This is a genomic window from Rhizobium sp. GCM10022189, from assembly GCF_042656325.1.
In the GTDB taxonomy this organism is placed as follows: domain Bacteria; phylum Pseudomonadota; class Alphaproteobacteria; order Rhizobiales; family Rhizobiaceae; genus Rhizobium.
Genome location: NZ_JBHSOR010000057.1, coordinates 1 through 55,679, shown reverse-complemented (window position 1 = coordinate 55,679; position 55,679 = coordinate 1). Strand labels below are relative to the sequence as shown.

The 55,679-nt window shown below is 61.2% G+C and carries 57 protein-coding genes, 2 tRNA genes, 1 pseudogene and 1 riboswitch (1 of these 61 running past the window's edge); of the genes and pseudogenes, 45 read left to right on the top strand and 15 right to left on the bottom strand.

Annotated features, from left to right (window positions below; genetic code table 11):
- Positions 1-213 carry the 5' end (the start) of a CmlA/FloR family chloramphenicol efflux MFS transporter gene (gene cml, locus ACFPWW_RS27410; protein WP_377314245.1) on the bottom strand. 975 nt of this gene lie to the left of the window's left edge, so only the first 213 of its 1,188 coding nucleotides appear in the window; it begins with the start codon at positions 211-213; the stop codon falls past the left edge of the window.
- 280 nt (positions 214-493) lie between these two features.
- Between cml and ACFPWW_RS27405 the strand changes: the two genes are divergently transcribed.
- A complete protein-coding gene (locus ACFPWW_RS27405; protein WP_112566193.1) occupies positions 494-871 on the top strand; it encodes a VOC family protein in 378 nt (125 codons plus the stop codon).
- A gap of 54 nt (positions 872-925) precedes the next feature.
- On the opposite strand, the gene rpsI is transcribed toward ACFPWW_RS27405, so the two are convergent.
- Together rpsI and rplM are read right to left on the bottom strand one after the other, a co-directional pair.
- Positions 926-1,399 (bottom strand): 30S ribosomal protein S9, encoded by a 474-nt coding sequence (rpsI, locus tag ACFPWW_RS27400; RefSeq protein WP_112566196.1) that lies wholly within the window; start codon positions 1,397-1,399, stop codon positions 926-928.
- A gap of 2 nt (positions 1,400-1,401) precedes the next feature.
- A complete protein-coding gene (gene rplM, locus ACFPWW_RS27395) occupies positions 1,402-1,866 on the bottom strand; it encodes a 50S ribosomal protein L13 (RefSeq protein WP_112566199.1) in 465 nt (154 codons plus the stop codon).
- A 352-nt stretch (positions 1,867-2,218) separates the two neighbouring features.
- On the opposite strand from rplM, the gene ACFPWW_RS27390 reads away from it, so the two are divergent.
- Positions 2,219-3,052 (top strand): enoyl-CoA hydratase, encoded by an 834-nt coding sequence (locus ACFPWW_RS27390; protein WP_112566202.1) that lies wholly within the window; start codon positions 2,219-2,221, stop codon positions 3,050-3,052.
- Here the strand turns inward: ACFPWW_RS27390 and ACFPWW_RS27385 are convergent, their stop codons facing one another.
- Both ACFPWW_RS27385 and ACFPWW_RS27380 read right to left on the bottom strand, forming a co-directional pair.
- Positions 3,053-3,889, bottom strand: coding sequence for an EamA family transporter (locus tag ACFPWW_RS27385; protein ID WP_112754586.1), 837 nt, complete (start codon positions 3,887-3,889; stop codon positions 3,053-3,055).
- 475 nt (positions 3,890-4,364) lie between these two features.
- Positions 4,365-4,688, bottom strand: coding sequence for a hypothetical protein (locus ACFPWW_RS27380; protein ID WP_112566208.1), 324 nt, complete (start codon positions 4,686-4,688; stop codon positions 4,365-4,367).
- A gap of 119 nt (positions 4,689-4,807) precedes the next feature.
- Here ACFPWW_RS27380 and ACFPWW_RS27375 point away from each other — a divergent pair, with 119 nt between their 5' ends.
- Together ACFPWW_RS27375 and ACFPWW_RS27370 are read left to right on the top strand one after the other, a co-directional pair.
- Positions 4,808-5,236: a CoA-binding protein gene (locus ACFPWW_RS27375; protein ID WP_113412401.1), complete on the top strand. Its 429-nt coding sequence runs from the start codon at positions 4,808-4,810 to the stop codon at positions 5,234-5,236.
- 116 nt (positions 5,237-5,352) lie between these two features.
- Positions 5,353-6,636, top strand: coding sequence for an O-acetylhomoserine aminocarboxypropyltransferase (locus ACFPWW_RS27370; protein WP_377314242.1), 1,284 nt, complete (start codon positions 5,353-5,355; stop codon positions 6,634-6,636).
- Positions 6,637-6,662: 26 nt separating this feature from the next.
- Here the strand turns inward: ACFPWW_RS27370 and ACFPWW_RS27365 are convergent, their stop codons facing one another.
- Both ACFPWW_RS27365 and ACFPWW_RS27360 read right to left on the bottom strand, forming a co-directional pair.
- Complete coding sequence (locus ACFPWW_RS27365) at positions 6,663-6,860, bottom strand: hypothetical protein (RefSeq protein ID WP_377314240.1); 198 nt, start codon at positions 6,858-6,860, stop codon at positions 6,663-6,665.
- 276 nt (positions 6,861-7,136) lie between these two features.
- Complete coding sequence (locus ACFPWW_RS27360) at positions 7,137-9,458, bottom strand: NACHT domain-containing protein (RefSeq protein ID WP_377314238.1); 2,322 nt, start codon at positions 9,456-9,458, stop codon at positions 7,137-7,139.
- Between the two features lie 968 nt (positions 9,459-10,426).
- On the opposite strand from ACFPWW_RS27360, the gene ACFPWW_RS27355 reads away from it, so the two are divergent.
- From ACFPWW_RS27355 to ACFPWW_RS27345, 3 genes are all read left to right on the top strand, one after another.
- Positions 10,427-11,158: a ThiF family adenylyltransferase gene (locus ACFPWW_RS27355; protein ID WP_377314236.1), complete on the top strand. Its 732-nt coding sequence runs from the start codon at positions 10,427-10,429 to the stop codon at positions 11,156-11,158.
- A gap of 201 nt (positions 11,159-11,359) precedes the next feature.
- Positions 11,360-11,485: a hypothetical protein gene (locus ACFPWW_RS27350; RefSeq protein ID WP_377314234.1), complete on the top strand. Its 126-nt coding sequence runs from the start codon at positions 11,360-11,362 to the stop codon at positions 11,483-11,485.
- Between the two features lie 2 nt (positions 11,486-11,487).
- The gene (locus ACFPWW_RS27345; RefSeq protein ID WP_377314232.1) at positions 11,488-11,832 is read left to right on the top strand and encodes a cupin domain-containing protein; all 345 of its coding nucleotides are present in this window, start codon (positions 11,488-11,490) and stop codon (positions 11,830-11,832) included.
- A gap of 9 nt (positions 11,833-11,841) precedes the next feature.
- Here ACFPWW_RS27345 and ACFPWW_RS27340 read toward each other — a convergent pair whose 3' ends face one another.
- Entirely contained in the window at positions 11,842-12,318 is a 477-nt protein-coding gene (locus ACFPWW_RS27340) for a MarR family winged helix-turn-helix transcriptional regulator (protein ID WP_377314230.1), read from the bottom strand.
- 148 nt (positions 12,319-12,466) lie between these two features.
- On the opposite strand from ACFPWW_RS27340, the gene ACFPWW_RS27335 reads away from it, so the two are divergent.
- The 5 genes from ACFPWW_RS27335 to pstB all read left to right on the top strand — a co-directional run bounded on the left by ACFPWW_RS27335 (position 12,467) and on the right by pstB (position 17,321).
- Positions 12,467-13,270 carry an SDR family NAD(P)-dependent oxidoreductase gene (locus ACFPWW_RS27335; RefSeq protein ID WP_377314228.1) on the top strand — a complete coding sequence of 268 codons (804 nt, stop codon included), beginning with the start codon at positions 12,467-12,469 and terminating at the stop codon, positions 13,268-13,270.
- Between the two features lie 292 nt (positions 13,271-13,562).
- Positions 13,563-14,585: a phosphate ABC transporter substrate-binding protein PstS gene (gene pstS / locus ACFPWW_RS27330; RefSeq protein WP_112566230.1), complete on the top strand. Its 1,023-nt coding sequence runs from the start codon at positions 13,563-13,565 to the stop codon at positions 14,583-14,585.
- 88 nt (positions 14,586-14,673) lie between these two features.
- On the top strand, positions 14,674-15,651 hold the full coding sequence (gene pstC, locus ACFPWW_RS27325) for a phosphate ABC transporter permease subunit PstC (RefSeq protein WP_112566232.1): 978 nt from the start codon (positions 14,674-14,676) through the stop codon (positions 15,649-15,651).
- 3 nt (positions 15,652-15,654) lie between these two features.
- A complete protein-coding gene (pstA, locus tag ACFPWW_RS27320) occupies positions 15,655-16,512 on the top strand; it encodes a phosphate ABC transporter permease PstA (protein WP_112754534.1) in 858 nt (285 codons plus the stop codon).
- 50 nt (positions 16,513-16,562) lie between these two features.
- Positions 16,563-17,321, top strand: a complete 759-nt coding sequence (gene pstB, locus ACFPWW_RS27315; protein ID WP_377314625.1) for a phosphate ABC transporter ATP-binding protein PstB — start codon at positions 16,563-16,565, stop codon at positions 17,319-17,321.
- An 82-nt stretch (positions 17,322-17,403) separates the two neighbouring features.
- On the opposite strand, the gene ACFPWW_RS27310 is transcribed toward pstB, so the two are convergent.
- The 4 genes from ACFPWW_RS27310 to ACFPWW_RS27295 all read right to left on the bottom strand — a co-directional run bounded on the left by ACFPWW_RS27310 (position 17,404) and on the right by ACFPWW_RS27295 (position 20,643).
- Positions 17,404-17,790 carry a type II toxin-antitoxin system VapC family toxin gene (locus tag ACFPWW_RS27310; protein ID WP_112566241.1) on the bottom strand — a complete coding sequence of 129 codons (387 nt, stop codon included), beginning with the start codon at positions 17,788-17,790 and terminating at the stop codon, positions 17,404-17,406.
- Complete coding sequence (locus tag ACFPWW_RS27305; RefSeq protein ID WP_377314226.1) at positions 17,787-18,017, bottom strand: hypothetical protein; 231 nt, start codon at positions 18,015-18,017, stop codon at positions 17,787-17,789. Before ACFPWW_RS27305 ends, ACFPWW_RS27310 begins: the two co-directional genes overlap by 4 nt.
- A 53-nt stretch (positions 18,018-18,070) precedes the next feature.
- Positions 18,071-19,315 carry a cytochrome P450 gene (locus ACFPWW_RS27300; RefSeq protein WP_112566247.1) on the bottom strand — a complete coding sequence of 415 codons (1,245 nt, stop codon included), beginning with the start codon at positions 19,313-19,315 and terminating at the stop codon, positions 18,071-18,073.
- Positions 19,316-19,389: 74 nt separating this feature from the next.
- Positions 19,390-20,643 carry a GGDEF domain-containing protein gene (locus tag ACFPWW_RS27295; protein ID WP_113498301.1) on the bottom strand — a complete coding sequence of 418 codons (1,254 nt, stop codon included), beginning with the start codon at positions 20,641-20,643 and terminating at the stop codon, positions 19,390-19,392.
- A 382-nt stretch (positions 20,644-21,025) separates the two neighbouring features.
- Here ACFPWW_RS27295 and clpP point away from each other — a divergent pair, with 382 nt between their 5' ends.
- From clpP to ACFPWW_RS27265, 6 genes are all read left to right on the top strand, one after another.
- On the top strand, positions 21,026-21,655 hold the full coding sequence (gene clpP / locus ACFPWW_RS27290; RefSeq protein WP_112566250.1) for an ATP-dependent Clp endopeptidase proteolytic subunit ClpP: 630 nt from the start codon (positions 21,026-21,028) through the stop codon (positions 21,653-21,655).
- Between the two features lie 304 nt (positions 21,656-21,959).
- Complete coding sequence (clpX, locus tag ACFPWW_RS27285) at positions 21,960-23,237, top strand: ATP-dependent Clp protease ATP-binding subunit ClpX (RefSeq protein ID WP_018114461.1); 1,278 nt, start codon at positions 21,960-21,962, stop codon at positions 23,235-23,237.
- A 401-nt stretch (positions 23,238-23,638) separates the two neighbouring features.
- Positions 23,639-26,056 carry an endopeptidase La gene (lon, locus tag ACFPWW_RS27280; protein WP_112566253.1) on the top strand — a complete coding sequence of 806 codons (2,418 nt, stop codon included), beginning with the start codon at positions 23,639-23,641 and terminating at the stop codon, positions 26,054-26,056.
- Between the two features lie 208 nt (positions 26,057-26,264).
- Positions 26,265-26,540: an HU family DNA-binding protein gene (locus tag ACFPWW_RS27275; RefSeq protein ID WP_018114459.1), complete on the top strand. Its 276-nt coding sequence runs from the start codon at positions 26,265-26,267 to the stop codon at positions 26,538-26,540.
- 120 nt (positions 26,541-26,660) lie between these two features.
- Positions 26,661-26,813: riboswitch (FMN riboswitch) on the top strand.
- 90 nt (positions 26,814-26,903) lie between these two features.
- Complete coding sequence (locus ACFPWW_RS27270) at positions 26,904-27,803, top strand: DMT family transporter (RefSeq protein WP_377314223.1); 900 nt, start codon at positions 26,904-26,906, stop codon at positions 27,801-27,803.
- A 97-nt stretch (positions 27,804-27,900) separates the two neighbouring features.
- A complete protein-coding gene (locus ACFPWW_RS27265) occupies positions 27,901-30,102 on the top strand; it encodes an esterase-like activity of phytase family protein (protein WP_377314221.1) in 2,202 nt (733 codons plus the stop codon).
- A gap of 57 nt (positions 30,103-30,159) precedes the next feature.
- Here ACFPWW_RS27265 and ACFPWW_RS27260 read toward each other — a convergent pair whose 3' ends face one another.
- On the bottom strand, positions 30,160-31,059 hold the full coding sequence (locus ACFPWW_RS27260; RefSeq protein ID WP_112702945.1) for a LysR family transcriptional regulator: 900 nt from the start codon (positions 31,057-31,059) through the stop codon (positions 30,160-30,162).
- A gap of 104 nt (positions 31,060-31,163) precedes the next feature.
- On the opposite strand from ACFPWW_RS27260, the gene ACFPWW_RS27255 reads away from it, so the two are divergent.
- Positions 31,164-32,153 carry a zinc-dependent alcohol dehydrogenase family protein gene (locus tag ACFPWW_RS27255; protein WP_377314219.1) on the top strand — a complete coding sequence of 330 codons (990 nt, stop codon included), beginning with the start codon at positions 31,164-31,166 and terminating at the stop codon, positions 32,151-32,153.
- Positions 32,154-32,208: 55 nt separating this feature from the next.
- Here the strand turns inward: ACFPWW_RS27255 and ACFPWW_RS27250 are convergent, their stop codons facing one another.
- Positions 32,209-33,195, bottom strand: a complete 987-nt coding sequence (locus ACFPWW_RS27250; protein ID WP_377314217.1) for an aldo/keto reductase — start codon at positions 33,193-33,195, stop codon at positions 32,209-32,211.
- A 150-nt stretch (positions 33,196-33,345) separates the two neighbouring features.
- Here ACFPWW_RS27250 and ACFPWW_RS27245 point away from each other — a divergent pair, with 150 nt between their 5' ends.
- From ACFPWW_RS27245 to ACFPWW_RS27120, 26 genes and pseudogenes are all read left to right on the top strand, one after another.
- The gene (locus tag ACFPWW_RS27245; protein ID WP_377314215.1) at positions 33,346-33,747 is read left to right on the top strand and encodes a cupin domain-containing protein; all 402 of its coding nucleotides are present in this window, start codon (positions 33,346-33,348) and stop codon (positions 33,745-33,747) included.
- A gap of 26 nt (positions 33,748-33,773) precedes the next feature.
- Positions 33,774-33,992, top strand: coding sequence for a hypothetical protein (locus ACFPWW_RS27240; RefSeq protein ID WP_162718932.1), 219 nt, complete (start codon positions 33,774-33,776; stop codon positions 33,990-33,992).
- Between the two features lie 90 nt (positions 33,993-34,082).
- A tRNA-Asp gene (locus tag ACFPWW_RS27235) sits at positions 34,083-34,159 on the top strand.
- Positions 34,160-34,232: 73 nt separating this feature from the next.
- Positions 34,233-34,309, top strand: a tRNA-Asp gene (locus ACFPWW_RS27230).
- Positions 34,310-34,557: 248 nt separating this feature from the next.
- Positions 34,558-34,923, top strand: a complete 366-nt coding sequence (locus ACFPWW_RS27225) for an NADH-quinone oxidoreductase subunit A (protein WP_097611397.1) — start codon at positions 34,558-34,560, stop codon at positions 34,921-34,923.
- Positions 34,914-35,498 carry a NuoB/complex I 20 kDa subunit family protein gene (locus tag ACFPWW_RS27220; RefSeq protein WP_112566273.1) on the top strand — a complete coding sequence of 195 codons (585 nt, stop codon included), beginning with the start codon at positions 34,914-34,916 and terminating at the stop codon, positions 35,496-35,498. Before ACFPWW_RS27225 ends, ACFPWW_RS27220 begins: the two co-directional genes overlap by 10 nt.
- Before the next feature lie 18 nt (positions 35,499-35,516).
- A complete protein-coding gene (locus tag ACFPWW_RS27215; RefSeq protein ID WP_112566276.1) occupies positions 35,517-36,119 on the top strand; it encodes an NADH-quinone oxidoreductase subunit C in 603 nt (200 codons plus the stop codon).
- A gap of 41 nt (positions 36,120-36,160) precedes the next feature.
- The gene (locus ACFPWW_RS27210) at positions 36,161-36,526 is read left to right on the top strand and encodes a four helix bundle protein (RefSeq protein WP_377314213.1); all 366 of its coding nucleotides are present in this window, start codon (positions 36,161-36,163) and stop codon (positions 36,524-36,526) included.
- 79 nt (positions 36,527-36,605) lie between these two features.
- Complete coding sequence (locus tag ACFPWW_RS27205; protein WP_112566278.1) at positions 36,606-37,796, top strand: NADH-quinone oxidoreductase subunit D; 1,191 nt, start codon at positions 36,606-36,608, stop codon at positions 37,794-37,796.
- Entirely contained in the window at positions 37,796-38,068 is a 273-nt protein-coding gene (locus tag ACFPWW_RS27200; protein ID WP_377314211.1) for a hypothetical protein, read from the top strand. The genes ACFPWW_RS27205 and ACFPWW_RS27200 overlap by 1 nt, the downstream gene beginning before the upstream one ends.
- Positions 38,069-38,084: 16 nt before the next feature.
- Entirely contained in the window at positions 38,085-39,230 is a 1,146-nt protein-coding gene (locus ACFPWW_RS27195; RefSeq protein WP_377314209.1) for an NADH-quinone oxidoreductase subunit E, read from the top strand.
- A gap of 12 nt (positions 39,231-39,242) precedes the next feature.
- Positions 39,243-40,547, top strand: coding sequence for an NADH-quinone oxidoreductase subunit NuoF (gene nuoF / locus ACFPWW_RS27190; protein ID WP_112566284.1), 1,305 nt, complete (start codon positions 39,243-39,245; stop codon positions 40,545-40,547).
- A 4-nt stretch (positions 40,548-40,551) separates the two neighbouring features.
- Positions 40,552-41,211 carry a 5' DNA nuclease gene (locus tag ACFPWW_RS27185; RefSeq protein ID WP_377314207.1) on the top strand — a complete coding sequence of 220 codons (660 nt, stop codon included), beginning with the start codon at positions 40,552-40,554 and terminating at the stop codon, positions 41,209-41,211.
- Positions 41,212-41,435: 224 nt separating this feature from the next.
- Positions 41,436-43,517 (top strand): NADH-quinone oxidoreductase subunit NuoG, encoded by a 2,082-nt coding sequence (gene nuoG / locus ACFPWW_RS27180; protein ID WP_377314205.1) that lies wholly within the window; start codon positions 41,436-41,438, stop codon positions 43,515-43,517.
- 12 nt (positions 43,518-43,529) lie between these two features.
- Positions 43,530-44,576 carry an NADH-quinone oxidoreductase subunit NuoH gene (gene nuoH / locus ACFPWW_RS27175; protein WP_112566290.1) on the top strand — a complete coding sequence of 349 codons (1,047 nt, stop codon included), beginning with the start codon at positions 43,530-43,532 and terminating at the stop codon, positions 44,574-44,576.
- Positions 44,577-44,613: 37 nt separating this feature from the next.
- Complete coding sequence (gene nuoI / locus ACFPWW_RS27170) at positions 44,614-45,105, top strand: NADH-quinone oxidoreductase subunit NuoI (protein ID WP_112566292.1); 492 nt, start codon at positions 44,614-44,616, stop codon at positions 45,103-45,105.
- 143 nt (positions 45,106-45,248) lie between these two features.
- Complete coding sequence (locus tag ACFPWW_RS27165; protein WP_377314203.1) at positions 45,249-45,866, top strand: NADH-quinone oxidoreductase subunit J; 618 nt, start codon at positions 45,249-45,251, stop codon at positions 45,864-45,866.
- Positions 45,867-45,891: 25 nt separating this feature from the next.
- A complete protein-coding gene (nuoK, locus tag ACFPWW_RS27160) occupies positions 45,892-46,200 on the top strand; it encodes an NADH-quinone oxidoreductase subunit NuoK (RefSeq protein WP_007823900.1) in 309 nt (102 codons plus the stop codon).
- A 7-nt stretch (positions 46,201-46,207) separates the two neighbouring features.
- Entirely contained in the window at positions 46,208-48,202 is a 1,995-nt protein-coding gene (gene nuoL, locus ACFPWW_RS27155) for an NADH-quinone oxidoreductase subunit L (RefSeq protein ID WP_112566296.1), read from the top strand.
- The gene (locus tag ACFPWW_RS27150; RefSeq protein WP_112566299.1) at positions 48,202-49,713 is read left to right on the top strand and encodes an NADH-quinone oxidoreductase subunit M; all 1,512 of its coding nucleotides are present in this window, start codon (positions 48,202-48,204) and stop codon (positions 49,711-49,713) included. Before nuoL ends, ACFPWW_RS27150 begins: the two co-directional genes overlap by 1 nt.
- A 14-nt stretch (positions 49,714-49,727) precedes the next feature.
- A complete protein-coding gene (gene nuoN, locus ACFPWW_RS27145; protein WP_377314201.1) occupies positions 49,728-51,173 on the top strand; it encodes an NADH-quinone oxidoreductase subunit NuoN in 1,446 nt (481 codons plus the stop codon).
- On the top strand, positions 51,173-51,937 hold the full coding sequence (locus tag ACFPWW_RS27140; protein ID WP_112566305.1) for a biotin--[acetyl-CoA-carboxylase] ligase: 765 nt from the start codon (positions 51,173-51,175) through the stop codon (positions 51,935-51,937). The genes nuoN and ACFPWW_RS27140 overlap by 1 nt, the downstream gene beginning before the upstream one ends.
- 17 nt (positions 51,938-51,954) lie before the next feature.
- Positions 51,955-53,625, top strand: a complete 1,671-nt coding sequence (locus tag ACFPWW_RS27135) for a ribonuclease J (RefSeq protein WP_112702952.1) — start codon at positions 51,955-51,957, stop codon at positions 53,623-53,625.
- A gap of 3 nt (positions 53,626-53,628) precedes the next feature.
- Complete coding sequence (mce, locus tag ACFPWW_RS27130) at positions 53,629-54,033, top strand: methylmalonyl-CoA epimerase (protein ID WP_112754551.1); 405 nt, start codon at positions 53,629-53,631, stop codon at positions 54,031-54,033.
- A 99-nt stretch (positions 54,034-54,132) separates the two neighbouring features.
- Positions 54,133-54,522 (top strand): hypothetical protein, encoded by a 390-nt coding sequence (locus ACFPWW_RS27125; protein ID WP_112702953.1) that lies wholly within the window; start codon positions 54,133-54,135, stop codon positions 54,520-54,522.
- Positions 54,523-54,637: 115 nt separating this feature from the next.
- Positions 54,638-54,908, top strand: a pseudogene (locus ACFPWW_RS27120) (DUF1467 family protein); the annotation flags it as partial.
- Here the strand turns inward: ACFPWW_RS27120 and ACFPWW_RS27115 are convergent.
- The coding region (locus ACFPWW_RS27115) for an IS3 family transposase (protein ID WP_377314198.1) at positions 54,905-55,679 on the bottom strand (775 nt) is incomplete at its 5' end. The pseudogene ACFPWW_RS27120 and the gene ACFPWW_RS27115 sit on opposite strands and share 4 nt — an antisense overlap.

Genomic DNA, 55,679 nt, shown 5'->3' with positions numbered 1-55,679 from the left:
CGGGCCGAAAAGCATCTGTCCGGCGCCGAGGAGCAGCATATAGAGGCTCAGCGTCAGTTGAACGACCGCCGCCGATGTGCCGAGTGCCTCGGGCATGATCGGAACGACGGGCAGGTAGATGTCCATGGCAAGCGAGGCCAGGATATCGAAGGGTGCCAGAAGCAGCAGCGCTGCCGGCAGGGAGCAGGTCCAGCTCCTGTTTTGAAAAGACATGGGTATTCATCCGCTCGAATGAGTTCATCCGGCGGCGATCTGCCTTCTCATCGCAGTCTGGATTGATCGGACAGATGCCGCAACAACGTCAAAAGGTTGCTGCGGCCTATCTGTCTGCGGACGGGGTGGCTCCCATGTCAGGTCCTGTCTTGCCCAGTTCGAAACCTGATGCTGCTCTAGCAGCCGGGAAGGGGCGCGGCAACAGGTTCCTGCCGCGCGTTGACTTCGCAAGGCGCTTCCGGGAAGCTGCGCCGACCGAACCAGGAGGGAGCCATTGGCAATGTTCGACCACATCTCGATCGGGGTCAAAAGCCTCGATAGATCGCGCCGCTTTTACGATGCGGCACTGGCGCCGCTCGGCTACGAACGGCTGTCGAATTTCGACGGAACGATAGGATACGGCGCCGACAGGCCCGCCTTCTGGGTGAGCGAGGTGGAGCGCCCGGTGCCGGCCGACCGCGGCTCGGGCCTGCATTTCTGCTTCGTCGCCACCAGCGAGCAGGCCGTCAACGCCTTCCATGCGGCAGCCCTTGCCCATGGCGGCGAGGACAATGGCCCACCCGGCATCCGCCCGGATTACGGGCAATTCTACTATGCCGCCTTCATCGTCGATCCGGACGGCTACCGGCTCGAAGCCTTCTTCAACAAGCCGGAATAAACGAAAAGGCCGGGCGAAAACCCGGCCTTTCCATGAAAGCATGTCGAAAAGCGATTAGCGCTTCGAGAACTGGAACGAACGGCGGGCCTTGGCCTTGCCGTACTTCTTACGTTCGACGACACGGCTGTCGCGGGTCAGGAAGCCGCCCTTCTTCAGGACCGAGCGCAGGCCCGGTTCGAAGTAGGTGAGGGCCTTGGACAGGCCGTGACGAACGGCACCGGCCTGGCCGGAAAGACCGCCGCCGGCAACGGTAGCAACGATGTCGAACTGGCCGTCGCGGGCAGCAGCGACGATCGGCTGGCGCAGGATCATCTGCAGAACCGGACGGGCGAAGTAAGCCGTGAAGTCCTTGCCGTTGACGATGATCTTGCCGGAGCCGGCCTTGACCCAAACGCGGGCGACGGCATCCTTGCGCTTGCCGGTCGCGTAGGAGCGGCCAAGCGAGTCGACCTTGCGGACGTGAGCCGGAGCAGCAACAGCGGCTTCCGACGACGTGCCGAGATCCTTCAGGGAGGAAAGGTCAGCCATTATCAGGCGCTCCTTACGTTCTTCTTGTTCAGCGTTGCGACGTCGAGGACGGTCGGCTGCTGTGCTTCGTGGGGATGGTTCGGGCCGGCGTAGACACGCAGGTTCTTCATCTGGCGACGGCCGAGCGGGCCGCGCGGAACCATGCGCTCAACAGCCTTTTCGAGGACGCGCTCCGGGAAGCGGCCTTCGATGATCTGGCGAGCGGTGCGCTCCTTGATGCCGCCGGCATAGCCGGTGTGCCAGTAGTAAACCTTGTCGGAATACTTCTTGCCGGTGAAAACGACCTTTTCAGCGTTGATGACGATAACGTTGTCGCCGTCGTCAACGTGAGGCGTGAAAGTTGCCTTGTGCTTGCCGCGCAGACGCATAGCGATGATGGAAGCGAGACGGCCAACGACGAGCCCTTCGGCGTCGATGACGACCCACTTCTTCTCCACCTCTGCAGGCTTCTGGGAGAAGGTTGCCATATCTGTCACTCTCTCTTGGATCCCCATGCCCGAAGGCGAAGGGGCGTTTCTTGTTGCTTGGATTTGGCCGCCCGCAGGACGGGCCAAAAAGAAAGCAGCCCCGGAAGGCTGCATTTCCGGCGCGGCTTATAGCGGCAATCGATTGGCCGGTCAATATGAGTGCTTTTGGCGACTGGAAAAATAACAAAGTAAAAACAATATGTTACACATGTGGTATTCATGTACCATATTTTAGCGCGCCTGAAAGACGAGAAGTTTTGCGCTTTGCGGCCGTGCCCTTGCCGTATTCGGCTCGAAATCGCCCCACCCTTGTGGCACAAGGGCGGATATTGACAGCGCAGGGGAACATGCCATGGCCGAGATCGTATCCTTCCGCAAGGACAACAGCAATTCGGGCGAGGGCGCCCTCGTGCTCCGTCAGCTTTCCGGCGGCGTCCTGCGCCTGACGCTCAACAATCCGCCGGCCAACGCCCTGTCCATATCGGTCATGGAAACGCTGATGGGCGAGCTGCAGGGGGCGGCCGGCGACGAGGATGTCAGCGTCGTCATCATCGCATCGACCGGCAATGTCTTTTCCGCCGGCCACGACCTCAAGGAACTGACGGCCCACCGCGCCGACGAGGACGACGGCGTGGCCTTCTTCGAGGAGAGTTTTGCGCTCGCCGCCGACCTGATGCTGGAAATCAACCGCCTGCCGAAGCCGGTCATCGCCGAGATCGACGGGCTGGCGACCGCGGCCGGCTGCCAGCTCGTCGCGAGCTGCGATCTTGCGATCTGCACGGATACGTCCACCTTCTGCACGCCGGGTGTCAATATCGGGCTTTTCTGCGCGACGCCGGCCGTCGCCGTTTCGCGCGCCGCCCACCGCAAGCAGGCGATGGAAATGCTCCTGACGGGCGAGACGATCGACGCCTCGACTGCGAAGGATTTCGGTCTGGTCAACCGGATTGTGCCGAAACAGTATCTCACGCAGGTGGTCGGCAAATACGCCTCCGTCATCGCTTCGAAGTCGCCGCAGGCGCTGCGGATCGGCAAGGAAGCCTTTTACAGGCAGCTCGAAATGCCCGTCGCCGAAGCCTACGACTATGCCGCAGGCGTGATGGTCGACGGCATGCTGACCGGCGACGCGCAGGAAGGCATCGGCGCCTTCCTCGAAAAGCGCACCCCCGAGTGGAAGGGCGAGTGATCAGGCAAGTTTCAGGATCAGCCCGCCGAGCGCGATGATGACGCCGGCGAGGTAGCGCCAGACGCTGGCCTTCTCCTTCAGCACCGTGACCGAGATGACGAGCGCAAACAGGATGGCGGTCTCCCGCAGCGCCGCCACCGTCGCCACCGGGGCCTTTGTCATCGCCCAGAGCGCCAGCCCGTAGGAGGCGATCGAGCCCGCCCCGCCGATCAGCCCGCGCCCCCAGTTCAGCCGGACATGGGTGGCGACAGCCACCGGGCCGCGCTGCGAAAACGCCCAGGCAAAGAGCAGCACCGGCGGCAGGAGCGACATCCACAGCGTATAGGAAACCGCGTTGCCGGAAAGCCGGGCGCCGATGCCGTCCACATAGGTATAGGTGGCGATGACACAGGCATTGGCGAGCGCCAGCACGATCGCGTGGCGGCTGCCGTGGCGGGCTTCGAAGGCGAGCGTGAGGATGCCGAACGAGATGGTCATCGTTCCGGCAAGCGCCCCGCCCGTCAGATGTTCCCCCAGGATGAAGCCGCTGGTGGCGACGACGATGAGGGGCGCCGCACCTCGCATCAGCGGATAGACCAGGCCGATATCGCCGGCCCTGTAGGCGGCGGCGACCAGCTGGAAATAGGCGAACTGCAGGATGGCGGAGGCACCGATGAAGGGCCATGCCTCCGGCTGCGGCAGGGGAAGAAACGGTAGGAAAGGCAGCGAGGCGACCGCGCCGCCCGCCGAGATCAGCGCCGCGTCGAGCGACTTGTTCGTGCCGGCCTTGATGATGGCGTTCCAGGTCGCGTGCAGAAGAGCACCGAAAAGGACGAGAAGGATAACGTCGAGGGGCAAGGCGGCGGTCCGGGAGCAGTGCAGCAAAGAGGGAGAAACGTCGCAGCTTCTCGTTTAAATCAGCATCATTGCGGCAACCTTTGTTTGCATGATTTGCTCGCCAGGGTGTAGTCCGCACGGTGTGGATTTCAATAACATGGATTGCCGAAGCGAACAATTGCCCACTGTCGTAGCAATTTGCGCGTGCGCTCGAAATACGTTCAATTCCGATCGCCACACACAACTATGAGATGTTGCTAATGCATGCGTGAACAAACCATGATCAAATTATGCATGAAAGGTGAAATTCTTTCTTAGAATGATAATGTCGACAATCCTATGGTGCTGAAATATAGACATTATTCTATAACTTTGAAACGATTGTAAATCCACAACCAAAGGGCGATATTATCGGGATTTTGTATCCCTGGGATGAACGTCGATCCCTTCGCAGGTGCGAAAGGATTGACGTTCGTCACGGTCGCGGCGGTCCGGGTTAGAGGCTGTAGTGGGGAATGAAGAGCATTCCGTCCAGGTTGTCTATGTTCTGGCAGTTCAGCACCCGACACCTGGGGTTGTCCTTGGAGGGGATGCTTGTCCATTCCGCATAGTCGGTCGCGTCGCAATAATTGCTGTTGCGGACATAGCGGTCGTAGAGCGGCAGGCCGCGCGGCGAGGTGTAGCGAAAGATGACGGCGCCTTCGTTGTGGATCGCCGCCCGCACGCTCTGGCAGCTCATGGTGAGCGGATTGTAGCGCGAGATCGCAAGCGTCGGCGAGGCGGCCATCACGAGCGCGAGTGTAAGGACGATTTTTTTCATGGCACGATTTCTCCCTGATGTTTCCGGCATCTATATATACGTGGAAACGAGCCGCCGGTTTCAACGAATCGCAGCCGGCACATCCGCCTCCTGAAGGACCCGGACTGGAGACAGCAGACATGAACCACGATGCTTATGCCGACGACTATCTCTCCGGCATCCTGAAATCCGTCAGAACCATCGCGCTGACGGGGGCTTCGCCCAATCCGGCCCGGCCGAGCAACGGCGTCATGGGATATCTTCTGTCGCGCGGCTACAGGGTCATCCCCGTCAATCCGGGGCAGGCGGGCAAGACGATCCACGGCCAGACCGTTTACGCCCGCCTTGCCGACATCCCCGAACCGGTCGACATGGTCGATGTCTTCCGCGCTTCCGAACATCTTGACGGGGTGGTGGAGGAGGCGCTGGCGCTCTCTCCCCGCCCGCAGGTCGTGTGGGCGCAGCTTGGCGTGCGCGACGACGCGGCCGCCGCCAGGGCCGAAGCCGGCGGCATCAAGGTCGTCATGAACCGCTGCCCCGCAATCGAATATCCGCGCCTCCTCGGCTGAGCCCGCCGCCAGAACGGATTTTCCTCCGGACGCGCCGTGGTTGAAAAAGATCGCGGTTAACTTTCACGTTCGAGCGGCTATGATCGCGCCCGTCAACAATTGCACGGGAGGACGACATGGCCAAAAACGATCCGGGTTTCAGCACGCTGGCGATCCACGCGGGCGCTCAGCCCGATCCGGCGACCGGCGCGCGGATTACGCCGATCTACCAGACGACGGCCTTCGTCTTCAACGATTCCGACCATGCCGCAGCCCTTTTCGGCCTGCAGCAGTTCGGCAACATCTATACCCGCATCATGAACCCCACGCAGGCGGTTCTGGAGGAACGTGTCGCGGCCCTTGAAGGCGGCACGGCAGCGCTTGCCGTCGCTTCCGGCCACGCCGCGCAGATGATCGTCTTCCACACGCTGATGCGTCCCGGCGAGAATTTCGTCGCCGCCCGCCGCCTCTACGGCGGTTCGATCAACCAGTTCGGCCACGCCTTCGGGAATTTCGGCTGGCAGGTGCGCTGGGCCGACCCGGAAGATCCTGCGGAATTCGAGAGCAGGATCGACGACAAGACGCGGGCGATCTTCATCGAAAGCCTCGCCAATCCCGGCGGCACCTTCGTCGATATCGCCGCGATCGCCGAAATTGCCCACCGCCACGACCTGCCGCTGATCGTCGACAACACGATGGCGACCCCCTATCTCATCCGGCCGATCGAGCACGGTGCCGATATCGTCGTGCATTCGCTGACCAAGTTCCTCGGCGGCCACGGCAATTCCATGGGCGGCATCATCGTCGACGGCGGCACGTTCGACTGGTCGAAGACCGGCAACTACCCGATGCTGTCGAGCCCGCGGCCGGAATATAACGGCGTCGTCCTGCACCAGACCTTCGGCAATTTCGCCTTCGCCATCGCCTGCCGCGTGCTCGGCCTGCGCGACCTCGGCCCGGCCATTTCGCCCTTCAACGCCTTTCTGATCCTGACCGGCATCGAAACGCTGCCGCTGCGCATGCAGCGCCACAGCGACAACGCGCTCGATGTCGCCCGCTGGCTGAAGGCCCATTCCAAGATCGCCTGGGTAAACTATGCCGGCCTGGAGGAGGACCCGAACCACGCCCTGCAGCGGCGCTATTCGCCGAAGGGCGCAGGCTCCGTCTTCACCTTCGGCGTCAAGGGCGGCTACGAAGCCGGCAAGGCGCTGGTCGAGGGGCTGGAACTCTTCTCGCATCTCGCCAATATCGGCGATACGCGCTCCCTGGTCATCCATCCGGCCTCCACCACGCACCGGCAGCTGACCGATGAACAGAGGGTCGCCGCAGGCGCCGGGCCGGACGTGGTGCGCCTCTCCGTCGGCATCGAGGACGTGAAGGACATCATCGCCGATCTCGAGCAGTCGCTGGCGAAGATTTGATGCAGTTCGTCACATACCTCTGACACCTACGTCAGTTCCTTTGACGACTGTTTTGAGCCGGTTGTATTGATGAGGCCGCCGCGAAATCCCTGAGAAAAAGCGTTTTCAGCAGCCTCATCTTCAAAAAATCGACCTATAGAATTTTTTTCGGTTGCGCTCGAGCCGGTTTTGTTAACCTCTTCACCGAGCGAGGTGGCGAATCCGCACTGGAGAAGCGCCGACAAGGGGGTCAACTCATCGGGCAGCTGTTTCCAAAGGTGCTCAAAAAGGGGCCGAGAAACTTAAAGAGCTCGGTGTGTCCAGTGCGAGCCGCGCAGAAACGGGCATCACGAGGGCTGTCCTCCGCCCACTGAATACTTTTGAGCATTGGAAGCGGCCTTCATCTAGTCCTAGTCATAGAGAGATGCCCGACAACGAGGCTCCTCCAGCCTTTCAGACCGACAATGGCAATCCGAAAAAAATCCAGATTGAATTTCAGCCTAAGTGCCCTCGCGGCGAAATTAGATGACACCAACGGCTAAGACATCTCTTGCTACGTTTTGGTCCCTTGTACCGATCTCGTCGAAAATCTCCGCCCACTCGATTCGTGCTGACGGAGTGGCACCCGAAGACTTTAGATAGGCGTCTTCACTGATCACGATCTTCGGCGACCGTTTATCACGGACTTCGTCGAACGCCTTTGCGTAGTCGAAGCTCACGAGCAACTGGCCATCTCGCGCCATTTCGGCAGCGATCCTGCTGAATTTAACGAAAACGTACTCACCTATGTTCTGCCTGGAAAATGAGTACTTCGACATCCTTTCGCCTGCGGAAGTGTAGGTACGGTTTGGCCATTTCACCGACTTCGCGAGAGTTTGAAGGAGGCCGACCATCACGGCTCTATCATACCGCACCCTAAGTAAGAAGAGCGCGAAGTAGAGCGCGGCTTCACGGTGTTCCTGATTTTTGGAACTCAAGTCGGCTTCAATCGCCTTAACGATGGCGGGAATATCAAGTGTGTCCTGTCGAAGGAAGCCGTAATACTGGATTAGAATCTGGATCGGCAATTGAACGTCCGCCAGCCCACGCTCCTGGCGAAAGTTATAGATTTCTTCCATCATCAGTTGGGGAATTTCACCGCTGAATCTCTGCATACCGTGATCGACGTACTTCAGAAACTCGCCATATCCCGGACTTTGGCGAAGGAATGCTAATATCTCGGGATTGATGTTCTTGAAGATGGACGCAACCGGAATGTCGAGCTTTTCGGCTCTTTCCAGCCGGCGAGCTACGAAAAATTCAAGGAAGGAGCGATGAGAAAAATGATAGTTCTGTCCGAACTTACGCTCCAGAAACGACCCCGTAAAAATCTCTCGATAAAGCGATTCCCGCTCATAAAGGGCGTCATCCAGCAGGTCGCGTCCGATGATGTAATCTGGAACGGTGTCGGCAATGAAATAGAGACGCCGACCGTCGAACGAGTCCCATAGCCACCAGGCGATGTGTTCAATAATGCGTTGCCGTTTCTCGGAATCGATTTGTTTGCGGACAACTTTCTCCCCCTCGCGTTCGCTGATCCTCGTTGCCGCAATGGAATAGAGATTATAGGTCGTGAAACTCTCGAGTTTAACGTCCGGGTCAGCTGCGATATCCGCGTAAATTTTTAGATGAACAGGTCGATAAAGGTCACCGTTCGACCTTAGCTTGTCGAAATCCTTGACCCGATCCGCGACCCACCTGTCAGCCTCAGCCTGATCCACGATATCGGTCGGGTGGTGCTGGCGAAGGTATTTCTGGAGAAACAGGGTAACCTCGTCGTCCGAAAATAGCGCAAGAGGAAGCTCGGTGTATTCAGGCGCACCGGGGATGCGGATGACTTGCTCGCCGGCCAGGCGTTGTCCCCGGAGAATCCAAGCGTGCTCACTATCGGAAAGGAAGGCATTGGGTCTGCCGGCGACGATGATTTTCGCTCGCCCCTCCAGAAGAGAATGTATCTGGGCAAAATTGTATTTGAAGTCTGCCCAAGACAACGCATGTTTCATTTCGTCGAATCCGTCGAAGATGATAACGAACCTACCGGCGCGGTTCAGCTTCTTGAATTTGGCGAACGAATAGTTTTTCGTCTGATATCGACCGGCAAGCGTCTTGGCGATCAGACCGTCAACATCGGATTGGGTGGCAATGTCCGAAAGCCGCACGTAAATCGGAACCCGTGACAACGGGTCGTCGATGTAACGATCGGCTAACTCCCTGGTTAGAAATTTGCAGTAGGACGTCTTGCCCATCCCATATCCGCCGAGTATCGCGACGGGAGTTTTCGAAGCGTCGCTCGCCCAGGCCATTATGCGCTCGTGGAGCTCACCACCCGCCTCGATCGCGGATTTCACATAGTATTGGTCGAGCCCGCCTTCGTTGAACAAATCGCGGACCTCGCGGCAATATTTGCGAAAGCCGAGCAACTTCTCCTCGAATTCCTTGATCGAAAATATATCGAGCCGCCCCGGCTTATCTCCGGCGTATGATTTGGCCTCCGGAGAGGAATCAAGTCTTGTGATAACGTAGAGCTCCGCTATCTTGCCTTGCTCCCAGAGAGACATGTAATCCGCCCAGATATGGTTCAAATCCTCCTGGGACAGGTTTTTAGAGAGATTCTTGCACTCGATGGCGATCTTCTTTGGGCGGAACTCGTCCTCCATCTCAACTAGAATATCGATCTTCTTGGTGCCGATGCGAATTTCACGCGAGACCGTGTGACCTTCGGCTTCAAGAAGGTCGATGACATGATCGCGAAGCTCGTCACCGATTTGCGTGGTCGAGCGCGTTACCTTTTGCTTGCCCGTCAAAATTTAAAACCCTCGGCTCCGTGGCGTCCAAGTTAGCAGATGTTGCAACCTGGCGGGAAGCCGGCAAACGCTGTCGCAATCTTGAATACCAGAAATGGTCACGCGAATTTAGGTCACTTTCCATTACCAGTCCGGCGACGAGAATAGAGGCGCATAGGCGCAGGCCCGACGATGGTTTCCGGAAATTGGCGATGCCGGATCGAGTGCTACCGCGCCATCCTTATTCCGTGGCGACCTAACCAGTTCGCCACAAGGTAATCTCGTGAAAGGCATCAAGAAATCAAAAGTTTAATTTTTGGTTTCAGAGTTGATCAAAGGTATCTGACGTACGGCGTATGCCTGAGCAAAGGTATCCGAGGAAGTAACCACACGCACGTGAAGCTGTGTTGATGAAACCCAATGATTTCAAAGGGGTTGTTGTCAACCGTATGTGATGAACCACATTTGAGGCGGTTCGTTGCATACATCGGCATTTGAGACCCTATTTCGGCATGGCGCCCGCCTGATACAGCCAGAGATTTCGGCCTCCTAGCCCCAAAAAAGCGTAGTCTTGTCGGAGCATCTTGTCTGTCACCAAGCCGCGCCAAGAAAAATGCTGAGCTCGATAAATAGCGCCACAGTCTTGCGCCGCGACCTAGCGTTCACCAGCGGTACGAAAGTGGGTGAGTATCTCATCGTGGTCACGGAGGGCCGCTGGGCGGGCATAGATTAAGAATAACGCCATTTAACTTACATAACTTCGAAATAGAAATAATTGTTCAATCCAGTGGCGACGACGATGGTAATAAAAGTGGTGGTTATCGTGCTTTTGGCTGCTTGTCGGAATATTTTAGACCACATACTGGACGTCTCTGTACGCCTTTTGTGCCAATCGACAGTAAAGGCTGCTTGCTCTACAAGAGTTTACTTGGATCGCTGATTTATTGTGAGAAATACAGCCTAGTGGCGATACTTCGATCGGAGAGGAAATGAGTGACATCGAGCGCAGAGATTTTTTGGTTGGGGCAACAACTTTGGCCGCAACATTGGCGGCTGCAGAATCTGCAGCAGGTCAGTCGATGGCAGCAGAGCCGGACTATTCGCTCCAGTCCCAGGTCAAAGGTTTAACCGTTCCGAGTAGCTTGACGATAATCGGCACCGGAGGTTTCGGTTGCTGGCCAGCGCTATTTCTTGCTCTTTCCGGTGCAAAGGAAATGCTCCTCATCGATCCAGCGATGATCGATCCGTTGGATTTGGCTCGAGCCCCGTTTCGGCCATCTGATGTCGGGAAATCAAAGGTCGATGCGTTGGCCGACGTCATTCACACGTTCCGACCCAATGTGCGAATTACAACGCAGCGACGCTTTGCGCTAATTGAGGACACTGACATCTACTTCGGGGAAGCAATCTTTGACGGCACCAACGAGAGGTCATTGGGAGAGCACCTATCGAAAGAAGCCGCTCGTCGGAATATGAGATACATCCAAGGATTTTACGGCGGGCTACATGCCGCAGCCTCAGATGGCTTTTTATCTAACGCAACATTCAAACGCGGTGCAGAGGTACCTGTATGGGTGGGTGGGGCGATTCTAGCAGGCGTTCTTTCAACATACGGAGCTTGCACCGCGGCCTCTAATTTTCTTTTCACGCCGGACGATTCGAAAAAATCACGCGAGCAACTCGATCTTCAACTCACTGGTTTGTCCGACATGGACAAATGATCCGGGGGAGAGTTAGCGAAAACCACGTCCGCATCTTCGCAGCGGAGCCTATTCGGGGCTTGCGACTAACCTCGCCCATCCGAAATCGGCCTTTTTGTCGTCTCGCTCTTGGGGCGACACCTCCTGCAGACCATAGCTGAATACAGGGGGGCATCCGCGGTCGCCGCGATAGTTCTGGTTTCCTCGCCCTGGCATTCATTCGTGCTGACGATGCTGCGCAACCCTGCCGTTGCCAGCGCCCATGCGCGCAACCGCAAGCCACTTGACGCCTCGGCCGGCATCATTTTCATGGACTTCGGCCCCAAATTCCTGACCTCGGCGCGATGACCATGCCAAAAGCAATCCCCTTCGATATCGACGGCATCGAACCGGAAGTCGGCGCGCCTGCCGCAGAGCGCGTCCTTTCCGGCAATCCGCAATTCCGCACCTGGAACCTCGAGGAGGCCGAAGGTGGCCTCTATGCCGGCATATGGGAGGCGACGCCGGGCAAGTGGCGGATCGTCTATGAGGAGTGGGAATATTTCAGCATTCTCTGCGGCCATTCCATCGTCACCGAAGACGGCGGCGGGCCTGTTCACCTGAGGGCCGGCGACCGTCTCATCCTCCAACCGGGCTTTAACGGAACCTGGGAAGTCATTGAAACGACTCGCAAAGACTATGTGATCCGCCTCTGAGGGCGCGGCTTATTCGCCGCGATTGCCGGCGCGAAAGCGGGCGGCGAAATCCCGCGAGGCAATCAGGTTCAGCGTGTCGCGCAGCGCCTTTGCCTTCTCTTCGCCGAAAAGCTGCTCGAAGTGCTCGTGCGCTTGCCGCCACAGCCCGGTCGCTTCCTGCCATTTCTCGATGCCGGCTTGCGTCAGCCTGGCGCGCTTGACGCGGCGATCCTTCTCGTCGGGCACGAGTTCAACCAGTCCGTCGCGGATCAGCGGCTTCAGCGTGTGGCCGAGGGCCGAAAGATCCATCACCATGCTCTCGGCCAGCGCCTTGAGCGACGAGCCGGAATTCATGTGGATCTGCGTGATCAGCGTATATTGCGTGCCGCGAAGGCCGCTCGCGTCGATGGCGTCGTCATAGAGCTGGCCGAGCTGCCTTGTGGCGCGCTTCAGCGCGCTGTTGCTGCAGACCTGCCAGCCCTCGAAAAGTGTCGTCCGTTTGTTCATCACCGTTCTCCTGCGGCCGATGTCTCCAGTCTATTGCGATCCGTCAATCGCCGCCGCGCTTATTTTTCAGCGTGCCCCTTGCACATATTCTCCTCCCTTCTCAAATAGTGGCATATACCACTAAATTCCAGTCGTGAAAGGATGGAACATGTCTGCCTCTACTCTCGGAACTGCCCTTGTTACCGGCGCCTCGTCGGGCATCGGCGCAACCTATGCCGACCGTCTCGCCAGACGCGGCTACGATCTGCTGCTCGTCGCCCGCGACGCCTCCCGCCTGAATGCGCTCGCCGCAAAGCTTTCGGCGGAGCAGGGGGGCAAGGTGGATGTGCTTCCGGCGGACCTGACCAGGCGGGAAGACGTGCGCAAGGTCGAGCAGCGCCTGCGTGACGACGAGGCGATCACGCTTCTCGTCAACAATGCCGGTATCGGCCCGAAGGGCGCGCTGCTGGACGACGATATCGATTACCTCGAAACCATGATCGAGCTGAACGTGGTTGCCGCAAACCGGCTTGCCGTAGCCGCCGCCCAGATTTTTGCCGGGCGCGGCAAGGGCGCGGTCGTCAACATCGCTTCCGTCGTCGCCTTCATTCCCGAGCGTTTCAACGGCACCTACAGCGCCACCAAGGCTTTTGTGCTGAACCTCACTCATGCGCTGCATGCCGAAGCCGGCACCAGGGGCGTCAAGTTCCAGGCCGTGCTGCCGGGGCTGACCCGCACCGAGATCTTCGAGCGCGCCGGCCGCTCCTTCGACCACTTCCCGCCGTCCATGGTGATGGATGTGACCGACATGGTGGATGCCGCTCTCGCAGGCTTCGACCAGGGCGAACTGATCACCATTCCCTCTCTGCCTGAAATCGCCGATTTCGACGCTTTCACGGCCGCCCGCCACGGCCTCGGCCCCAACCTTTCCCATGACAGGCCGGCGCCCCGTTACGGCATTTCCCGGGCCTGATTGCGACAATTGCCGGCAGGGCTGCGGCAATCGACCGCAGCCCTGCGGCAATCGCGCCGCACCCTCTTCACTAAAGCTTTGTTAACGCCCGATTCATTCGGAAAGTCAGTGACTTCAGCAACTTATGCACAGCCTTGCATCGCACCTTGCCTGTCACAAACTGTCATCAAACTGTAATAATAGGCGCCTAGCCCCCCTGCTGTGACGGGGAAATTCAGCGCCCTCGATAATGGACACCCCCTCCATGGCGCCGGACCTCGTCGTCCTTTCGTTCCATCAGGGAAGAGTCCAAATGCTCACCAAGAAACTTCTTTCGGCCTGCCTCGGCGCTGGCCTGGTTGCCGCGCTGGCAGTCTCGGCCTCTGCTGCCGATATTACCGGTGCCGGTTCGACCTTCGTCTACCCGGTTCTTTCGAAGTGGTCGGCAGACTACAACAAGGAAACCGGCGACAAGCTGAACTACCAGTCGATCGGTTCGGGCGGCGGTATTGCCCAGATCAAGGCTGCAACGGTTGACTTCGGCGCTTCCGACGCCCCGCTCAAGCCGGAAGACCTGACGGCCGGCGGTTTCGGCCAGTTCCCGCTCGTTGTCGGCGGCATCGTTCCCGTCATCAACGTCAAAGGCATCAAATCAGGCGAACTCAAGCTCTCCGGCAAGGTTCTCGCCGATATCTACCTCGGCAACGTCACCAAGTGGAACGACAAGGCAATCGCCGACCTGAACCCCGGCCTGAAGCTGCCCGACAGCCAGATCGCCGTCGTTCACCGTTCGGACGGCTCGGGCACCTCCTTCAATTGGACGAACTTCTTCTCCAAGGTCAACGAAGACTGGAAGACCAAGGTCGGTGAAGGCACCGCCGTCAACTGGCCGGTCGGCATCGGCGGCAAGGGCAACGAAGGCGTCGCCGCTTACGTCACCCGCGTCAAGGATTCGATCGGCTACGTCGAATATGCCTACGCCCTGCAGAACAAGCTGCCCTACGTTCTCGTCCAGAACGCGGCCGGCCAGTATCCGAAGCCGAACGCCGAAAGCTTCTCGGCTGCCGCTGCCAGCGCCGAATGGGGCAAGGCCCAGGACTTCTACCTGATCATGACCAACGCTCCGGGCGAGAAGGCCTGGCCGATCACGGCAACCACCTGGGCGATCATGTACAAGGAGCCGAAGGATGCCGCCCGCTCCAAGGCTGCTTTCTCCTTCTTCAAGTGGGCTCTCGAAAAGGGCCAGAAGGAAGCGTCCTCGCTCGATTACGTCCCGCTTCCGGAGACCCTCGTGAAGCAGATCGAGGATTACTGGACAGCCTCCTTCAAGAGCTGATCCTGACGAAACTGCGGTCGGGGCGGGAAGCTTGGCTTTCCGCCCCGAATGCCGTTGACACCCCCTCAAAGCAGCAGAGCGTACGGATATGAGCGAAGCATTGGCATCGCTGCCCGCCGAGACCGCGGGCGTGAAGCGCCGCGACGGCGCTGCAGGCGATCGTATTTTCTATTGGATAGTCTTGGGCTGCGGCCTGTTTGTCCTGGTCGCCCTGCTGGCAGCGGCGATCTCCATGGCCATGGGCGGGCTGCTGGCGTTCCGCACCTTCGGTTTCGGCTTCCTGACCGGCACGGACTGGGATCCGGTCGCCGAGAAGTTTGCCGGCCTCGTGCCGATCTACGGCACGCTGGTCACGTCGGCGCTCGCCATGGTCATCGGCGTTCCCGTCAGTCTCGGCATTGCGGTTTTCATCACCGAGGTGGCGCCGCGCTCCGTTCGCGGGCCGATCGGCGGTGCCGTCGAGCTTCTGGCCGGCATCCCCTCGATCATCTACGGCATGTGGGGCCTCTTCACCTTCGCGCCCTTCATGTCGGATTATATCCAGCCGGTGCTGATCGACTGGCTCGGCCCGATCCCCCTGATCGGTGCCCTGTTCTCCGGCGCTCCGCTCGGCATCGGCATGCTGACCTCGGGCATCGTGCTGGCGATCATGATCATCCCCTTCATTTCCTCGGTCATGCGCGATGTCTTCCTGGTCGTTCCGGCGCAGCTCAAGGAATCGGCCTATGCACTCGGTTCGACCCGGTGGGAAGTGGTGCGCGACATCGTCATTCCGCACACCCGCACCGCCGTCGTCGGCGGCATCTTCCTCGGTCTCGGCCGCGCGCTCGGCGAGACGATGGCGGTGACGTTCGTGCTCGGCAACACCCATAACATCGCCATATCGCTGATGGAGCCCGGCACCTCGATTGCCGCAACGCTCGCCAACGAATTCGCCGAGGCGTCCGACGATCTCTACCGGTCGTCGCTCGCAGCCCTCGGCCTCATCCTCTTCGTCGTCACCTTCATCGTTCTGGCCGCCGCCAAGCTCATGCTGGTGCGCATGGCAAGGCAGAGGGGGGAATAATCCATGGCTACCTATTCCGGCTCCCTCTACCGTCGCCGCCAGCTCGGCAGCGCCATCGCGCTGACGCTCTGCGGTATCGCCACCGTGCTTGGCCTCGTCTTCCTCGTCTGGATCCTCTGGACGACGCTCGTCCACGGCCTGTCGGCGCTCAGCCCCAGCCTCGTCACCGAAATGACGCCGCCGCCCGGCGAAGACGGCGGCGGTCTTGCCAACGCCTTCATGGGCAGCCTGCTGATGGTCGTGCTCGCCGTCGTCATCGGCACGCCGATCGGCGTGCTGGCCGGCACCTACCTGTCGGAATTCGCCCGCGGCAAGCGGCTCGGCGAGGCGATCCGCTTCGTCAACGACATCCTGCTCTCGGCCCCGTCGATCATCATCGGCCTGTTCGTCTACGAGCTGGTCGTGCGCCCGACGGCGCGTTTCTCCGGCTTTGCCGGCGGCATCGCGCTCGCCTTCATCTTCCTGCCTGTCGTGGTGCGCACGACCGACGAGATGCTGCGGCTGGTGCCCGACGTCATGCGCGAGGCAGCCCTTTCGCTCGGCATCCCGCGCTGGAAGGTCACGCTCAACGTCCTCTACCGCGCCGCCTCGACGGGCATCCTGACCGGTGTCCTTCTGGCGATCGCCCGCATTTCGGGCGAAACCGCGCCGCTTCTCTTCACGGCGCTGAACAACCAGTACTGGAGCCTGGATATGTCGCAGCCGATGGCGAACATTCCCGTCGTCATCTTCCAGTTCGCTATGAGCCCCTATGAGCAATGGCAGAATCTCGCCTGGGCCGGTGCCTTCGTGATGACCGCCGTCGTTCTGATCCTGAGCGTCGTATCGCGCTCCGTCCTGAACCGAAAAGGTGGGAAATGATGCTTCAGTCCGCAGAAACCTTCGACGCTGCCAGCAAGCCGGAAAAGCCGATGGCCAAAGACAAGATCGCGCTTGAGAAAGTCAATTTCTATTACGGCGACGCCCACGCCATCAAGGATGTGAGCCTGAGCTTCCCGGAGCGCCAGGTCTCGGCCCTGATCGGCCCGTCCGGCTGCGGCAAGTCCACGCTGCTGCGCATCCTCAACCGCATCTACATGCTCTATCCGAAGATGCGCGCCACCGGCTCGATCAAGCTCGACGGCAAGAACATTCTCGACCCCGGCTTCTCGATGAACGAGCTGCGCGCCCGCGTCGGCATGGTGTTCCAGAAGCCGGTGCCGTTCCCGATGTCGATCTACGACAACATCGCCTACGGCATCCGCCACCACGAGCGGCTGAGCAAGGCCGACATGGATGTCCGCGTCGAGCAGGCGCTGCGTCAGGCAGCCCTTTGGGATGAAGTCAAGGACAAGCTGAAGGGCAGCGGCCTCGGCCTTTCCGGCGGCCAGCAGCAGCGCCTGTGCATTGCCCGCGGCGTGGCGCTGCGCCCGGAAGTCCTGCTTCTCGACGAGCCGACCTCGGCGCTTGACCCGATCTCGACCGCCAAGGTCGAAGAGCTGGTCGCGCAGCTGAAGGGCGAGTTCACGATCGTCATCGTCACCCACAACATGCAGCAGGCGAGCCGCATTTCCGACAACACCGCCTTCATGTATCTCGGCGAGCTGATCGAATACGGCCCGACCGCCCAGATCTTCCAGTCGCCGAAGGTCAAGCGCACCGAAGACTACATCACCGGCCGTTACGGCTGATACGGCCTTCGCCTTTCAGCAAGGAAGCGGCCGGCATTCGATGAGCGTGCCGACCGTTCCTGTTTATCAGGCGGAATCCGGATTACCAGCGGGTAAGCACTCCGAGCGTCTCGATCTGGCTGTCGATCGTGATCAACGCCATGTTCTCGATAATAGCTTGCGCCGCAAGAATTCGGTCGAAAGGATCGTTGTGTGTGCCCGGCAGCATGGCACTTGTGACCATGTGAGCACTCGTAATCGCAAGCTCATCAAAGCCGTTGTCCAATACGACGCCTCTGAAGTCCGGCAACACGACCTCGCCAGTGGGCAGTTTGCCTTTCCTGTGCTTGGTGGCTATTTCCCATGCAGATGCGGCGCTGACATAAATTTCATTGGCCGGGTCGGCCAAGAGATCGCGGATATTCTCGGGAAGCTTGGGGTCGTCAATCAGCCACCAAAGAAATGCATGTGTATCGAGGAGGAACCTCATTCGCCGGTCAATTCCTTGACCTCTTCATCGCTGAGCGGTTCAAAAAAAGCGGGATCTACGATCAGACGGCCTTTCAGTCGGCCAGGCTTGCGTTTGGCCGAGCGTTCGGCCTTTATCTGTTCATCCGCCCGAAGTGATCTCCGGAGAAAGGCTGCGAATTCGTCACGCTGATCGGACATCAGAGAAAAACTAAAGACCTCGTGGCCTTTTTTAGCGCTCTTGCTCATTGTCGGCTCCATTCGACGGCGGCGTTTCCTGTCGCAGATATAGTGCCCTCATTTCACCACACCAAATCCAGACGGTCCAGCCCATGGAAGTGGTAGACGTCCTTGACGACGGGTGTCTTCGCAAGCTTCAGCCCCGGCAGCCGCTTGAACAGGATCGGCAGCACGACGTTGAGTTCCAGCCGCGCCAGCGGCGCGCCGATGCAGAAGTGGATGCCGGCGCCGAAGGAGAGGTTGGGCGCCTCGTTGCGATCCGGCTTGAAGGTGAGGGGATCGGAAAACTTTGCCGGGTCGAGGTTGGCCGCCGCCAGGATCATGCTCACCTTGTCGCCGCGCTTGAACGCGACACCGTCGATCTCGGCAGGCTCCAGCGCCCAGCGCTGGAAGATGTGGACGGGCGCGCAGATGCGCAGCGATTCCTCGACCGTGCGCTCGGTGGCGGCCTCGTCGCGGAAAAGCACGGCCGGATCGCAGCCGCTGTCGAGGATGATGCGCACCGAATTGCCGATCTGGTGGACCGTCGCCTCATGGCCTGCGTTCAATAGCACGATGGTCGTCGAGACGAGCTCGTCTTCCGTCAGGTACTGGCCCTTGTGCTCGGTATGGATCATGTGCGTCAGCAGGTCGTCGCGCGGCTCGGCCCGGCGCTCGGCAATGACCGTCTTCACGTAGTCGGAAAATTCCCGCGCCGCCTGTTCTGCCGCATCCTCGTCCGCCCGCGTGCGGCCGAACATATACATGCGCACATAGGCATGCGACCATTTGAGCAGCTGCGGCCCCATCTCCTCGGGAATGCCGATCATGCGGGCGATCATCGTCACCGGGATGATATCGGCAAAGGCCGACAGCAGCTCGACCTCGCCCTTGTCGGCGAAGCCGTCGATCAGCCTGTTGGCAAGCTCTTCCAGCTCCGGCTTCATCTTCTCGACATGGCGCGAGACGAAGGCGCGGTTGACGAGGGTGCGCAGCCGCGTGTGTTCCGGCGGCTCCAGTTCCAGAAGCGAATAACGCTCGGCAAGATCGAAGGCGGCGATATGCGGCTCGGGCTCGGGCAGGCCCAGCTCCTCGCGGCTGGCAATATGCAGGATCTGCCGGCCGAAGCGGCGGTCGCGCAAAAGCCCGTTCACATGGTCGTAGCCGGTGACGAACCACTGCTTCTGCTCTTCCCAATAGAAGGTGGGACAATGGGCATGAAGCGCGGCATAAACGGCGTTCGGATTGCCGTAGAAGGCCGGGTCGCTGCCGTCGAGCGAGACATGGCGGGTTGCGGGATCGATCTTGAGGAAGGGCGGTATCGTCATGGCCAGAGGCTTAGCGGATTTGCCCTGCCTCGAAAAGATGGGTCCTTTGTACGTCCGGATGGACGCACGGCTCTCTAGCCCGCGCGGGAAAGCACGCCCATGCGGCGCAGGGCTTCCACCTGATCGTCGATGGTCGGCACGAGTTCGCCGGCATGGGAATTGGGCTCGCCCGGCGCGGGGGCTGCCGTCTCCTCTTCGCCGAAGACGACCGTGCAGTTGCGGCCGGCGGCTTTTGCCGAATAGAGCGCCCGGTCGGCGGCCGACATCAGCCGGTCGATATTGGCCTCGACCGCCGAGGACAGCGCGATGCCGACGCTGACGGTGGCAGGGATCAGCGCCTCGCCGGTGCTGACCGGCAGGCGGCAGAATTCGGCGCGGATCGATTCCGCCAGCGCTTCCGCTTCCGTCTGGTCGCGCACGGTCACGAAGGCCGCGAATTCCTCGCCGCCCATGCGGCCGAAAATGCTGTTGGGGATATACTGGCGGGCAAGACGGGCGAAGGCGATGAGCACGGCGTCGCCGGACTGATGGCCGAAGCGGTCGTTGACGCGCTTGAAATGGTCGAGGTCGAAGAGGATGACGCCGACTTGATGCTGCGCGTCATGCGCCTTTTCGCGGATATTGTCGAAATAGCCGAGCAGGCCGCGCCGGTTCAGCACGCCGGTCAGCGAATCCGTCAGCGTCAGCAGGCGCAGGTGACGTTCCGACCGTTCCATGATGAGACGGCAGGTGAGCGCGAAGGCGATGGTGAGCAGGAAAGCGCTCGCCATGGCGGCCGCGCCGCTGAAATTCGTCGCTTCGGTGTCCGAAGGCATCACCAGCGCCATCGTCACCGCCACGCCGAAGCAGAGGAAGGCCTGCAGCACGAAGATCGCCATCAGCTTGATGCGGGTACGCTCGCGGCGGATGTCGCCGACGGCGACCGCCATGGCAAGCGCGGTGGCGCCGGTCGCCGAGGCGAGATTGTAGAGAATGACACGATTGGCATAGTCCGCGTTGATCCAGGGCAGGAAGATGCCCGCAAGCCAGATCGCCGGCGGCAGCAGCGCCCACCATTCCAGCTTCTTGCGGTCGAGCGCCAGGAAGCCGGCGGCCCAGGCGCTCTGGCCGAGCAGGGCGACGGCGTTGCCGGTCTCGATGGAGAGCAGGTTGGGGATCTCGCCGCGCGCCGCAACCAGCGCAAAGCCGATGCCGCTGAACAGGAAGCCGAGCCCCCAATAAAGGTAGGCGACGCCCTTCCGGTCATGGCGCCAGGCCACGAACAGAACCAGGGCGAGCGTCAACGCTTCGGAACACCAGATGGACAGACCTGTAGTGACATTGAACACGGCGGCAACCCCTTGAATAGTGGTCGCATCCTTGCCGAAGAAGCTCGCCGTTTGATTAATGGCCGGCATCGGCGGCCGGCGATTTTGGCGATATCTGCCGGTAAGCTTTCCGACCGGTAAATGCGCGTGAGGTCGGGCAGTCGCGGTAAGTCTTCCTTCATCCTGTCACAGAGAAAAACTGTGAGGGACAAGGCTGCGGCCTCCCCGTTAACAGGCGTTTGGGAGAAACGGGATAGGGAAATGCCAAAGCCATATGTCGCGCCCGCTTCTTAACGTTATCCTTATGCGTGTCTTGAAGAGGGGGGCTCCGACACTCTATGTAGGGACGAGGCATTTTTCTTTGATTCCCGGCATTCGCCGGAAAGACGTTAAAAGGACGCACATGAGAAACCCAGTCGATACCGCTATGGCACTCGTGCCGATGGTTGTGGAACAGACCAATCGCGGTGAACGCTCCTACGACATCTATTCCCGCCTGCTCAAGGAACGCATCATCTTCCTGACGGGTCCTGTCGAGGATCACATGGCGACGCTCGTCTGCGCCCAGCTTCTCTTCCTCGAGGCCGAAAACCCGAAGAAGGAAATCGCCCTCTACATCAATTCGCCGGGCGGCGTCGTCACCGCCGGCATGGCGATCTACGACACGATGCAGTTCATCAAGCCGGCCGTCTCGACGCTCTGCATCGGCCAGGCCGCGTCCATGGGCTCGCTGCTTCTGGCTGCCGGTCACAAGGACATGCGTTTCGCCACGCCGAATTCCCGCATCATGGTCCACCAGCCTTCGGGCGGTTTCCAGGGCCAGGCTTCGGACATCGAACGTCACGCCCGCGACATCCTGAAGATGAAGCGCCGCCTCAACGAGGTCTATGTCAAGCACACGGGCCGCACCTATGAGGAAGTCGAAAAGACCCTCGACCGCGACCATTTCATGGATGCGGACGAGGCTCAGACCTGGGGCGTCATCGACAAGGTCCTGACCTCGCGCATCGAAATCGAAGGCGATCAGGCCTAGTAATTAATAGGGATGGTGTTTTCGCCGCCACAGTTCTATCCCATTTGTGATTGAACAAGGGGTTTCATCTGGCGGCGGAGACGCTAATAGTAACTATTAATGCTATGTTGAATTTTTGTGACATAGCATTCGGCATTCGAAGGGGAATTCGTTGCCGCCGGTATCCCGACATGATTGATTGGGCCGGTTCGTACCCCCTGAAGCCTTTGTCGGCAGAAACTCCGGGTAAGGAGCGCCGTCAGGGAGCTGATTGAGTGGACCGCGATTTCGCGTTCGAAATGCGGCGTGCTGGAAGGAAAGTGATATGAGCAAGGTCAGCGGCAGCAACGGCGGCGACAGTAAGAACACTCTTTATTGTTCTTTCTGCGGAAAGAGCCAGCATGAAGTCCGGAAGCTTATTGCCGGACCTACCGTATTTATCTGCGATGAATGCGTCGAATTGTGCATGGACATCATCCGCGAGGAGAACAAGTCCTCGATGGTCAAGTCCCGTGACGGCGTTCCCACGCCCCAGGACATCATCAAGGTCCTCGACGAATATGTCATCGGCCAGCGCCAGGCGAAGAAGATCCTGTCGGTCGCCGTTCACAACCACTACAAGCGTCTCGCCCACGCCTCCAAGAACGGCGATGTCGAACTGGCGAAGTCGAACATCATGCTGGTCGGCCCGACCGGCTGCGGCAAGACCTACCTTGCCCAGACGCTCGCCCGCATCATCGACGTTCCCTTCACGATGGCCGACGCGACCACGCTGACGGAGGCCGGCTATGTCGGCGAAGACGTCGAAAACATCATCCTGAAGCTCTTGCAGGCTGCCGATTACAATGTCGAGCGCGCCCAGCGCGGCATCGTCTACATCGACGAAGTCGACAAGATCTCCCGCAAGTCCGACAACCCGTCCATCACCCGCGACGTATCGGGCGAGGGCGTGCAGCAGGCGCTTCTGAAGATCATGGAAGGTACGGTTGCCTCGGTACCGCCGCAGGGCGGCCGCAAGCATCCGCAGCAGGAATTCCTGCAGGTCGACACGACGAACATCCTGTTCATCTGCGGCGGCGCCTTTGCCGGCCTCGACAAGATCATCTCCGCCCGCGGCGAGAAGACCTCGATCGGCTTCGGCGCGACCGTCAAGGCACCGGACGACCGCCGCGTCGGCGAAGTGCTGCGCGAACTGGAGCCGGAAGACCTGGTCAAGTTCGGCCTCATCCCGGAATTCATCGGCCGTCTGCCGGTTCTGGCAACGTTGGAAGACCTCGATGAGGACGCGCTGATCCAGATCCTGTCCGAGCCGAAGAACGCGCTGATCAAGCAGTACCAGCGCCTGTTCGAGATGGAAGACGTGGAGCTGACCTTCCACGAGGACGCGCTGCGCGAAATCGCCCGCAAGGCGATCATCCGCAAGACCGGCGCCCGCGGCCTGCGTTCGATCATGGAAAAGATCCTGCTCGACACGATGTTCGAACTGCCGGCACTGGAAGGCGTTCGCGAGGTCGTCATCTCCGAAGAGGTCGCGCGCGGCTCGGCCCGTCCGCTCTATATCTATGCCGACCGCCAGGACGAGAAGGCAAACGTTTCGGCCTGACCTGTGCTCGGGGACCGTAATTTTAAGGGGCTTGCCTTGCGCGGGCCCCTTTCTATTTGAAATCTGGTACCCGGCGCTGATAATAGTTGCGGGCAAGGTTGAAAACAGCCCTGGCCGATATTGCGCAAACGACGACCCTTGGCAATGATGCCGTGATTCCGTAGCGTGTTGCTGGCGTTGTTATTTTAGGCGGTTCGGAAATGGTAAGCGTCGCTCCAGTCTGGCGCTTCATTGTGTTGGCGTTCCATTGTAATAAAGCTGTCACATCCGTGGAACGCGGGCGTTAACGTGGCTTGAAAAGCGTAGTCAGAACCTCCACTTGTAACAGCAAGTAGAGTGCCGGCCGGTCCCAAGCGGCCGCGCCAAAGAGCCCGGTAACGGGACGATGGAAAGGAATAAAAATGACGAAGAAAACGTCTGTAGCGAGCAGCACCGCCTATCCTGTTCTTCCCCTGCGCGACATCGTGGTTTTCCCCCATATGATCGTGCCGCTGTTCGTCGGGCGGGAAAAGTCGATCCGTGCGCTCGAAGAGGTCATGGGTTCCGACAAGCAGATCATGCTCGTTACCCAGATCAACGCCAGCGACGACGATCCGGACCCGTCCGCGATCCACCGCGTCGGTACGGTCGCCAACGTGCTGCAGCTCCTGAAACTGCCTGACGGCACCGTCAAGGTTCTGGTGGAGGGCCGCGCCCGCGCCGAGATCGATACCTATACGAGCCGCGAAGATTTCTACGAAGCCCTCGGCCATGTGCTCGAAGAGCCGCATGACGATCCGGTCGAGCTGGAAGCGCTGTCGCGTTCCGTCGTGTCGGAATTCGAAAGCTACGTGAAGCTCAACAAGAAGATCTCGCCCGAGGTCGTCGGCGCGGCCAGCCAGATCGACGACTATTCCAAGCTCGCCGATACGGTCGCCTCGCACCTGTCGATCAAGATCACCGAGAAGCAGGAGATGCTGGAAACCACCAGCGTCAAGGCCCGCCTCGAAAAGGCGCTCGGCTTCATGGAAGGCGAGATCTCGGTCCTGCAGGTCGAAAAGCGCATCCGCTCGCGCGTCAAGCGCCAGATGGAGAAGACCCAGCGCGAATACTATCTGAATGAGCAGATGAAGGCGATCCAGAAGGAGCTCGGCGACGGCGAGGAAGGCCGCGACGAGATGAGCGAACTGGAAGAGCGCATCGCCAAGACCAAGCTGTCCAAGGAAGCCCGTGAAAAGGCCGACGCGGAACTGAAGAAGCTGCGCCAGATGAGCCCGATGTCGGCCGAAGCCACCGTCGTGCGCAACTATCTGGACTGGCTGCTCGGCATTCCGTGGGGCAAGAAGTCGAAGATCAAGGCCGATCTCAACAATGCCGAGAAGATCCTCGAAGCCGATCACTTCGGTCTCGACAAGGTCAAAGAACGCATCGTCGAGTATCTGGCGGTTCAGGCCCGCGCCACCAAGATCAAAGGCCCGATCCTGTGCCTCGTCGGCCCTCCGGGCGTCGGCAAGACCTCTCTCGCCCAGTCGATCGCAAAGGCGACCGGCCGTGAATATGTCCGCATGGCTCTCGGCGGCGTCCGTGACGAAGCTGAAATCCGCGGTCATCGCCGCACCTATATCGGCTCTATGCCCGGCAAGGTCATCCAGTCGATGAAGAAGGCGAAGAAGTCCAACCCGCTGTTCCTGCTCGATGAAATCGACAAGCTCGGCCAGGACTATCGCGGCGATCCGTCTTCGGCCCTGCTCGAGGTGCTCGATCCGGCCCAGAACTCGACCTTCATGGACCATTACCTGGAAGTCGAATACGACCTGTCGGACGTGATGTTCATCACGACGGCGAATACGCTGAACATCCCGGCTCCGCTGATGGACCGCATGGAGATCATCCGTATCGCCGGCTACACCGAAGACGAAAAGCGCGAGATCGCCAAGCGGCACCTGCTGCCGAAGGCCATCAAGGAACATGCGCTGCAGCCGAGCGAATTCTCGGTCAGCGACGGCGCCCTGATGGCGGTCATCCAGCAGTACACCCGTGAAGCCGGCGTGCGCAGCTTCGAACGCGAGCTGATGAAGCTTGCCCGCAAGGCGGTCACCGAGATCATCAAGGGCAAGACGAAGTCGGTTCATGTCACGGCCGAGAACATCCACGACTATCTGGGCGTTCCGCGCTTCCGCCACGGCGAAGCCGAGCGCGAGGATCAGGTCGGCGTGGTCACGGGTCTCGCCTGGACGGAAGTCGGCGGCGAGCTGCTGACGATCGAAGGCGTCATGATGCCCGGCAAGGGCCGCATGACCGTCACCGGCAACCTGAAGGAAGTGATGAAGGAATCGATTTCCGCGGCGGCCTCTTACGTCCGCTCGCGCGCCGTCGATTTCGGCATCGAGCCGCCGCGCTTCGACAAGAGCGACATTCACGTGCATCTGCCGGAAGGCGCGACGCCGAAGGATGGTCCCTCAGCGGGCGTCGCCATGGCAACCGCGATCGTCTCGATCATGACCGGCATCCCGGTCAGCAAGGATGTGGCGATGACGGGTGAAATCACCCTGCGCGGCCGCGTCCTGCCGATCGGCGGCCTGAAGGAAAAGCTGCTCGCGGCGCTGCGCGGCGGCATCAAGAAGGTGCTGATTCCGGAAGAGAACGCCAAGGATCTGGCCGAGATTCCGGACAACGTGAAGAACAATATGGAGATCATTCCGGTCTCCCGCATGGGCGAAGTGATCAAGCATGCGCTGATCCGTCGTCCGGAGCCGATCGAATGGGATGGCACGGTTGATACGCCTGTCATCGCAACGGTCGAAGGGCTTGATGAAGCAGGCGCAACCATAGCTCATTGAGCTGTTGGCGCCTCATTTATGCCCAAATGTTGCAAAACGCGTGGAAAGGCCGGCGCAAACGCCGGCCTTTTTTGTGAAAACCTCACGTAGACGCTTGCTTTTCCTTGATTTGCAGGGTTTTTGGGTTCCCGGCGGGCCTGATGAAAGCGATTTCTGCGCCTAGCTCACAGATTGAGTTGTTTCATACCATTTAGAAAGGGGTGGAAACATGAACAAGAATGAACTCGTGTCCGCAGTAGCCGAAAAGGCTGGACTGACGAAGTCTGACGCAGCATCTGCCGTCGACGCAGTTTTCGACGTTGTACAGGCTGAACTGAAGAGCAAGGGCGACGTTCGCCTGGCTGGCTTCGGCAGCTTCACGGTTTCCCATCGCGCTGCCACGAAGGGCCGTAACCCGTCGACCGGCGCCGAAGTCGACATTCCGGCCCGCAACGTGCCGAAGTTCACGCCCGGCAAGGGCCTGAAGGACGCCGTCAACGGCTGATACGAGATTGTCCGCCGGCCGTAAACGAGAACGGCCGCGCAGGATCTGGAGGGGTTCGGCAGCGCCGGACCCCTTTTTGTTGTCGCCGCTTGCCGCGCGCCGCACTTTGTCTTACGACGGCAATGTTCTCAGGGCGGGGTGAAAGTCCCCACCGGCGGTAAGGGTTTCGGCCCAAGCCCGCGAGCGCCTTCCGAAGCTTCGGTCGCGGAAGGGTCAGCAGATCCGGTGCGATTCCGGAGCCGACGGTTAAAGTCCGGATGAAAGAGAATGAGCATGGCCGCGCGGGGCAGGGGACTGCCGCGTCCGCGTGCCGTGGCCTCATGCGTCCTGATTTATGTTTGGTCCCTGTCCTGGATGGAAGACATGAATCAGAATTCCCTCGTAATGTCGCATTCGCGCGCTTTTGCCGGCGCCGCTTTCATGGTGGCGGGCGGCGTAGCCTTCTCGCTCCTCAACGTCGTCACGCAATGGCTGACGATGACGCTCGCCTTTCCGGCCGCGTCAGCCGCCTTCTGGCAATATGCTTTCGCTTTCCTCTTTTCCTTGCCCTTCCTGCGCAAGGCCGGCCTTTCGGCCATGCGCACCCGCTATCCCTGGCGGCATCTCGTGCGCGTCGCCTTTGCCGCGCTCGGCGTCGAGGCCTGGGTCTCCGGCCTTGCCTCCGTGCCGATCTGGCAGGCCATCGCGCTTGTCATGACCTCGCCCTTCTTCATCATTCTCGGCGCGCGCCTGTTCCTCGGCGAGCGTGTCGGCCCGGCCCGCTGGGCGGCGACCGGCATTGGCTTTGTCGGTGCGATGATCATCCTCCAGCCATGGTCGGACAGCTTCACCTGGGCAGCGCTCCTGCCGGTCGCCTCGGCCCTGCTCTGGGGCGCGTCCTCGCTCATCACCAAGAGCCTCACCGGCATAGAGAAGCCGGAGACGATCACCGTCTGGCTGCTGGTGCTGCTGACGCCGATCAATGGCGGTCTTGCACTTGCGGCGGGCTTTGCAATACCGGCAGGCGGAACACTTGCGCTCTTCCTCCTGGCGGGCCTGCTGACCGTGGTGGCCCAATATCTGCTGACGCTCGCCTATGCCAGCGCCGACGCTGCCTATGTGCAGCCCTTCGACGATCTGAAACTGCCCTTGAACGTGCTCGCCGGCTGGCTTTTCTTCGGTTACGCGCCGGCCGGCTATCTGTGGCTGGCTGCTGCGCTCATTCTTGCCGCCTCGCTCTTCATCATGCGCACCGAGATGCGCCGCGAAAGGGAAACGGCCTGACGCGAACCCTACGAAAAGTTGCGGGATTGTCATGTGTCTGTCATGGCAGTCCCGCAAAACCCCTCTGTTCGATTTTTTCGACATTGGGGGATTTTCAATGACATCGTTTTCGCGCAAGGCAGCGCTTGCTGCAGTGCTTCTCGCATCCGTTGCTTTCCCGGCAGCGGCCGAGCCTGTTTTCAACCGCATCGCCTCGTTCCCGGTCGCAACCAACCTGCCGGCCGACAAGGACAAGCTTTCGACCACCTCGGCCGAAATCATCACCGCTTCGCAGGACGGCAACACGCTGATCTACAGCGACAGCCCGCTCGGCGCGATCGGCTTCATCGACATCACCGACGCCAAGGCCCCCAAGGCGGGCGGCGCGCTGATGATGGATGGCGAGCCGACCTCGGTCACGACGGCAGCCGGCAAGGCGCTGGTCGCCGTCAATACCGGCGAAAGCAAGCAGAAGCCGTCGGGCCGTCTGGCCGTCGTCGATATCGCCACGAAGAAGATCGACGCGACCTGCGATCTCGGCGGCCAGCCTGATTCGATCGCCCTCAACAAGGACCGGACGCTCGGCACCATCGCGATCGAAAACGAGCGCGACGAAGAGGTCAACGACGGCAAGATTCCGCAGATGCCGGCAGGCGACCTCGTCGTCTTCCAGGTCAAGACCGACGGCACCGTCGATTGCGGCACGATCAAGCATGTCGCGCTGACCGGCCTGGCAGGCGTTGCCCCGGAAGATCCGGAACCGGAATTCGTTGCCTTCAACAGCCAGAACGAAATTGCGCTCACGCTGCAGGAAAACAACGAGATCGTCATCCTGGACGGCGCCACCGGCACGGTGAAGACGCACTTTACCGCCGGCAGCACCGACCTTGCCGGCATCGACACCAAGCGTGACGGCGCCCTGAAGTTCACCGGCGAGAAGAAGGGCGTCCTGCGCGAGCCCGACGCCGTCAAGTGGCTGGACGACAACCGTCTCGTTGTCGCCAACGAAGGCGACTACGAGGGCGGTTCGCGCGGCTTCACCATTTTCGACAAGACCGGCAAGGTCCTCTTCGAATCCGGCGGCTCCTTCGAACGCGCCGTCGCCGCTCTCGGCCACTATCCGGAAAGCCGCTCCTCGTCGAAGGGTGTCGAGCCGGAAGGTCTCGAAGCCGCCAAGTTCGGCGATGACAGCCTGTTCTTCCTGCTCGCCGAGCGCGCCTCCGTGGTCGGCGTCTACAAGGATACGGGTGCCGATCCGGAACTGCTGCAGATCCTGCCGTCGGGCGTTTCTCCGGAAGGCGCAATCGCCATTCCGCAGCGCAATCTGCTGGCCACCGCCAACGAAGTCGATCTCGGCGAGGACGGCGGCCCGCGTTCGCATGTCATGATCTATCAGCGCGGCGAAGGCGAGAAGGCCTATCCGCAGATCGTTTCGGCCGAAAAGGACGGCAATCCGATCGGCTTCGCAGCCCTCTCGGGCCTTGCCGCCGTTCCGGGCAAGCCGGGCATGCTCTATGCCGTCAGCGACAGCGTGCTGGGCTCGCAGCCGACGATCTACACGATCGACGCCACGAAGAAGCCGGCCGTCATCACCGACGCGCTCGTCGTCAAGCGTGACGGCGCCCCGGCCCAGAAGCTCGACATCGAAGGCATTGCCGTTGCCGCCGACGGTTCCTTCTGGCTGGCTTCGGAAGGTTATACCGAGCGCCTCGTGCCGCACGCGCTCTACAACGTCACCGCCAAGGGCGACATCAAGACCGAAATCGCCCTGCCGAAGGAACTGCTCGCCAACGAAATCCGCTACGGTTTCGAAGGTGTCACGATCGTCGGCAGCGGCGACGAGACGACGCTCTGGATGGCCGTGCAGCGCGAGTGGAACGACGACGAGAAGGGCTTCGTGAAGCTCCTCTCCTATAATCTGAAGAGGAAGGAATGGGGCGGCGTGCGCTACCCGCTCGACAAGAGCGAGAGCGGCTGGGTCGGCCTCTCCGAAATCACCGCTCAGGGCGACAGCGTCTACATCATCGAGCGTGACAACCTCGTCGGCGATGCGGCCAGGCTGAAGAAGCTCTACAAGGTGGCAATCTCCGACCTGAAGCCGGCCAAGCTCGGCGGCGAGCTGCCGGTCGTCAAGAAGACGGAAGCCCATGATTTCATCGGCGACCTGAAGTCGGCCACCAACGGCTACGTTCTCGACAAGCTGGAAGGCTTCGCCTTCGACGCCTCGGGCAAGGCCTATGCCGTGACCGACAACGACGGCGTCAGCGACTCTTCGGGCGAAACCCTGTTCTTCCCGGTCAACCTGACCGCCACGAACTGAGACCGCCTTTGCAAGGAACGGAAAGGCCGGGCGGACGCTCGGCCTTTTTCTTTGGCGCTAGGTCATGAAGCCGGGTAGAGCGGCCGCGAGCGCATCGACCGCAAGGCGGACCTTGAGCGGCAAATGCGGGGTCTGCAGCCATAGCGCATGGCAGTCATAGAGAAATTCCGGCTGTTCCGGCAGCAGCACTTCCAGCGTCCCTGCCTGCACACGGTCGCGGATCAGCCAATAGGGCAGCCAGGCAAGTCCCATATCGGCCGCTGCCGCATCGGCAATCGCATCGAGATCGTCGAGCCGCAGCCGGCTGTTCGGCCGCACTTCCAGCGGCGGCGCATCGCCGCACGGAAAGAGCCAGGGGCGGAAGCGGGCCGAGCGCGCATAGATGATCGCCTTGTGCCTGCCGATATCCTCGATCCGATCCGGCCTGCCATGCATGTCGAGATAGTTCGGCGAGGCGCAAACCACCATGCGCTGGCGCGCGAGCCGACGCGCGATGAGATCCGACCTGTCCTCCAGTTCGCCCGTGCGGATGGCAAGGTCATATCCGCCCTCGGCAAGATCGGTGATGGGATCGCCGAGCGACAGGTCGAGATCGAGCTTCGGATATCGCTTTGCAAGTTCGGTCAGAACCGGAAGCACGCAATGACGGCCGAAATGCACGGGCATGGTGACGCGCAGCTTTCCGCATGGCTCTGAGAGATGGTCGACCGCCAGCGCATCCGCGGCCTCCGCTTCGGCAAGGATCAGCCGGCAGCGCTCGTAATAGGCGCGCCCGAAATCCGTCAGGCTCTGCCGGCGTGTCGTCCGGTTGATGAGGCCGACGCCCAGCCGCTCCTCCAGAAAACGGATGTGCTTGCCGACCATCGGCCCGGACAGGCCGAGCGCGGCAGCCGCGGCCGCAAACGAACCGAGATCGACGGCCTTCACGAAGACGGCCATGCTGGTCAGACGATCCATATTCAAAACTCACAGTTTCTTCTGTCATGCTTTCCTGCCAATTTATCTTCAATAATCCGTCTGTCATAGCTCATTCGGTTCAATTGTTTTGGAGTCGTTGGCAAATGGCACGCGTAATCCGCTTTCACGAAATCGGCGGTCCCGAGGTTCTTCGCATCGAGGACCTGGATATTCCGGCACCGGCACCGGGGGAGGTTCGGATCCGCGTCAAGGCGCTCGGCATCAACCGCGCCGAAGCGCTGTTGCGCTCCGGCGCCTATATCGAGACGGCGCCGCTGCCTTCGGGTCTCGGTCTCGAGGCGGCCGGTCTGGTCGATGCGGCAGGCGAGGGGGTGGATGGTTTTGCGCCCGGCGATGCTGTCAGCATCGTCCCGCCGATCTCCATGGTCCGCTGGCCGGCTTATGGCGAGCTTATCAATTTTCCCGCCGAATTCGTCGTCAGGCATCCGCCGGCGCTCTCCTGGGAGGCGGCCGCCGCCGTCTGGATGCCGTACCTGACCGCCTACGGCGCGCTCGTCGATATTGCCCGGTTGGGCAAGGGCGATTTTGTCGCCGTCACCGCGGCCTCCAGCAGCGTCGGGCTCGCCGCCATCCAGATCGCCAACACGGTCGGCGCGACGCCGGTCGCGATCACCAGGACCTCCTCGAAACGCCAGCCGTTGCGTGAAGCCGGTGCTGCCGACGTCATCGCCTCGCAGGAGGAGGACGTGGAAAAGCGGCTCAAGGAAATCGCCGGCCCGGATGGCCTGCGTGTCGTCTTCGATGCCGTCGCCGGTTCGATCTTCGAACCGCTGACGGCGGCGATGTCGCCGGGTGGCATTCTCATCGAATATGGTGGCCTGAGCCCGCAGTCGACGCCGTTTCCGCTTGCCGCCGTGCTCGGCAAATGCCTGACCTTACGCGGCTATCTGGTTCATGAGATCGTGCGCGATCCCGTGCGGCTGGCGGCGGCAAAGGCTTTCATTCTCGATGGCCTCGCATCCGCCGCGCTCAGGCCCGTCATCGCCAGGACCTTTCCTTTCGAGCAGATGGTCGAGGCGCACCGCTTTCTGGAATCGAACGAGCAGTTCGGCAAGATCGTCGTGACGGTCTGACATGGTCTCCGGCCCGGACGGAAAGTGCTGTCCGGGCCGGACGATCTGCCGGCGCCTACCAGCGCTGATGCACATGCGGCGCGATCAGGCGCTCGTAGATTTCGCGCGTCGCCGCCATGACGTCGGCCGAAAGCGGCGCAAGATCGGCGGCGGCCGCATTCGCGCTCGCCTGTTGGGCATTGCGTGCGCCGGGAATGACGACGGTGACGGCCTCCGCCATCAGGATCCAGCGCAGCGCGAAGGCCGCCATGCCGGCACCGGCGGGGACGAGCTTGCGCACGTCCTCGACCGCCTGCAGGCCGACCTCGAAAGGCACGCCCGCGAAGGTCTCGCCGACATCGAAGGCTTCGCCGTGACGGTTGAAGTTGCGGTGGTCATCGTTCGCGAACTGGGTGTCGCGGGTGATCTTGCCGGACAGGAGGCCGCTTGCGAGCGGCACCCGCGCGATGACCGCCACGTTCTTGCGGCGGGCTTCGCCGAAGAACAGGTGGTCGGGACGCTGGCGGAAGATGTTGTAGATGATCTGGATGCTGACGACGCCGGGATATTCGATTGCCTTCAAGGCTTCCTCGACCTTCTCGACGCTGACCCCGTAGCCCTTGATCTTGCCTGCCTTCTGCAGCTCGTCCAGAGCCGCGAAGACCTCCGGGCGGTAGAGCACCTCCGTCGGCGGGCAGTGCAGCTGCACGAGATCGAGACTGTCCACCTGCAGGTTCTTGAGGCTGCGGTCGATGAAGCCTTCGAGATTGGCCTTGTTGTAGCCCTCGGCGACATGCGGGTTGAGACGGCGGCCGGCCTTGGTCGCAACCATCGGGCGTTCGCCGCCCCGCGCCTTCAGCACGTCGGCAATGATCTTTTCGGAGCGCCCGTCGCCGTAAACGTCGGCGGTATCGATGAAGGTCATGCCGGCGTCGAGCGCGGCATTCAGCGCTGCGCGGCCGTCCGCTTCGCTGACGTCGCCCCAGGAGCCGCCGATCTGCCAGGCGCCGAAGCCGACATCGGTGACGGTAAAGGGCAGGCGGCCGAAAGCATGATGTTTCATGAAAAATCCTCCGTTCGTGATGAAAGGCCCTCGCAGTAGCAGGCGCCGGGGAGGGCGGCAATCGCCGATGCCGCTTGGATCGCCTGCTGCGATCAAATATCCTTGTGCGCGACGGCTTCAACGGCAGACGACGCAAGAACAGGAAAGACCATGGATATCAAGACTGCAGGCTCGCGCCCCTCGACGAAGGCCCAGGCCGATTATTTCACCGGTTCGGTCCGGCTGGATCCGCTCGTCGAAGCGCCTGAGCCGGCCCGCGTGCGGGCCGCGCACGTGACCTTCGAACCGGGCGCGCGCACCGCCTGGCATACCCATCCCCTGGGCCAGACATTGATCGTGACCGCCGGCAGGGGGCTCGTTCAGACCTGGGGCGGAGAAATCAGGGAAGTCCGCCCCGGCGATGTCGTCTGGTTCGCGCCGGGCGAGAAACATTGGCATGGCGCAAGCCCGCAGACGGCGATGAGCCACATCGCCATCCATGAAGCCCTGAACGGCAGCGCCGCAGACTGGCTGGAGCACGTCAGCGACGAACAATATGCCGGCAGGGCCTGAGCCGGACGCGAGCCGACAAGCGGCGCATGGAGGCGATTCGCGCTTGCCTGCGGATCGTCGCCGGCCGGTGCGGCGGCATGGCCGCGCAAGCGCAAGGGCCAAAGGCCTGTGGAAAAGCGGCGCGCCCGGACGGGCCCTCGCGACACGGCGTTGCCAAGGCGGAATTGCCGGATTGGCGGGAGATCGGCAAAGGCTTTCCGAAACAATTTCCGGACTGTCATGGTTTTGTCTCCAAACCTGCTTGACACTAAATGGCGAACCCCTTAGTTAGCCGCTCATCCAAACGGCCAGCCCGTTCGGAGAGGGTGCCCAGGCACCGGATTGCTTGAAAGAATGCGGGTGTAGCTCAGTCGGTTAGAGTGCCGGCCTGTCACGCCGGAGGTCGCGGGTTCGAGCCCCGTCACTCGCGCCATTTCAAGGCAGGCGGCAAATCGTCGCTGTCGGTCCGGTTTCGTGTTATCCTCATGGTCCGAAAGGTCCAATGCGCGGGTGTAGCTCAGTCGGTTAGAGTGCCGGCCTGTCACGCCGGAGGTCGCGGGTTCGAGCCCCGTCACTCGCGCCATTCATCTCCGAAAAGCCATGCAGTTTCCGAGGGTCAGCCATGCGGCCTTCCACGACATTTGCGGATTTGTCGCGACATCGTTGCATCTGCTTGATAATGTCCGTCCGGCACTGTTCGAATAGCTTCTGTAAAAGTCTTGCGCCGGGGCTCCGGCTGCGCTAACCACGGCTTGTTGCAACGCACGTTCGCTTGCCGGGCATTTGCCCAGTTGCGCCGCCCGGCGCCGCCGGCAAGCAGGGATGAACATGATGACCGAACTGCTCAGTTCCTATATTCCGATCGCTATTTTCATCGGCATCGCGCTCGTAATCGGCCTGGCGCTTCTCATTGCGCCGTTTGCCGTCGCCTTCAAGGCGCCCGATTCGGAAAAGCTCTCGGCCTACGAATGCGGCTTCAACGCATTCGACGACGCCCGCATGAAGTTCGATATCCGCTTCTACCTCGTGTCGATTCTCTTCATCATCTTCGACCTTGAAGTTGCCTTCCTTTTCCCCTGGGCCGTTTCCTTCGGCGCGATCGGCTGGTTCGGCTTCTGGTCCATGATGGTCTTCCTCTTCGTGCTGACCATCGGCTTTATCTATGAATGGAAGAAGGGAGCCCTGGAATGGGAGTAGTCCCCGCTGGCAATCAGACGCTCGTGGCACCGCAGCCGAAGGGAATCATCGATCCCTCGACCGGCAAGCCGATCGGCAGCAACGACGCGTTCTTCGGCGAGATCAACAATGAGCTCGCCGACAAGGGTTTTCTCGTCACCTCGACCGACGAGCTGATCAACTGGGCTCGTACCGGCTCGCTGATGTGGATGACCTTCGGTCTTGCCTGCTGCGCCGTCGAGATGATGCAGCTCTCCATGCCGCGTTACGACGTTGAGCGCTTCGGTTTTGCCCCGCGCGCCTCGCCGCGCCAGTCGGACGTCATGATCGTTGCCGGTACGCTGACCAATAAGATGGCGCCTGCGCTGCGTAAGGTCTACGACCAGATGCCGGAGCCGCGTTACGTCATCTCCATGGGCTCCTGCGCCAATGGCGGCGGCTATTACCACTATTCCTATTCGGTGGTTCGCGGCTGCGACCGCGTCGTGCCGATCGACATCTACGTGCCGGGCTGTCCCCCCACGGCAGAGGCGCTGCTTTACGGCGTGCTTCTGCTGCAGAAGAAGATCCGCCGCACCGGCACGATCGAACGCTAAGGGCAAGGACAGGACATTATGAGCGAAGCCCTCACTGAGCTTTCGTCGTATCTTTCGCAAGCGCGCGGCAACCTGATTGCCGCCTCGCAGCTGAAATACGGCGAGCTGACGCTGACGACGACCGGCGAAAACCTGATCCCGCTGCTGACCTTCCTGCGTGACGACGCCAAGTGCGGCTTCGTCAACCTGACGGATATTTGCGGGGTCGACTGGCCGCAGCGCGAACTGCGCTTCGATGTCGTCTACCATCTTCTGTCTCCGAAACAGAACCTGCGCATCCGCGTCAAGGTGGCGACCGACGAGGATACGCCGGTTCCCTCCGCCTGCGCCGTCTATCCGGGCGCCGACTGGTTCGAGCGCGAAACCTGGGACATGTACGGCGTCCTCTTCACCGGCCATCCGGACCTGCGCCGCATCCTGACCGACTACGGTTTCGAAGGCCACCCGCTGCGCAAGGACTTCCCGACGACCGGTTTCGTCGAAGTCCGCTACGACGATGCGGCAAAGCGCGTCGTTTACGAGCCGGTGGAACTGAAGCAGGAATTCCGCAATTTCGATTTCTTGTCCCCCTGGGAAGGCACGGAATACGTGCTGCCGGGGGATGAAAAGGCGAAGCAGTAACGCGAATAGTGAGTAGCGAATAGCGAATAGTTGGAAGGGGCGTGCAGACGATAAACTCCTACAAGGATCTTAGGGTCTGGCAGGTGGCAATCGACCTTGCGGTAGAGTGTTATCAGTTGACTCAAAGATTTCCGAAGGAGGAGGTCTATGGTCTGACGGCCCAGATACGCAGGGCGGCGACTTCGATTGCCGCCAACATTGCTGAAGGGCACGGTCGTGAAGTCACGGGAAGTTTCATTCAGTTTTTGCGTATCTCCCAGGGTTCGCTGAAGGAATTGGAAACGCATATGCTCATTTCTCATCGTATTGGTTTGATCGATGAGGGCGAGTTCAGGCAGATGACCGGAAGGTGCGACGAAATCGGACGAATGATTCGGGCGCTAATACGGAGTCTCCAGGAGAAGTGATGAGACTGAACGAAACTATTCGCTATTCGCCATTCGCTATTGGCTTGATTGGCAGCGCGTTTGGCATGGAGCACGCAGCATGACCGAACATAACGTCCGTAACTTCAACATCAATTTCGGGCCGCAGCATCCGGCAGCGCACGGCGTTCTGCGTCTTGTGCTGGAGCTTGACGGCGAAATCGTGGAGCGCGTCGATCCGCATATCGGCCTGCTGCACCGCGGTACCGAAAAGCTGATCGAGACCAAGACCTATCTTCAGGCCGTTCCCTATTTCGATCGCCTCGACTACGTCGCGCCGATGAACCAGGAACATGCCTATGCGCTGGCGGTCGAAAAGCTGCTCGGCATCGAGATCCCGATTCGCGGCCAGCTGATCCGCGTTCTCTACTCGGAAATCGGCCGTATCCTGTCGCACCTGCTGAACGTCACCACGCAGGCCATGGACGTCGGCGCGCTGACGCCGCCGCTCTGGGGCTTCGAGGAGCGCGAGAAGCTGATGGTGTTCTACGAGCGTGCCTGCGGCGCGCGCATGCATGCCGCCTATTTCCGTCCGGGCGGCGTTCATCAGGATCTGCCGGAACAGCTGGTGCAGGATATCGGCAAGTGGTGCGACGAATTCCCGTCCAAGCTCGACGATATCGACGACCTTCTGACCGGCAACCGCATCTTCAAGCAGCGTAACGTCGATATCGGCGTCGTCTCGCTGGAAGATTGCTGGGCCTGGGGCTTCTCGGGCGTCATGGTGCGCGGTTCGGGTGCTGCCTGGGACCTGCGCCGCGCGCAGCCCTACGAATGTTATTCGGATCTCGAATTCGATATCCCGATCGGCAAGAACGGCGACTGTTACGACCGTTACCTGATCCGCATGATCGAGATGCGCGAATCCTGCAAGATCATGAAGCAGTGCGTGAACCGCCTGCTCGGCGACGCCAGGACCGGTCCCTTCTCGTCGATCGACGGCAAGGTCGTTCCGCCGAAGCGCGGCGAGATGAAGCGGTCGATGGAAGCGCTCATCCACCACTTCAAGCTCTATACCGAAGGTTATCACGTTCCGGCCGGCGAGGTTTACGCAGCCGTCGAGGCGCCGAAGGGCGAGTTCGGCGTCTACCTCGTCTCCGACGGCACCAACAAGCCGTACCGCTGCAAGATCCGTGCTCCGGGTTATGCGCACCTGCAGGCGATGGACTTCATGTGCCGTGGCCACCAGCTTGCCGACGTCGCGGCCGTTCTCGGTTCGCTCGACATCGTCTTCGGCGAGGTGGACCGGTAATGCAGGCTCTGCCGCTCGCAGCTGCACTTCTTCTCTCGGCCTCTGCCGCTCTTGCGCAGGAAGCCGGCAAGCTCGGCACGCCGCTGGGCCACGAGGAGGCGCAGCAGCCGGCGGAGCAATCGTCCATGGGCGAGCTTTTGTCCAAGGGCTACGAGATCAAGGCCGCCGTGCCGAACGGCGGCAAGTTTGTGGTATTTATGCAAAAAGACCAGTCGGCCTATGCCTGTGAAATGCAGTCTTTGACTGCTTCGCGGTGTGGAACGCTAAACTGACAAGGCGTGAGGAAGAATGTCCGTTCGTCGATTAGCCGAAGATCAATTCCAGCCGGCCGCATTCGCTTTCAGCGATGAAAACGCGGCCTGGGCGGAAAAGACGATCCAGAAATATCCCGCAGGCCGTCAGCAATCCGCGGTCATTCCGCTGCTGATGCGCGCGCAGGAACAGGACGGTTGGGTCACGCGAGCGGCGATCGAAAAGATCGCCGACATGCTGGACATGGCCTATATCCGCGTTCTCGAAGTGGCGACGTTCTACACCCAGTTCCAGCTGCATCCGGTCGGCACCCGCGCTCACGTGCAGGTCTGCGGCACGACGCCCTGCATGCTGCGCGGCTCGGAAAAGCTGATGGACGTCTGCCGCAGCAAGATCCACCACCACCCGTTCGAGCGCAATGCCGAAGGCACGCTCTCCTGGGAAGAGGTCGAGTGTCTCGGGGCCTGCGTCAACGCTCCGATGGTGATGATCGGCAAGGACACCTACGAGGACCTGACGCCGGAGCGCCTGGAAGAGATCATCGATGTTTTTGCCGCCGGCAACGGCGCGAGTGTCAAGGTCGGTCCGCAGATCGACCGTCACCTCTCCTCGCCCGAAGGTGGTCCGACGACGCTGCTGGACGATATTGCCGTCACCCGCACCCGCGTTGCCGAAGCCCCGGCCGCCAAGCCGGCCGACGCCGCGCCGGTTCCGCCCTCCGAGGCCGCCCGCCCGAAGAGCACCGATGCCGAAACCAACGCGTCGCTGAAGACGCCTGTAACGGCGCCCAAGGCATCGGCCAGGAACGCCAAGGCTGCCGAAGCTCAGCCGCTGTCCGGCACGGCTGCTTCCGAACCCGTGGCAAAGCCTGCCGCGGAAGCCGCGCCAAAACCGTCGCTGAACGACAAGAACCGCCCGGCCGGCATCGAAAGGCCCGCCGCTCCGGACGATCTCAAGATGATCTCGGGCGTCGGCCCGAAGATCGAAGCGACGTTGCATGAAATCGGCATCTTCACCTTCGCGCAGATCGCGGCCTGGAAGAAGGCCGAACGCGAATGGGTCGACGGGTTCCTGAATTTCCGCGGCCGCATCGAGCGCGACGACTGGGTCAAGCAGGCCAAGGCGCTCGCCAAGGGCGGCGAAGCGGAATATATCAAGGTCTTCGGCAAGAAGCCGCGGTAAGAGGTGTGAGACATGCTGCAAGATAAAGACCGCATCTTTACCAATATCTACGGCCTCAAGGACAAGTCCCTGAAGGGCGCGATGAGCCGCGGCCATTGGGACGGCACCAAGCAGATCCTCGAAAAGGGCCGCGACTGGATCATCGAAGAAATGAAGGCGTCCGGCCTTCGCGGCCGTGGCGGCGCAGGCTTCCCGACCGGCCTCAAATGGTCCTTCATGCCGAAGCAGAACGATGGCCGTCCGCACTATCTCGTCGTCAATGCCGACGAATCGGAGCCCGGTACCTGCAAGGACCGCGACATCATGCGCAACGATCCGCATACGCTGATCGAAGGCTGCGTGGTGGCAAGCTTCGCCATGGGCGCCAACACCGCCTATATCTATGTGCGCGGCGAATATATCCGCGAGCGCGAAGCCCTGCAGGCGGCAATCGACGAGTGCTACGATGCCGGCCTTCTCGGCAAGAACAACAAGCTCGGCTGGGATATGGACATTTTCGTCCATCACGGCGCCGGCGCCTATATCTGCGGCGAAGAGACCGCGCTGCTCGAAAGCCTTGAAGGCAAGAAGGGTCAGCCGCGCCTGAAGCCGCCGTTCCCGGCCAATATGGGTCTCTACGGCTGCCCGACGACGGTCAACAACGTCGAATCGATCGCCGTTGCCCCGACCATCCTGCGCCGTGGCGCCGGCTGGTTCTCCTCCTTCGGCCGTCCGAACAATGTCGGCACCAAGCTGTTCATGCTCTCGGGCCACGTCAACCGTCCCTGCACGGTCGAGGAAACGATGGGCATCACCTTCCGCGAACTGGTGGACAAGCATGCCGGCGGCATTCGTGGCGGCTGGGACAACCTGCTTGCCGTCATCCCCGGCGGTGCATCCTGCCCGATCGTGCCGGCCAAGGACATCATGGACTGCCCGATGGATTTCGACGGCCTGCGCGCTGTCGGCTCCTCCTTCGGCACGGCCGCCTCGATCGTCATGGACAAGTCCACCGACGTCATCAAGGCGATCGCCCGTATCTCGGCCTTCTTCAAGCATGAGAGCTGCGGCCAGTGCACGCCCTGCCGCGAAGGCACGGGCTGGATGTGGCGCGTGATGGAGCGCATGGCGCGCGGCAACGCCCAGAAGCGCGAAATCGACATGCTGTTCCAGGTCACCAAGCAGATCGAAGGCCACACCATCTGTGCGCTCGGCGACGCCGCCGCATGGCCGGTCCAGGGCCTGATCCGTAACTTCCGCCCGGAAATCGAAGCCCGCATCGACCAGTACACGGCCAATGCCCTCGATCACGGTGCGGTTCTGGAGGCGGCCGAGTAAACGCATGACGACCAGGGTGTCCGACAGCAAGACGGGGGAAGGGGCAGCCGATTTCGCGGCTGACTTCGGCCGCCTTGCTGCCGGCATGCTGGAAAGTGCGCGGGCCATGCCCGTCCATCCGCTGATGGCGCATCCGGCTGCGGCCTTTGCTGCGGCCACCGCGATCGGCTTCGGCATTTCCACCCAGATGGCCGGCGTCTTTTTCGGCGCGCTGCAGGGTGCGCTCGAGACGGCGAATCTGGCGGCCGCAGCGCTCGACGAAACGCCGCCGGACGAAGAGACGCCGGAGATGGATATCCGTCCGGAGAATATTCGCCGCCCGGCCGAAACGGCTGCGCCGGTTCGCAAGGCGGCAAAGCCGAAGCTGACGGTCGTGTCCGCCAAGGCTCCGGCCCCGGAGGCGGTGAAGCCGGCGGTTGCCAAGAAGAAGCCGGCCGCAAGGTCCAGGAAGGTTGACGACCTCAAGCTGATTGCCGGCATCGGTCCGAAGCTTGAGCAGGTGCTGAACAAGAAAGGCATCCGCACCTTTGCCGATATTGCGGCATGGAGCGATCAGGACGTTGCGAGCCTGGATGCCGAACTCGGCGTCGACGGCCGCATCCGGCGCGACGACTGGGTTGGCCAGGCCAAGGTGCTGGCGACGCGGGGCCGCAGGAAGAAATAGGTTTCCGGCCGCGGGCGACGGCTGGAGGAATGGCAGGTCGATCGGCGGGGCAGGGGGCTCCGGGTCGCGATGCCGATGGCGGGTTCCGGGTCTCGGAGCCGGCATGGAGAATTTGGGCAATACCGGCGCCAGGACGGACGAAATCTCCGCCTTGGCAATACGGATGTTGCAAAAATAGGTTTGTTTGCCGGTACCCGGCGAACGGGAAACAGGACTGAGTGACGATGGCAAAACTGAAGATTGACGGTAACGAGATCGAAGTTCCGGATCATTTCACGCTGCTGCAGGCGTGCGAAGAGGCCGGCGCTGAAGTTCCGCGCTTCTGCTTCCATGAGCGCCTGTCGGTTGCCGGCAATTGCCGCATGTGCCTCGTCGAGGTCAAGGGCGGTCCGCCGAAGCCGCAGGCTTCCTGCGCCATGGGCGTGCGCGATATCCGCGGCGGCCCGAACGGCGAGCTGCCGGAAGTCTTCACCAACACGCCGATGGTCAAGAAGGCCCGCGAAGGCGTGATGGAATTCCTGCTGATCAACCATCCGCTCGATTGCCCGATCTGCGACCAGGGCGGCGAATGCGACCTGCAGGACCAGGCCATGGCCTTCGGCATCGACACCTCGCGCTACCAGGAAGACAAGCGCGCCGTCGAAGACAAATATATCGGCCCGCTCGTCAAGACGGTCATGAACCGCTGCATCCACTGCACGCGTTGCGTCCGCTTCACGACTGAAGTTGCCGGCATTTCCGAACTCGGTCTGATCGGCCGCGGCGAGGATGCCGAAATCACCACCTATCTCGAGCAGGCCATGACCTCCGAGCTGCAGGGTAACGTCGTTGACCTCTGCCCTGTCGGCGCGCTCACCTCCAAGCCCTTTGCCTTCACGGCCCGTCCGTGGGAACTGAACAAGACCGAATCGATCGACGTCATGGACGCCGTCGGCTCCGCCATCCGCGTCGATACGCGCGGTCGCGAAGTCATGCGCATCCTGCCGCGCGTCAACGAAGCGGTGAACGAAGAGTGGATCTCCGACAAGACCCGCCACGTCTGGGACGGCCTGAAGACGCAGCGCCTCGACCGCCCCTACGTCCGCAAGGACGGCCGCCTGCAGCCGGCAAGCTGGGGCGAGGCCTTCGGCGCCATCAAGGCTGCCGTTGCGGCAACGTCCGGTGACAAGATCGGCGCGATCGCCGGCGATCTCGCCTCCGTCGAGGAAATGTACGCGCTGTCCGAACTGGTAAAGTCGCTCGGTTCCGAGAATCTCGACTGTCGCCAGGATGGGACGGCACTTGATCCGTCGCTCGGCCGCGCAAGCTACCTCTTCAACCCGACCATCGCCGGCATCGAGCAGGCCGACGCGCTGCTCATCGTCGGCGCCAACCCGCGCTTCGAAGCTGCCATCCTCAACGCCCGCATCCGCAAGCGCTACCGCCGCGGCGGCTTCCCGATCGGCGTGATTGGCGAGGGCGGCGAGCTGCGTTACAAGTACGACTATCTCGGCTCCGGCCCGGATACGCTGAAGGACATTGTCGACGGCGGCCACGCCTTCGCCGAAGTCCTCGCCAAGGCTTCCAAGCCGATGATTATCGTCGGCCAGGGCGCGCTCACCCGCACGGATGGCGCCGGCGTGCTCGCAACGGCAGCCAAGCTCGCCGTCAATGTCGGCGCGATCGCTGAAGGCTGGAACGGCTTTGCCGTCCTCCACACCGCCGCCTCCCGCGTCGGCGGTCTCGACCTCGGCTTCGTGCCGGGCGCCAAGGGCGTCAACGCCGCCGAGATGCTGAAGGCCATGGACGTGCTCTTCCTGCTCGGCGCCGACGAACTCGACTTCTCGGCCAAGGCCGCGAAGTTCACCGTCTATATCGGCTCGCACGGCGATAACGGCGCGCATGGCGCCGATGTCATCCTGCCGGCTGCCGCCTATACCGAAAAGTCCGGCACCTGGGTCAACACCGAAGGCCGCGTCCAGATGGGCAACCGCGCCGGTTTCGCACCGGGCGACGCCCGCGAGGACTGGGCGATCATCCGCGCCCTTTCCGACGTGCTCGGCAAGAAACTTCCCTTTGATTCTCTCAGCGAACTGCGCGGCAAGCTCTATGCGGCATTCCCGCATTTCGCCGCCATCGACGAGATCGCCGAAGGCGATAGCGCCCAAATTGCCGCACTGGCGAAAAAAGCCGGTAAGATGAACAAATCCGGGTTTGCGTCGCCGGTCAAAGACTTCTATTTGACGAACCCGATAGCGCGCGCCTCGGCTGTCATGGCCGAGTGCTCGGCATTGGCCCGCAACAATTTCAAAGTCGCGGCAGAGTAAGGGCAGGAACTCATGGATTCTTTCTTCTCGACCTATGTCTGGCCGGCGATCATCATGATCGGTCAGTCGCTGCTGCTGCTCGTCTGCCTGCTGGTCTTCATCGCTTACATCCTGCTTGCCGACCGCAAGATCTGGGCTGCCGTGCAGCTGCGCCGCGGCCCGAACGTCGTCGGTCCCTTCGGCCTGTTCCAGTCCTTCGCCGACCTTTTGAAGTTCGTCTTCAAGGAGCCGATCATCCCGGCCGGCGCCAACAAGGCGGTCTTCCTCCTCGCCCCGCTTGTCACCGTGCTCCTGGCGCTGTCGACCTGGGCGGTCGTGCCGCTCGCAGACGGCTGGGTCGTTGCCAACATCAATGTCGGCATCCTCTACATCTTCGCGATCTCGTCGCTCGAAGTGTACGGCATCATCATGGGCGGCTGGGCTTCGAACTCGAAGTATCCGTTCCTCGGCGCGCTGCGCTCTGCCGCACAGATGGTGTCCTACGAAGTCTCGATCGGCTTCGTCATCGTCACCGTGCTTCTCTGCGTCGGCTCGCTGAACCTGACCGATATCGTCAACGCCCAGCGCACCGGCCTCGGCACGATGGTCGGCCTGCCGAACTCGTTCCTCGACTGGCACTGGCTGGCGCTGTTCCCGATGTTCATCGTCTTCTTCATCTCGGCGCTCGCCGAGACGAACCGCCCGCCCTTCGACCTTCCGGAAGCCGAATCCGAACTCGTCGCCGGCTTCATGGTCGAATACGGCTCGGCTCCGTACATGATGTTCATGCTCGGCGAATATGCGGCCGTCGTGCTGATGTGCTCGCTGACGACCATCCTCTTCCTGGGGGGCTGGCTGCCGCCGGTCGATTTCTGGCTCATCAACTGGGTGCCGGGCATCATCTGGTTCATGCTGAAGGCGTGCCTGGTGTTCTTCATGTTCGCCATGGTCAAGGCTTTCGTGCCCCGTTACCGCTACGACCAGCTCATGCGTCTCGGCTGGAAGGTCTTCCTTCCGCTGTCGCTCGCCATGGTCATCATCGTTGCATTCGTGCTGAAACTGACGGGATGGGCAGGCTGATGTCCAACCTCGTTTCCGGCAAAATTGGAGATTGAAGATGGGAAGCCTGTCCGCCTCCATCAACTCGCTTTTCCTCAAGGAATTCGTCGGCGCCTTCTTCCTGTCGATGCGCTATTTCTTCAAGCAGAAGGCGACGATCAACTACCCCTTCGAAAAGGGTCCGGTCAGCCCGCGCTTCCGCGGCGAACATGCGCTGCGCCGCTATCCGAACGGCGAAGAGCGTTGCATCGCCTGCAAGCTGTGCGAAGCGATCTGTCCCGCTCAGGCGATCACCATCGAGGCCGGCCCGCGCCGCAATGACGGCACCCGCCGCACGGTGCGTTACGACATCGACATGGTGAAGTGCATCTATTGCGGCTTCTGCCAGGAGGCATGCCCGGTCGATGCGATCGTCGAAGGCCCGAATTTCGAATTCGCCACCGAGACCCGCGAAGAGCTCTACTTCGACAAGCAGCGGCTGCTCGACAACGGCGACCGGTGGGAGCGTGAAATCGCCCGCAATATCGCGATGGATGCGCCGTACCGCTGATTGAAATTTGAAATGCCGCGGCAAGGGCGCTCTTGTCCGCCGCGGTCAACATGCACCGGGGCTTTGCCGGCAGATGCCGTGCGAAGTCCTATCGGGCAGGGAAACTCCCGGCTGCCCCGGGGGAAGATGAAAAAGGCACCAACATGGGTCTGCAGGCTCTATTTTTCTATCTTTTCGCCTTTGTCGCGATAGCGTCGGCGTTCATGGTCATCTGGGCGAAGAACCCGGTCCACTCGGTTCTGTTCCTGATCCTGGTGTTCTTCAACGCAGCCGGTCTCTTCCTGCTGCTGGGTGCCGAATTCCTGGCGATGATCCTGCTCGTCGTCTATGTGGGCGCGGTCGCGGTTCTCTTCCTCTTCGTGGTGATGATGCTCGACATCGATTTCACCGAGCTTCGCGCCGGTGTCCTCGAATATGCGCCGATCGGCGCGCTGATCGGCCTCATCCTCGCCGCCGAACTGATCGTCGTCATCGGCGGCAGCGCGATTTCGCCCGAGATCGCCAAGACGGTCGCCATGCCGATCCCGGCCTTTAGCGAACGCACCAACACGGCGGCGCTCGGCGACGTGCTCTACACGGACTACGTCTATTTCTTCCAGATCGCCGGTCTGGTCCTGCTGGTCGCCATGATCGGCGCGATCGTGCTGACGCTGAAGCATCGCACCAATATCAAGCGGCAGAATATTTCCCGCCAGGTTGCCCGCACGCCCGCGACCGCCGTCGAGGTGGTCAAGGTCAAGCCGGGGCAGGGCGTGAACTGAACCGAGAGGTCAAGGAACAAAGAATATGGTCATCGGACTCTCCCACTATCTCACGGTCAGCGCCATCCTCTTCACGATTGGCATCTTCGGCATCTTCCTGAACCGGAAGAACATCATCGTCATCCTGATGTCGGTCGAACTGATCCTGCTGTCGGTCAACATCAACATGGTCGCCTTCTCGTCCTTCCTCAACGATATCGTCGGCCAGGTCTTCGCACTGTTCATTCTGACCGTTGCCGCCGCCGAAGCGGCGATCGGTCTTGCAATTCTCGTTGTCTTCTACCGCAACCGCGGTTCGATCGCGGTCGAAGACGTCAATATGATGAAGGGCTGAGCGGCTCATGTTCCTCTATAAGGCTATCGTCTTCCTTCCCCTGATCGGCGCGATCATCGCCGGCCTGTTCGGCCGTGCGATCGGCGCCAAGGCGTCGGAATATGTCACCAGCGGCCTGATGATCATCGCCGCCATCCTGTCCTGGATCGTCTTCTTCACGGTTGCGCTCGGCCACCCCGAAGGTGCCATCAAGGTCGAGGTTCTGCGCTGGATCCAGTCCGGCGGCATCGACGTTTCCTGGTCGCTGCGCGTCGATACGCTGACCTCGGTCATGCTGATCGTCGTCAACACGGTCTCGACCCTGGTGCACATCTACTCGATCGGTTACATGCACACCGATCCGCACCGCCCGCGCTTCTTCGCCTACCTGTCGCTCTTCACCTTCGCCATGCTCATGCTGGTGACGTCCGACAACCTCGCCCAGATGTTCTTCGGCTGGGAAGGCGTCGGTCTGGCCTCGTATCTGCTGATCGGCTTCTGGTACAAGAAGCCGTCGGCATCGGCGGCCGCCATGAAGGCCTTCATCGTCAACCGCGTCGGCGACTTCGGCTTCGTGCTCGGTATCGCCACCGTCTTCGTGCTGTTCGGCTCGATCAACCTCGACACGATCTTCGCCAATGCTTCGACCTTCGCTCCGGCTGAAGGCGGCGAGGCCGGTGAGGTGATCCTGAACCTCTTCGGCATGCATCTCGACAAGGCGCATGCGCTGACCGGCGCCTGCCTGCTGCTCTTCATGGGCGCCATGGGCAAGTCGGCGCAGTTCCTGCTGCACACCTGGCTGCCGGACGCCATGGAAGGCCCGACGCCGGTTTCCGCACTCATCCATGCCGCAACCATGGTTACGGCCGGCGTCTTCCTCGTCGCCCGCATGTCGCCGATCTTCGAACTTTCGCATGATGCGCTCGTCGTCGTGACGCTCATCGGCGCGATCACCGCCTTCTTCGCGGCGACCGTCGGCCTCGTGCAGAACGACATCAAGCGCGTCATCGCCTATTCGACCTGCTCGCAGCTCGGCTACATGTTCGTCGCTCTCGGCGTCGGCGCTTACGGCGCGGCAATCTTCCACCTCTTCACGCATGCCTTCTTCAAGGCTCTGCTCTTCCTCTGCGCCGGCTCGGTCATCCATGCCGTCGATGGCGAGCAGGACATGCGCTACATGGGCGGCCTGCGTCCGCACATCAAGGTCACGTTCTGGATGATGATCATCGGCACGCTGGCGATCACCGGTGTCGGCATTCCCTTCACCCCGGTCGGCTTTGCCGGTTTCTTCTCGAAGGACGTCATCATCGAGGCAACCTACGCGTCGCATTCGCCGGTTGCGGGCTTTGCCTTCTCGCTGCTGGTCATTGCCGCTCTCTTCACGAGCTTCTATTCCTGGCGCCTGATCTTCATGACCTTCTACGGCCGGCCGCGCGCTTCCCACGAAGTCATGCATCACGTCCATGAATCGCCGCAGGTCATGCTGGTGCCGCTCTACATCCTCGCCATCGGCGCGGTTGTGGCCGGCTTCCTCTTCGAAGGCCGCTTCTACGGCGAGGAATATGCCGAGTTCTGGAAGGGCGCGCTCTTCACCGGCGCCGAAAACGAACTGGTGGAAGAATTCCATCACGTACCGGCCTGGGTCGGCCTCAGCCCCTTCATCGCCATGCTGCTCGGCTTCGTGATCGCCTGGTACATGTACATCCGGTCGCCCTCGACGCCGCGCAAGCTCGCCGAACAGCACCGCGTGCTCTACCAGTTCCTGCTCAACAAGTGGTACTTCGACGAACTCTACGACTTCCTCTTCGTCCGCACCGCCAAGGCGCTTGGCAACTTCCTGTGGAAGAAGGGTGACGTCGGCGTCATCGATACCTACGGTCCGAACGGCGTCGCCGCCCGCGTGGTCAACGTGACCGACCGCGTCGTGCGCCTGCAGACCGGTTACCTCTATCACTATGCCTTCGCGATGCTGATCGGCATTGCGGCGCTCGTTACCTGGATGATGCTCGGGAGTTCTCTCTGATGACCGATTGGCCTATTCTTTCAACGGTCACCTTCCTGCCGCTCGTCGGCGTGGTGCTCCTGTTGCTGATGAACGGCGAAACCGAGAACGGCCGCAAGAACGTGTTGTGGATCTCGCTGATCACCACGGTCTTCACCTTCATCCTCTCGCTCTTCATCTGGATCGGTTTCGACAACGCCAATCCCGGCTTCCAGATGATCGAGCAGCATAGCTGGCTCGGCACCGGCATCGGTTATCATGTCGGCGTCGACGGCATCTCCATGCTGTTCATCATCCTGTCGACCTTCCTGATGCCCTTCTGCGTGCTCGCAAGCTGGCTCTCGGTCGAGAAGCGCCTGAAGGAATACATGATCGCCTTCCTCATCCTCGAAGTGATGATGGTCGGTGTCTTCGTGTCGCTCGATATCGTTCTCTTCTACGTCTTCTTCGAAGGCGGCCTCATCCCGATGTTCCTCATCATCGGTGTCTGGGGCGGTGCGAACCGCGTCTATGCGAGCTACAAGTTCTTCCTCTATACGCTGCTCGGCTCGGTGCTGATGCTGCTTGCCATCATGGCCATGTACTGGCAGGCCGGCACGACGGATATCGTCCAGCTGCTGGAATACAAGTTCCCGCCGGCAATGCAGACCTGGCTGTGGCTTGCCTTCTTCGCCTCCTTCGCGGTGAAGATGCCGATGTGGCCGGTTCACACCTGGCTCCCGGACGCGCACGTCCAGGCGCCGACGGCCGGTTCCGTCATCCTGGCAGGCGTGCTCCTGAAGCTCGGCGGCTACGGCCTGATCCGCTTCTCGATCGGCATGTTCCCGGTCGCGTCGGACTATTTCGCGCCGCTCGTCTTCGCCATGTCCGTCATCGCCATCATCTACACCTCGCTGGTCGCGATGATGCAGGACGACATCAAGAAGCTGATCGCCTATTCCTCCGTCGCGCACATGGGCTATGTGACGATGGGCATCTTCGCTGCGAACGCGCAGGGTCTGCAGGGGTCGATCTTCCAGATGCTGTCGCACGGCATCGTCTCCGGCGCGCTCTTCCTCTGCGTCGGCGTCGTCTACGACCGCACCCACACCCGCGAGATCGCGGCCTATGGCGGCCTGGTCAACAACATGCCGAAATATGCCGTCGCCTTCATGGTCTTCACCATGGCCAATGTCGGCCTGCCGGGCACGTCGGGCTTCATCGGCGAGTTCCTGACGCTCATCGGCGTCTTCCGCGCCAATACCTGGGTCGCGCTCTTTGCCGCCACCGGCGTCATCCTGTCGGCCGCCTATGCGCTCTGGCTCTATCGCCGGGTGATCTTCGGCGCGCTGGAAAAGGAAAAGCTGAAGGCACTGCTCGACCTTTCTCCGCGTGAACGCGTCATCCTCTATCCGCTGATAGCGCTCACCATCTTCTTCGGCGTCTATCCGGCTCCGGTCTTCGATGCGACCGCAGCTTCGGTGGACCATCTGATCAACAGCTATTCGGCCGCAGTGCAGGCAGCGCAGAATGTTGCGCTGTCGATGAAATGACGGGACTTTAGGACATGACTGCTGAAACAATATCCCTGAGCCTGTACCTGTCCGCGCCGGAAATCATCCTCGCGATCGGTGCCCTCGTGCTGCTCATGATCGGCGTCTTTGCGGGCGAGCGGTCCGGTCCGCTCGTCAGCACGCTGGCGATGATCGTGCTTGTCGTCTCCGGCCTGTGGCTGATCTTCATTCCCGGCGACGGCCTCGCCTATGGCGGCGTCTACCTCGCCGACGGCTTTGCCCGCTTCATGAAGGTGCTGGCGCTGATCGGCTCCTTCGTCGCGCTGTTCATGTCGATGGGCCATGCGCGGGAAAACCAGCTCGACAAGTTCGAGTTCCCGGTTCTCCTGGTGCTCTGCACGCTCGGCATCATGCTGATGATCTCGGCCAACGACCTGATCTCGCTCTATCTCGGCCTCGAACTGCAGTCGCTGGCAATCTACGTCATCGCTGCGATCAACCGTGACAGCCTGAAGTCGACTGAAGCCGGCCTGAAATATTTCGTCCTCGGCGCCCTTTCCTCCGGCATGCTGCTCTACGGCATGTCGCTGGTCTACGGCTTCACCGGCCACACGCATTTCGCCGACATCGCCCAGGCGCTCACGGTCGAAGGCGCGAAGTCGCTCGGCCTGATCTTCGGCCTCGTCTTCATTCTCGCCGGCATCGCCTTCAAGATCTCCGCCGTCCCGTTCCACATGTGGACGCCGGACGTATATGAAGGCGCGCCGACCCCGGTCACCGCCTTCCTGGCAAGCGCCCCGAAGGTCGCCGCCATGGCGATGATGACGCGCATCGTCATCACCGCCTTCCAGCCGGTGCTGACCGACTGGCAGCAGGTCATCGTCTTCATCTCGATCGCCTCCATGCTGCTCGGTTCGTTTGCGGCAATCGGCCAGAAGAACATCAAGCGACTGATGGCCTATTCCTCGATCGGCCACATGGGGTATGCGCTGGTCGGCCTTGCCGCCGGCAACCATACCGGCGTCGCCGGCGTCATGCTCTACATGGCGATCTACATGGTCATGACGCTCGGCTCCTTCGCGATCATCATGTCGATGCGCCGCAAAGACGGCACGGTTGTCGAAAACGTCAGCGATCTTGCCGGCCTGTCGGCGACCAACCCCTTCATGGCCGTGGTGCTGACCGCGCTGATGTTCTCGCTTGCCGGCATTCCGCCGCTTGCCGGCTTCTTCGCGAAGTATTTCGTCTTCGTCGCCGCCATCGAGGCCAAGCTCTATGCGCTTGCCGTCATCGGTGTTCTGGCTTCGGTCGTCGGCGCCTATTATTATCTGCGCGTCATCAAGCTGATGTGGTTCGATGAGGCGACCGGCGAATTCGCCCGTGTCTCGGGCTCGCTGCGTCTCGTCTTCGGTCTCTCCGGCCTCTTCGTCGCCGCCTATGTTCTCATCGGCGGACCGATCGGCGGTGCGGCCGAGCTCGCTGCGGCGACGCTCTTCTGATGGCTTCCGACAAGCGGCGCCGGATATCGCTCGGCGATATCCGGCACGAGGCCTTGTCGGATACGTCGTCGACCAACACGGAATGCTTTGCCCGGGCTCGGGCAGGGGACGCCGGCCTGCTCTGGGTGACGGCGGAACGACAGACCGGCGGCCGCGGCCGCCGGGGCCGCCCCTGGGTTTCCGAGCGCGGCAATCTCTACGCCTCGCTTCTTCTCATCGATCCGGCGCCGATGGAGCGCCTTGCCTCCCTGCCGCTCGCCATCGCGGTTGCCGTGCATCAGGCGATCCGCAGCGTGCTGCCGCCGGGTGCTGAGCCGCTGGAGGTGAAGTGGCCGAACGATATTCTGATCGGGCGCAAGAAGACCTGCGGCATCCTCGTGGAAGGCGAACGGCTGGCCGACGGCCGCCATGCGGTCGTCATCGGCATCGGCATCAACGTATCCGTCATGCCCGACAATCCCATCTATCCCGTCACCTGTCTGCGAAATCAGGGAAGTGCGGCTTCGCCCGAAGAACTCTTCGCCCATCTCTTCGCCGCCATGGCCGAGATGCTCGATATCTGGGACGAAGGGCAGGGTATTGCCGAAGTCACGGCGCGGTGGCGGGCCGTCGCCTGCGGTATTGGCGAAAAGATAACCGTGAATCTGCCGGACCGGTCGATTTCCGGATATTTCGCGGGAATAGATGATAATGGCCTGTTGATGCTCGATACCGGCACAGGCAGGATGATGCCGATTGCGGCTGGCGATGTATTCTTTGGATAGTGGAAAAAACAAACATTATGGCGAAACAGGACGAACTGGTATTTCTCCCCTTGGGCGGCGTCGGCGAGATCGGGATGAATCTTGCGCTGTACGGCTACGGCCCGGCGGATCATCGCCAGTGGATCATGGTGGATTGCGGCGTCACCTTTCCGGGGCCGGATCTGCCGGGTGTCGATCTTGTCCTGCCGGATATCCGTTTCCTCGCCAACGAGCGCAAGAACCTCAAGGCGATCATCATCACCCACGCCCATGAGGATCATTACGGCGCGCTCGCCGATCTCTGGCCGGGCCTGAATGTCCCGGTCTATGCCTCGCCTTTCACGGCGGGCCTGCTGGAAGCCAAGCGCAATTTCGAGAAGGACGCGATCGGCGAAGTGCCGGTCACGATCTTCAAGGCGGGCGACAGGATCAATGCCGGTCCCTTCAGCATCGAGGGTGTGGCCGTCAACCATTCGATCCCCGAGCCCATGTCGCTGATGATCCGCACGCCGCTCGGCAATGTTATCCATACCGGCGACTGGAAGATCGATCACGAGCCTTCGCTCGGGCCGCTGACCGACGAGGCGCGTTTCCGCCAGCTCGGCGACGAGGGCGTGCTGGCGCTGCTCTGCGATTCCACCAACGCGCTGCGCGACGGCGTTTCGCCGTCCGAGAAGGATGTTTCCGAAAGCCTGCGCAAGATCATCGAGAATGCCGAGGGCCGTGTGGCGATCACCACCTTCTCCTCGAATGTCGGCCGTATCCGCACCGTCGCCGAAGCCGCCGAAGCTGCGGGCCGCGAAGTGCTGCTGCTTGGAAGCTCGCTGAAGCGCGTCTGCGACGTCGCCCAGGATATCGGCCTGATGGAAGGCATAAAGCCCTTCATCTCCGAGGAGGACTACGGCTTCATCCCGCGTGACAAGGTCGTCGTCATCCTTACCGGCAGCCAGGGTGAACCGCGTGCCGCCCTTGCCAAGCTTTCGCGCGACGAGATGCGCAACGTGGCCTTCGCCGCCGGCGATATCGTCGTCTTCTCCTCGCGCGCCATTCCCGGCAATGAGAAGGCGATCCAGGACATCAAGAACGGTCTCGTCGAACAGGGCGTCCACATCATCACCGATACGGAGGCGCTGGTGCATGTGTCGGGCCATCCGCGTCGCAACGAGTTGCAGAAGATGTATGAATGGACGCGGCCGAAGATCGTCGTGCCCGTGCATGGCGAGGCCACGCATCTGACGGCGCACAAGGAGCTTGCCGAACAGTCGGGCATTCCGACCGTGCCGCGTGTGCGCAATGGCGACGTGCTGAGGCTCGCTCCCGGTCCTGTCGAGGTGATCGACGAGGCGCCGCATGGCCGCATCTACAAGGACGGGTCGCTGATCGGCGACTTCGACGAGATGGGCATCGGCGAGCGCAAGAAGCTTGCCTATGTCGGCCATGTTGCCGTCAGCATCGTGCTTGACAATCGTTACGACATTATCGGCGAGCCCGATCTCGTGGCGATCGGCCTGCCGGCCTATGACGACGAGGGCGAGGATATGGAGGATACTCTGTTCGACGCCGCAATCAGCGCGATCGAAAGCATCCCGCGCGCCCGCCGCAAGGATATCGACATGCTGCAGGAGGCCGCCCGCCGCGCCGTGCGCGCCGCCGCCAACAATGCCTGGGGCAAGAAGCCTGTCGTCACCGTCTTCATCACCAGGATCTGAGCGATGCTCGGCCGTGTGAACCATATCGCCATCGCCGTGCCCGACCTGATAGCTGCGGCCGCAAGCTATCGCGACACGCTGGGTGCCACGGTCTCGGCGCCGCAACCCCTGCCGGAGCATGGCGTCACGGTGGTTTTCGTTGAGCTGCCCAACACCAAGGTGGAACTGCTGGAGCCGCTGGGCGACGCCTCGCCCATCGCCGCCTTCCTCGAGAAGAACCCGTCGGGCGGCATGCATCACATCTGCTACGAAGTCGAGGATATCCTGGCGGCCCGCGACCGGCTGACGGCATCGGGGGCGAGGGTGCTCGGGAACGGCGAGCCGAAGACCGGCGCCCATGGCAAACCGGTGCTATTCCTCCACCCGAAGGACTTTTTCGGTACCCTGATCGAGCTCGAACAGGTGTGACACACCTTTAGAATACAGCTGGTTTAGAATACAGCTGGTTTCCTGCCTGCACAATTTGCCTTTGGTTGCTATTATGCCTCCACACCGGGGGAGGGTTGCATGTTCAAATCCATATATGTAGGCGCAGCGATCGCAATGATCACCTCTGGCGTAGCGCTAGCCGAAGCTCCAATGGATGCGAACGCGCTGGGTGACAAAGCAAGAGGGCAACTCGAATGTGCGGCGTTATATGGAGTGATCGCCGAACTATATCCGGAAAACTGGCAGACGCTTAGCAGAGAGAGAATGCGGGACGCCTTTGCTTTGCTGCGTAGCACCGGCCGGCAGAATCTGGCCCGTTCGGGCAGCGCGGGCGAATCCGCAGACCCGATCATCCAGGCGCGCGTTGAGGAAATCGTGAAGCTTGCCGAGGGGGAAGCAAAGACCGAGCTTCGACGGCTCTTCAACGATTGCAGCGATTTGTATAGGAAAACACTCCACGGGGATTGAAGCCGGTTAGTGCGTCAGAGTGACCTAAATTATTCCCCGCCTTTGAACTCTCCGTCATTCCGGCTTATAAGCTCGCAAAACCAGCCGCCAAGGCACCATATCGACGGGAACCACAATGTTTCAGGCCTTCCTCCAGGGATTCGCAGTCTATTTCATCATCTGGTGGATTACGCTTTTCGCCGTGCTGCCGATTGGCCTGCGCACCCAGGCGGAAGATAACGATATCGTGCTCGGCACCGTACCGAGCGCGCCGACCCGCTTCCGCCCGCTTTTCGTCTTCTCGCTGACGACGCTCATCTCAGGTGCGATCTATGGCGTCTGGTACATCTGTTCGACCTATTTTGGCCTCGGCTTCGATGCACTTTGACCTTGCCCCCAAGTTTTATCCGGTTTTGAGTTCGCTCCAGCGGTTCTGGGTTGCTGTGTTCGGGGCGGTAGCGGCGGGTTGCGGTGCGGAGCCATTCCGGCTGCGCAGCACCGCATCACGTCGCGGGTTGATGGTCTGAGCGAACTCGGCAGGTGTCAGCCAGCCGAGGCCGGAATGCGGTCGATGATCGTTGTAATCGCGGCGCCAGTTTGAAAGCGCTGATCGAGCGTGCGTCAGTGACGAGAAGAGGGTCTCATTCAAGAGTTCATCTCGCAGCCGCCCATTGAAGCTTTCGATGAAGGCGTTCTGGATCGGCTTGCCGGGTGCGATGTAGTGCCATTCCACCTTGGTCCGGTCCGTCCATTGCAGGATCGCGTTGCTGGTGAACTCGCTGCCATTGTCGCTGACGATCATCTTTGGCTTGCCACGCGCCTCGATGATCCGGTCAAGCTCACGGGCAACCCGAAGACCGGAAAGTGAGGTATCGGCGATGAGTGCCAGGCACTCCCTGGTGCAATCGTCCACGACCGTAAGCACTCGGAACCTGCGTCCGTCAGTGAGTTGATCCGAGACGAAGTCCAGCGACCAACGATCATTGAGGGCAAGCGGGATCAGCATTGGCGCTCGTGTCCCGATCGCTCGCTTCCGACCGCCACGTTTGCGTACTGTCAGCTTCTCCTCCCGATAGAGCCGGAAGAGCCGCTTGTGGTTCACAAGGTGACCCTCACGCCTGAGCAGCACATGAAGGCGTCGATATCCAAAGCGGCGGCGTTCATGCGCCAGCGCCTTC

Bases quoted from the DNA above. Each gene is read 5' to 3' on its own strand.
- nuoG (WP_377314205.1), top strand. From the start codon at position 41,436: ATGGCAAAACTGAAGATTGACGGTAACGAGATCGAAGTTCCGGATCAT.
- ACFPWW_RS27220 (WP_112566273.1), top strand. From the start codon at position 34,914: ATGGGAGTAGTCCCCGCTGGCAATCAGACGCTCGTGGCACCGCAGCCG.
- lon (WP_112566253.1), top strand. From the start codon at position 23,639: ATGACGAAGAAAACGTCTGTAGCGAGCAGCACCGCCTATCCTGTTCTT.
- ACFPWW_RS27125 (WP_112702953.1), top strand. From the start codon at position 54,133: ATGTTCAAATCCATATATGTAGGCGCAGCGATCGCAATGATCACCTCT.
- rpsI (WP_112566196.1), bottom strand. From the start codon at position 1,399: ATGGCTGACCTTTCCTCCCTGAAGGATCTCGGCACGTCGTCGGAAGCC.
- ACFPWW_RS27275 (WP_018114459.1), top strand. From the start codon at position 26,265: ATGAACAAGAATGAACTCGTGTCCGCAGTAGCCGAAAAGGCTGGACTG.
- ACFPWW_RS27215 (WP_112566276.1), top strand. From the start codon at position 35,517: ATGAGCGAAGCCCTCACTGAGCTTTCGTCGTATCTTTCGCAAGCGCGC.
- ACFPWW_RS27185 (WP_377314207.1), top strand. From the start codon at position 40,552: ATGACGACCAGGGTGTCCGACAGCAAGACGGGGGAAGGGGCAGCCGAT.
- pstB (WP_377314625.1), top strand. From the start codon at position 16,563: ATGGCCAAAGACAAGATCGCGCTTGAGAAAGTCAATTTCTATTACGGC.
- clpX (WP_018114461.1), top strand. From the start codon at position 21,960: ATGAGCAAGGTCAGCGGCAGCAACGGCGGCGACAGTAAGAACACTCTT.
- ACFPWW_RS27135 (WP_112702952.1), top strand. From the start codon at position 51,955: ATGGCGAAACAGGACGAACTGGTATTTCTCCCCTTGGGCGGCGTCGGC.
- ACFPWW_RS27195 (WP_377314209.1), top strand. From the start codon at position 38,085: ATGTCCGTTCGTCGATTAGCCGAAGATCAATTCCAGCCGGCCGCATTC.
- nuoH (WP_112566290.1), top strand. From the start codon at position 43,530: ATGGATTCTTTCTTCTCGACCTATGTCTGGCCGGCGATCATCATGATC.
- ACFPWW_RS27250 (WP_377314217.1), bottom strand. From the start codon at position 33,195: ATGAAACATCATGCTTTCGGCCGCCTGCCCTTTACCGTCACCGATGTC.
- nuoI (WP_112566292.1), top strand. From the start codon at position 44,614: ATGGGAAGCCTGTCCGCCTCCATCAACTCGCTTTTCCTCAAGGAATTC.
- ACFPWW_RS27305 (WP_377314226.1), bottom strand. From the start codon at position 18,017: ATGAGCAAGAGCGCTAAAAAAGGCCACGAGGTCTTTAGTTTTTCTCTG.
- pstS (WP_112566230.1), top strand. From the start codon at position 13,563: ATGCTCACCAAGAAACTTCTTTCGGCCTGCCTCGGCGCTGGCCTGGTT.
- ACFPWW_RS27150 (WP_112566299.1), top strand. From the start codon at position 48,202: ATGACCGATTGGCCTATTCTTTCAACGGTCACCTTCCTGCCGCTCGTC.
- mce (WP_112754551.1), top strand. From the start codon at position 53,629: ATGCTCGGCCGTGTGAACCATATCGCCATCGCCGTGCCCGACCTGATA.
- ACFPWW_RS27405 (WP_112566193.1), top strand. From the start codon at position 494: ATGTTCGACCACATCTCGATCGGGGTCAAAAGCCTCGATAGATCGCGC.
- ACFPWW_RS27375 (WP_113412401.1), top strand. From the start codon at position 4,808: ATGAACCACGATGCTTATGCCGACGACTATCTCTCCGGCATCCTGAAA.
- ACFPWW_RS27205 (WP_112566278.1), top strand. From the start codon at position 36,606: ATGACCGAACATAACGTCCGTAACTTCAACATCAATTTCGGGCCGCAG.
- ACFPWW_RS27200 (WP_377314211.1), top strand. From the start codon at position 37,796: ATGCAGGCTCTGCCGCTCGCAGCTGCACTTCTTCTCTCGGCCTCTGCC.
- ACFPWW_RS27370 (WP_377314242.1), top strand. From the start codon at position 5,353: ATGGCCAAAAACGATCCGGGTTTCAGCACGCTGGCGATCCACGCGGGC.
- ACFPWW_RS27140 (WP_112566305.1), top strand. From the start codon at position 51,173: ATGGCTTCCGACAAGCGGCGCCGGATATCGCTCGGCGATATCCGGCAC.
- ACFPWW_RS27345 (WP_377314232.1), top strand. From the start codon at position 11,488: ATGCCAAAAGCAATCCCCTTCGATATCGACGGCATCGAACCGGAAGTC.
- ACFPWW_RS27260 (WP_112702945.1), bottom strand. From the start codon at position 31,059: ATGGATCGTCTGACCAGCATGGCCGTCTTCGTGAAGGCCGTCGATCTC.
- ACFPWW_RS27255 (WP_377314219.1), top strand. From the start codon at position 31,164: ATGGCACGCGTAATCCGCTTTCACGAAATCGGCGGTCCCGAGGTTCTT.
- nuoN (WP_377314201.1), top strand. From the start codon at position 49,728: ATGACTGCTGAAACAATATCCCTGAGCCTGTACCTGTCCGCGCCGGAA.
- ACFPWW_RS27340 (WP_377314230.1), bottom strand. From the start codon at position 12,318: ATGAACAAACGGACGACACTTTTCGAGGGCTGGCAGGTCTGCAGCAAC.
- ACFPWW_RS27380 (WP_112566208.1), bottom strand. From the start codon at position 4,688: ATGAAAAAAATCGTCCTTACACTCGCGCTCGTGATGGCCGCCTCGCCG.
- nuoK (WP_007823900.1), top strand. From the start codon at position 45,892: ATGGTCATCGGACTCTCCCACTATCTCACGGTCAGCGCCATCCTCTTC.
- ACFPWW_RS27245 (WP_377314215.1), top strand. From the start codon at position 33,346: ATGGATATCAAGACTGCAGGCTCGCGCCCCTCGACGAAGGCCCAGGCC.
- ACFPWW_RS27355 (WP_377314236.1), top strand. From the start codon at position 10,427: ATGAGTGACATCGAGCGCAGAGATTTTTTGGTTGGGGCAACAACTTTG.
- ACFPWW_RS27165 (WP_377314203.1), top strand. From the start codon at position 45,249: ATGGGTCTGCAGGCTCTATTTTTCTATCTTTTCGCCTTTGTCGCGATA.
- ACFPWW_RS27270 (WP_377314223.1), top strand. From the start codon at position 26,904: ATGAATCAGAATTCCCTCGTAATGTCGCATTCGCGCGCTTTTGCCGGC.
- ACFPWW_RS27225 (WP_097611397.1), top strand. From the start codon at position 34,558: ATGACCGAACTGCTCAGTTCCTATATTCCGATCGCTATTTTCATCGGC.
- pstA (WP_112754534.1), top strand. From the start codon at position 15,655: ATGGCTACCTATTCCGGCTCCCTCTACCGTCGCCGCCAGCTCGGCAGC.
- nuoL (WP_112566296.1), top strand. From the start codon at position 46,208: ATGTTCCTCTATAAGGCTATCGTCTTCCTTCCCCTGATCGGCGCGATC.
- ACFPWW_RS27240 (WP_162718932.1), top strand. From the start codon at position 33,774: ATGGAGGCGATTCGCGCTTGCCTGCGGATCGTCGCCGGCCGGTGCGGC.
- ACFPWW_RS27310 (WP_112566241.1), bottom strand. From the start codon at position 17,790: ATGAGGTTCCTCCTCGATACACATGCATTTCTTTGGTGGCTGATTGAC.
- clpP (WP_112566250.1), top strand. From the start codon at position 21,026: ATGAGAAACCCAGTCGATACCGCTATGGCACTCGTGCCGATGGTTGTG.
- ACFPWW_RS27300 (WP_112566247.1), bottom strand. From the start codon at position 19,315: ATGACGATACCGCCCTTCCTCAAGATCGATCCCGCAACCCGCCATGTC.
- nuoF (WP_112566284.1), top strand. From the start codon at position 39,243: ATGCTGCAAGATAAAGACCGCATCTTTACCAATATCTACGGCCTCAAG.
- rplM (WP_112566199.1), bottom strand. From the start codon at position 1,866: ATGGCAACCTTCTCCCAGAAGCCTGCAGAGGTGGAGAAGAAGTGGGTC.
- ACFPWW_RS27390 (WP_112566202.1), top strand. From the start codon at position 2,219: ATGGCCGAGATCGTATCCTTCCGCAAGGACAACAGCAATTCGGGCGAG.
- pstC (WP_112566232.1), top strand. From the start codon at position 14,674: ATGAGCGAAGCATTGGCATCGCTGCCCGCCGAGACCGCGGGCGTGAAG.
- ACFPWW_RS27335 (WP_377314228.1), top strand. From the start codon at position 12,467: ATGTCTGCCTCTACTCTCGGAACTGCCCTTGTTACCGGCGCCTCGTCG.
- ACFPWW_RS27265 (WP_377314221.1), top strand. From the start codon at position 27,901: ATGACATCGTTTTCGCGCAAGGCAGCGCTTGCTGCAGTGCTTCTCGCA.